The 55,885-nt window shown below is 64.1% G+C and carries 51 protein-coding genes, 2 tRNA genes and 1 pseudogene (2 of these 54 only partly in view); 29 read left to right on the top strand and 25 right to left on the bottom strand.

The features are described from left to right. A protein-coding gene (locus CHB97_RS10960; RefSeq protein ID WP_089288122.1) for a TlyA family RNA methyltransferase crosses the window boundary here: on the top strand, positions 1 to 251 show its 3' end. It extends 505 nt beyond the left edge of the window; the window shows 251 of its 756 coding nt (coding positions 506-756); the start codon falls outside the window, past its left edge; its stop codon occupies positions 249 to 251. A 290-nt stretch (positions 252 to 541) separates the two neighbouring features. Here the strand turns inward: CHB97_RS10960 and gmk are convergent, their stop codons facing one another. Together gmk and CHB97_RS10950 are read right to left on the bottom strand one after the other, a co-directional pair. Then, the gene (gene gmk / locus CHB97_RS10955) at positions 542 to 1,210 is read right to left on the bottom strand and encodes a guanylate kinase (RefSeq protein ID WP_089287996.1); all 669 of its coding nucleotides are present in this window, start codon (positions 1,208 to 1,210) and stop codon (positions 542 to 544) included. A 223-nt stretch (positions 1,211 to 1,433) separates the two neighbouring features. Then, positions 1,434 to 2,351, bottom strand: a complete 918-nt coding sequence (locus CHB97_RS10950; RefSeq protein WP_244559497.1) for a YicC/YloC family endoribonuclease — start codon at positions 2,349 to 2,351, stop codon at positions 1,434 to 1,436. 156 nt (positions 2,352 to 2,507) lie between these two features. Here CHB97_RS10950 and CHB97_RS10945 point away from each other — a divergent pair, with 156 nt between their 5' ends. Both CHB97_RS10945 and CHB97_RS10940 read left to right on the top strand, forming a co-directional pair. Beyond that, positions 2,508 to 3,269 carry an SDR family NAD(P)-dependent oxidoreductase gene (locus tag CHB97_RS10945; protein ID WP_089287995.1) on the top strand — a complete coding sequence of 254 codons (762 nt, stop codon included), beginning with the start codon at positions 2,508 to 2,510 and terminating at the stop codon, positions 3,267 to 3,269. Positions 3,270 to 3,472: 203 nt separating this feature from the next. After that, complete coding sequence (locus CHB97_RS10940; protein WP_089287994.1) at positions 3,473 to 4,699, top strand: NAD(P)/FAD-dependent oxidoreductase; 1,227 nt, start codon at positions 3,473 to 3,475, stop codon at positions 4,697 to 4,699. A gap of 33 nt (positions 4,700 to 4,732) precedes the next feature. Here the strand turns inward: CHB97_RS10940 and CHB97_RS10935 are convergent, their stop codons facing one another. The 3 genes from CHB97_RS10935 to CHB97_RS10925 all read right to left on the bottom strand — a co-directional run bounded on the left by CHB97_RS10935 (position 4,733) and on the right by CHB97_RS10925 (position 8,767). Further along, positions 4,733 to 7,096: a TonB-dependent receptor gene (locus tag CHB97_RS10935; protein WP_089287993.1), complete on the bottom strand. Its 2,364-nt coding sequence runs from the start codon at positions 7,094 to 7,096 to the stop codon at positions 4,733 to 4,735. 11 nt (positions 7,097 to 7,107) lie between these two features. Next, the gene (locus CHB97_RS10930; protein ID WP_089287992.1) at positions 7,108 to 8,094 is read right to left on the bottom strand and encodes a FecR domain-containing protein; all 987 of its coding nucleotides are present in this window, start codon (positions 8,092 to 8,094) and stop codon (positions 7,108 to 7,110) included. A 79-nt stretch (positions 8,095 to 8,173) separates the two neighbouring features. Beyond that, positions 8,174 to 8,767 (bottom strand): RNA polymerase sigma factor, encoded by a 594-nt coding sequence (locus CHB97_RS10925; RefSeq protein WP_200819891.1) that lies wholly within the window; start codon positions 8,765 to 8,767, stop codon positions 8,174 to 8,176. Between the two features lie 136 nt (positions 8,768 to 8,903). On the opposite strand from CHB97_RS10925, the gene CHB97_RS10920 reads away from it, so the two are divergent. From CHB97_RS10920 to CHB97_RS10900, 5 genes are all read left to right on the top strand, one after another. Beyond that, positions 8,904 to 9,620: a thermostable hemolysin gene (locus tag CHB97_RS10920; RefSeq protein WP_089367430.1), complete on the top strand. Its 717-nt coding sequence runs from the start codon at positions 8,904 to 8,906 to the stop codon at positions 9,618 to 9,620. Then, positions 9,617 to 11,746, top strand: coding sequence for an AMP-binding protein (locus tag CHB97_RS10915; protein WP_089287990.1), 2,130 nt, complete (start codon positions 9,617 to 9,619; stop codon positions 11,744 to 11,746). The genes CHB97_RS10920 and CHB97_RS10915 overlap by 4 nt, the downstream gene beginning before the upstream one ends. Beyond that, positions 11,736 to 12,551, top strand: a complete 816-nt coding sequence (locus tag CHB97_RS10910) for an SDR family NAD(P)-dependent oxidoreductase (RefSeq protein ID WP_089287989.1) — start codon at positions 11,736 to 11,738, stop codon at positions 12,549 to 12,551. Before CHB97_RS10915 ends, CHB97_RS10910 begins: the two co-directional genes overlap by 11 nt. Beyond that, positions 12,541 to 13,206, top strand: coding sequence for a c-type cytochrome biogenesis protein (locus tag CHB97_RS10905; RefSeq protein WP_089287988.1), 666 nt, complete (start codon positions 12,541 to 12,543; stop codon positions 13,204 to 13,206). Before CHB97_RS10910 ends, CHB97_RS10905 begins: the two co-directional genes overlap by 11 nt. Positions 13,207 to 13,306: 100 nt before the next feature. After that, a complete protein-coding gene (locus tag CHB97_RS10900) occupies positions 13,307 to 13,726 on the top strand; it encodes an SDR family NAD(P)-dependent oxidoreductase (protein ID WP_244559496.1) in 420 nt (139 codons plus the stop codon). 4 nt (positions 13,727 to 13,730) lie between these two features. Here the strand turns inward: CHB97_RS10900 and CHB97_RS25905 are convergent, their stop codons facing one another. Beyond that, entirely contained in the window at positions 13,731 to 14,198 is a 468-nt protein-coding gene (locus tag CHB97_RS25905; RefSeq protein ID WP_143270839.1) for a hypothetical protein, read from the bottom strand. Between the two features lie 63 nt (positions 14,199 to 14,261). Between CHB97_RS25905 and CHB97_RS25900 the strand changes: the two genes are divergently transcribed. Continuing rightward, a complete protein-coding gene (locus CHB97_RS25900; RefSeq protein WP_143270837.1) occupies positions 14,262 to 14,834 on the top strand; it encodes a hypothetical protein in 573 nt (190 codons plus the stop codon). 10 nt (positions 14,835 to 14,844) lie between these two features. Here CHB97_RS25900 and CHB97_RS10895 read toward each other — a convergent pair whose 3' ends face one another. The 6 genes from CHB97_RS10895 to CHB97_RS10870 all read right to left on the bottom strand — a co-directional run bounded on the left by CHB97_RS10895 (position 14,845) and on the right by CHB97_RS10870 (position 20,747). Further along, positions 14,845 to 16,137 carry a divergent polysaccharide deacetylase family protein gene (locus CHB97_RS10895; protein WP_089287987.1) on the bottom strand — a complete coding sequence of 431 codons (1,293 nt, stop codon included), beginning with the start codon at positions 16,135 to 16,137 and terminating at the stop codon, positions 14,845 to 14,847. A gap of 58 nt (positions 16,138 to 16,195) precedes the next feature. After that, entirely contained in the window at positions 16,196 to 17,659 is a 1,464-nt protein-coding gene (locus CHB97_RS10890; protein ID WP_089288119.1) for a S41 family peptidase, read from the bottom strand. Positions 17,660 to 17,661: 2 nt separating this feature from the next. Beyond that, entirely contained in the window at positions 17,662 to 18,891 is a 1,230-nt protein-coding gene (locus tag CHB97_RS10885) for a murein hydrolase activator EnvC (RefSeq protein ID WP_089287986.1), read from the bottom strand. A gap of 150 nt (positions 18,892 to 19,041) precedes the next feature. Beyond that, the gene (locus tag CHB97_RS10880; protein ID WP_089287985.1) at positions 19,042 to 19,491 is read right to left on the bottom strand and encodes a hypothetical protein; all 450 of its coding nucleotides are present in this window, start codon (positions 19,489 to 19,491) and stop codon (positions 19,042 to 19,044) included. A 228-nt stretch (positions 19,492 to 19,719) separates the two neighbouring features. Beyond that, a complete protein-coding gene (locus CHB97_RS10875; protein ID WP_089287984.1) occupies positions 19,720 to 20,256 on the bottom strand; it encodes a hypothetical protein in 537 nt (178 codons plus the stop codon). A 161-nt stretch (positions 20,257 to 20,417) separates the two neighbouring features. Next, positions 20,418 to 20,747: a hypothetical protein gene (locus CHB97_RS10870; RefSeq protein ID WP_143270834.1), complete on the bottom strand. Its 330-nt coding sequence runs from the start codon at positions 20,745 to 20,747 to the stop codon at positions 20,418 to 20,420. Between the two features lie 202 nt (positions 20,748 to 20,949). Between CHB97_RS10870 and CHB97_RS10865 the strand changes: the two genes are divergently transcribed. The 3 genes from CHB97_RS10865 to CHB97_RS10855 are packed head-to-tail and all read left to right on the top strand — an operon-like array spanning position 20,950 to position 24,120. Continuing rightward, positions 20,950 to 22,230 carry a 3-deoxy-D-manno-octulosonic acid transferase gene (locus CHB97_RS10865; RefSeq protein ID WP_089287982.1) on the top strand — a complete coding sequence of 427 codons (1,281 nt, stop codon included), beginning with the start codon at positions 20,950 to 20,952 and terminating at the stop codon, positions 22,228 to 22,230. Then, on the top strand, positions 22,227 to 23,231 hold the full coding sequence (gene lpxK / locus CHB97_RS10860) for a tetraacyldisaccharide 4'-kinase (protein ID WP_089287981.1): 1,005 nt from the start codon (positions 22,227 to 22,229) through the stop codon (positions 23,229 to 23,231). The genes CHB97_RS10865 and lpxK overlap by 4 nt, the downstream gene beginning before the upstream one ends. After that, a complete protein-coding gene (locus CHB97_RS10855; protein ID WP_089287980.1) occupies positions 23,218 to 24,120 on the top strand; it encodes a lipid A biosynthesis lauroyl acyltransferase in 903 nt (300 codons plus the stop codon). The genes lpxK and CHB97_RS10855 overlap by 14 nt, the downstream gene beginning before the upstream one ends. A 34-nt stretch (positions 24,121 to 24,154) precedes the next feature. Here CHB97_RS10855 and CHB97_RS10850 read toward each other — a convergent pair whose 3' ends face one another. Further along, positions 24,155 to 24,517 (bottom strand): cupin domain-containing protein, encoded by a 363-nt coding sequence (locus tag CHB97_RS10850; protein ID WP_089287979.1) that lies wholly within the window; start codon positions 24,515 to 24,517, stop codon positions 24,155 to 24,157. A gap of 109 nt (positions 24,518 to 24,626) precedes the next feature. Between CHB97_RS10850 and CHB97_RS10845 the strand changes: the two genes are divergently transcribed. Further along, positions 24,627 to 25,910, top strand: coding sequence for a GAF domain-containing sensor histidine kinase (locus CHB97_RS10845; RefSeq protein WP_089287978.1), 1,284 nt, complete (start codon positions 24,627 to 24,629; stop codon positions 25,908 to 25,910). Positions 25,911 to 26,026: 116 nt separating this feature from the next. Then, complete coding sequence (gene fliG, locus CHB97_RS10840) at positions 26,027 to 27,049, top strand: flagellar motor switch protein FliG (RefSeq protein ID WP_089287977.1); 1,023 nt, start codon at positions 26,027 to 26,029, stop codon at positions 27,047 to 27,049. A gap of 42 nt (positions 27,050 to 27,091) precedes the next feature. Here fliG and CHB97_RS10835 read toward each other — a convergent pair whose 3' ends face one another. Together CHB97_RS10835 and CHB97_RS10830 are read right to left on the bottom strand one after the other, a co-directional pair. Continuing rightward, a complete protein-coding gene (locus CHB97_RS10835) occupies positions 27,092 to 27,877 on the bottom strand; it encodes a response regulator (RefSeq protein WP_089287976.1) in 786 nt (261 codons plus the stop codon). A 138-nt stretch (positions 27,878 to 28,015) separates the two neighbouring features. Next, a tRNA-Glu gene (locus CHB97_RS10830) sits at positions 28,016 to 28,091 on the bottom strand. A gap of 148 nt (positions 28,092 to 28,239) precedes the next feature. Between CHB97_RS10830 and CHB97_RS10825 the strand changes: the two genes are divergently transcribed. Further along, on the top strand, positions 28,240 to 29,367 hold the full coding sequence (locus tag CHB97_RS10825; RefSeq protein WP_089287975.1) for a class I SAM-dependent RNA methyltransferase: 1,128 nt from the start codon (positions 28,240 to 28,242) through the stop codon (positions 29,365 to 29,367). Between the two features lie 26 nt (positions 29,368 to 29,393). Here the strand turns inward: CHB97_RS10825 and CHB97_RS27040 are convergent, their stop codons facing one another. From CHB97_RS27040 to CHB97_RS10805, 4 genes are all read right to left on the bottom strand, one after another. Further along, positions 29,394 to 31,193, bottom strand: a complete 1,800-nt coding sequence (locus CHB97_RS27040) for a calcium-binding protein (protein WP_089287974.1) — start codon at positions 31,191 to 31,193, stop codon at positions 29,394 to 29,396. Between the two features lie 177 nt (positions 31,194 to 31,370). Further along, a tRNA-Glu gene (locus tag CHB97_RS10815) sits at positions 31,371 to 31,446 on the bottom strand. 71 nt (positions 31,447 to 31,517) lie between these two features. Continuing rightward, positions 31,518 to 32,546, bottom strand: a complete 1,029-nt coding sequence (locus CHB97_RS10810) for a low specificity L-threonine aldolase (protein WP_089287973.1) — start codon at positions 32,544 to 32,546, stop codon at positions 31,518 to 31,520. 89 nt (positions 32,547 to 32,635) lie between these two features. Next, positions 32,636 to 33,037, bottom strand: a complete 402-nt coding sequence (locus tag CHB97_RS10805; RefSeq protein WP_089287972.1) for a hypothetical protein — start codon at positions 33,035 to 33,037, stop codon at positions 32,636 to 32,638. Here CHB97_RS10805 and CHB97_RS10800 point away from each other — a divergent pair. Further along, positions 33,028 to 34,119: an RluA family pseudouridine synthase gene (locus CHB97_RS10800; protein ID WP_244559495.1), complete on the top strand. Its 1,092-nt coding sequence runs from the start codon at positions 33,028 to 33,030 to the stop codon at positions 34,117 to 34,119. The genes CHB97_RS10805 and CHB97_RS10800 overlap by 10 nt on opposite strands. A 136-nt stretch (positions 34,120 to 34,255) precedes the next feature. Further along, positions 34,256 to 35,137 (top strand): RNA polymerase sigma factor RpoH, encoded by an 882-nt coding sequence (rpoH, locus tag CHB97_RS10795; RefSeq protein ID WP_089288117.1) that lies wholly within the window; start codon positions 34,256 to 34,258, stop codon positions 35,135 to 35,137. Here rpoH and CHB97_RS10790 read toward each other — a convergent pair whose 3' ends face one another. Beyond that, complete coding sequence (locus tag CHB97_RS10790; RefSeq protein WP_089287971.1) at positions 35,138 to 36,016, bottom strand: GyrI-like domain-containing protein; 879 nt, start codon at positions 36,014 to 36,016, stop codon at positions 35,138 to 35,140. A gap of 132 nt (positions 36,017 to 36,148) precedes the next feature. Between CHB97_RS10790 and CHB97_RS10785 the strand changes: the two genes are divergently transcribed. The 10 genes and pseudogenes from CHB97_RS10785 (at position 36,149) to CHB97_RS10735 (ending at position 45,898) form a co-directional block, all read left to right on the top strand. Continuing rightward, the gene (locus tag CHB97_RS10785) at positions 36,149 to 36,943 is read left to right on the top strand and encodes a 5'-methylthioadenosine/adenosylhomocysteine nucleosidase (protein ID WP_089287970.1); all 795 of its coding nucleotides are present in this window, start codon (positions 36,149 to 36,151) and stop codon (positions 36,941 to 36,943) included. A gap of 74 nt (positions 36,944 to 37,017) precedes the next feature. After that, positions 37,018 to 37,575, top strand: a complete 558-nt coding sequence (locus CHB97_RS10780; RefSeq protein WP_089287969.1) for a hypothetical protein — start codon at positions 37,018 to 37,020, stop codon at positions 37,573 to 37,575. A 330-nt stretch (positions 37,576 to 37,905) separates the two neighbouring features. After that, positions 37,906 to 38,388, top strand: a complete 483-nt coding sequence (locus tag CHB97_RS10775; RefSeq protein ID WP_089287968.1) for a Dps family protein — start codon at positions 37,906 to 37,908, stop codon at positions 38,386 to 38,388. Between the two features lie 23 nt (positions 38,389 to 38,411). Continuing rightward, positions 38,412 to 39,485: pseudogene (locus tag CHB97_RS10770) on the top strand (YdiY family protein). 55 nt (positions 39,486 to 39,540) lie between these two features. Continuing rightward, the gene (locus tag CHB97_RS10760) at positions 39,541 to 40,005 is read left to right on the top strand and encodes a hypothetical protein (protein ID WP_089287965.1); all 465 of its coding nucleotides are present in this window, start codon (positions 39,541 to 39,543) and stop codon (positions 40,003 to 40,005) included. 118 nt (positions 40,006 to 40,123) lie between these two features. Further along, positions 40,124 to 41,053 (top strand): class I fructose-bisphosphate aldolase, encoded by a 930-nt coding sequence (locus CHB97_RS10755; protein ID WP_089287964.1) that lies wholly within the window; start codon positions 40,124 to 40,126, stop codon positions 41,051 to 41,053. A 192-nt stretch (positions 41,054 to 41,245) separates the two neighbouring features. Next, positions 41,246 to 41,872: a thiamine phosphate synthase gene (gene thiE / locus CHB97_RS10750; RefSeq protein WP_089287963.1), complete on the top strand. Its 627-nt coding sequence runs from the start codon at positions 41,246 to 41,248 to the stop codon at positions 41,870 to 41,872. Positions 41,873 to 41,995: 123 nt separating this feature from the next. Beyond that, positions 41,996 to 44,659 (top strand): alanine--tRNA ligase, encoded by a 2,664-nt coding sequence (gene alaS, locus CHB97_RS10745; RefSeq protein ID WP_089287962.1) that lies wholly within the window; start codon positions 41,996 to 41,998, stop codon positions 44,657 to 44,659. 113 nt (positions 44,660 to 44,772) lie between these two features. After that, positions 44,773 to 44,973, top strand: coding sequence for a DUF5397 family protein (locus tag CHB97_RS10740; protein ID WP_089287961.1), 201 nt, complete (start codon positions 44,773 to 44,775; stop codon positions 44,971 to 44,973). A 79-nt stretch (positions 44,974 to 45,052) separates the two neighbouring features. Then, positions 45,053 to 45,898, top strand: coding sequence for a MoxR family ATPase (locus tag CHB97_RS10735; protein ID WP_089287960.1), 846 nt, complete (start codon positions 45,053 to 45,055; stop codon positions 45,896 to 45,898). 17 nt (positions 45,899 to 45,915) lie between these two features. On the opposite strand, the gene CHB97_RS10730 is transcribed toward CHB97_RS10735, so the two are convergent. From CHB97_RS10730 to CHB97_RS10710, 5 genes are all read right to left on the bottom strand, one after another. Beyond that, on the bottom strand, positions 45,916 to 46,779 hold the full coding sequence (locus CHB97_RS10730) for a transglutaminase family protein (protein ID WP_089287959.1): 864 nt from the start codon (positions 46,777 to 46,779) through the stop codon (positions 45,916 to 45,918). A 22-nt stretch (positions 46,780 to 46,801) separates the two neighbouring features. Further along, a complete protein-coding gene (locus tag CHB97_RS10725; protein ID WP_089287958.1) occupies positions 46,802 to 49,246 on the bottom strand; it encodes a circularly permuted type 2 ATP-grasp protein in 2,445 nt (814 codons plus the stop codon). A gap of 46 nt (positions 49,247 to 49,292) precedes the next feature. Next, complete coding sequence (locus CHB97_RS10720) at positions 49,293 to 52,613, bottom strand: DUF2126 domain-containing protein (protein WP_089287957.1); 3,321 nt, start codon at positions 52,611 to 52,613, stop codon at positions 49,293 to 49,295. A 109-nt stretch (positions 52,614 to 52,722) separates the two neighbouring features. Beyond that, positions 52,723 to 53,736 carry a GlxA family transcriptional regulator gene (locus CHB97_RS27035; RefSeq protein WP_200819890.1) on the bottom strand — a complete coding sequence of 338 codons (1,014 nt, stop codon included), beginning with the start codon at positions 53,734 to 53,736 and terminating at the stop codon, positions 52,723 to 52,725. A gap of 20 nt (positions 53,737 to 53,756) precedes the next feature. Continuing rightward, a complete protein-coding gene (locus tag CHB97_RS10710) occupies positions 53,757 to 54,335 on the bottom strand; it encodes an isochorismatase family protein (RefSeq protein WP_089287955.1) in 579 nt (192 codons plus the stop codon). A gap of 315 nt (positions 54,336 to 54,650) precedes the next feature. Here CHB97_RS10710 and CHB97_RS10705 point away from each other — a divergent pair, with 315 nt between their 5' ends. Both CHB97_RS10705 and fliM read left to right on the top strand, forming a co-directional pair. Next, positions 54,651 to 55,190, top strand: a complete 540-nt coding sequence (locus CHB97_RS10705) for a flagellar basal body-associated FliL family protein (RefSeq protein WP_089287954.1) — start codon at positions 54,651 to 54,653, stop codon at positions 55,188 to 55,190. An 18-nt stretch (positions 55,191 to 55,208) separates the two neighbouring features. Further along, positions 55,209 to 55,885: the 5' portion of a flagellar motor switch protein FliM gene (fliM, locus tag CHB97_RS10700; RefSeq protein WP_089287953.1), read on the top strand. The gene runs 409 nt beyond the window's last position; 677 of the gene's 1,086 nt are visible here — the first part of the coding sequence; it begins with the start codon at positions 55,209 to 55,211; the stop codon falls past the right edge of the window.

Raw genomic sequence — 55,885 nt, 5'->3', positions numbered from 1 at the left:
CGCGGCCGGGTGCCTTTCTGGTGGCTCTGATCAAACCGCAGTTTGAGGTGGGCAAGGGCCGCGTCGGCAAGGGCGGGGTGGTGCGCGAACCGGAACTGCACCAGGAAGTCTGCGACCGCATCAGCGCCTGGCTGGCCGCCCAGCCCGGCTGGACCGTGCTGGGCATCGCCGAAAGCCCCATCACCGGGCCGGAGGGGAACAAGGAATTCCTGATCGGCGGCCGGCGGGAGGGGCTCCCGGCGGTTCAGTGACCGGCTGAATCAGAGTTTTACTGCATCCTTACCGTCACCCATGCTGCGTCCCATAGGGGTTAGGTTAACCTCTTGCACCTTCGCTGCCTTCCCCGCGAAAGCGGGGACCCAGGGGCCACCAGACCAACGCTTTGGTTCCCTTGGCCCTGGACCCCCGCTTTCGCGGGGGAGGCAGCGAAGGTGCGAAACCCTAACCAGCACCCATGGACCGCACCATGGGGAAGGCAAAGGTCAGCCCGACAGTGAAGGGACACAGATTTTCAGGCGTGCCTAACGGGTCTCTGTAGCTTTCAGCCCTGGCCCACCTGAAGCGCCCGGACGAATTCCGTCAGGCCCACCTGACGGCGGCGCTTCAGTCGTTCGGCGGTCAGGATGGCCTGCACGGCGGCCACGCTGACCTCCACATCCTCATTCACGATCACATAATCATATTCGGACCAATGGCTCATCTCGTCATTGGCCTTGGCCATGCGGTGGGCGATCACCTCGGCCGTATCCTGGCCCCGGTTGGTCAGCCGACGCTCCAGTTCCGCCGCACTGGGCGGCAGGATGAAGATGCGCACCAGATCATCGCCGGCGGATTCGCTGAGCTGCTGGGTGCCCTGCCAGTCAATATCGAACAGCACGTCGCGCCCGGCGCGCAGCGCGTCTTCCACCGGGCCCTTGGGCGTGCCGTAATAGTTGGTGAAGACCTGGGCATGTTCCAGCAGCTCCCCACGCGCCACCCGCGCTTCGAACGCTGCCTTGTCGATGAAGTAATAATCCTTGCCGTCAACTTCCCCCGGCCGCATCGGGCGGGTGGTGACGGATACGGACATGGACAGGTTGGCATCCAGCGCCAGCATCCGCTTGGAAATGGTGGATTTGCCGGCACCAGAGGGGGAGGACAGCACCAGCATCAAACCCCGGCGGCGAACCTGGGAACGGGCAGTGACGGGGGCGGCGGACGGGGTGGACATGGGAGAAGGGGGCCTTTGGTTGGGGGGGAGCTACGTAACCCGACAGTAACCGCTGGGGTCACTGGGGTGACATTTGCATAAAGAGCTGCCTTCCCCGCGGAAGCGGGGAACCAGGGGGATTATCCCAACGCTGGGTGCCTGCCCCCCTGGACCCCCGCTTTCGCGGGGGAGGCAGTTAAATTCTTGGTGCGGTGTGGTTGCTCATTATTATCCAACCACACCCTCACTCAATATTCTGCACCTGTTCACGGAACTGTTCGATCACGGCTTTCAGGTCCATGCCGATGCGGGTCAGATCCACGTCGGCGGATTTGGAACAGAGCGTGTTGGCCTCCCGGTTGAATTCCTGGCAGAGGAAATCCAGCCGGCGGCCGATGGCACCGCCATCGGCCAGCATGGCGCGGGCCTGGGCGATATGGGCGCGCAGCCGGTCCAGCTCCTCCCGCACATCGGCTTTGCTGATCAGCAAGGCGGCCTCCTGCGCCAGCCGTTCTTCCGCCAGGGCCGGCACGGCATCCAGCAGGGCGGCGATCTGCTGGCGCAGACGACCGCGCAGGGCTTCCGGTTGCAAACAGGCGGTGGCGGCGGCGGCATCGGTCAGCCGTTCGATCTCCGCCAGATGGTTCGTCAGTACGGTCGCCAGATGCGCGCCCTCTGCCGTGCGGGCGGTGACCAGCCGGTCGATGGCGACCGTCACCGTGGCGGCGATGGCTTTTTCCAGGGCGGCGCGCTCCTCCTCCGTCTCCTGCGTCTCCCCGCTGTCGATCACGCCGCGCACCGACAACAGCGTGTCGATGGAGGGCGGCGGGGCGTCGGGGCCGGCAATGTCGCGGGCCAGTTCCAGCACCTGGGCCAGCAGGTCGCGGTTGATACGCAAGGCGCCGGTGGTTTCCGTGCGGGTCAGGTTCAGCGCGACATTGACATTGCCACGGGTGATGCGGGCCTCTACCGCCGCGCGGATGGCGGGTTCCAGCCCATCCAGCCCCTGGGGCAGGCGGCAACGCAGGTCGCGGCCCTTGCCATTGACGCTGCGCGCCTCCACCACCCATTGCACACGGGGGGCCGCGCCATCGGCGCGGGCGAATCCGGTCATGCTGGTGACAGCACCCTTGGCGCTGTGACGGGGGGCTTGGGCGTTCATGCGGAACCCTTGGGCGCGGGGGACAGGAAAAACAAAAGGATTGCGGCGGTTTATATCGCCCTTGGCCGCCATCAACAAGGGATGGCGGCAGGGAAAGGGTGACGTTGGCGGTGTGATTTGCTCCTATGCAGCTTCCGTTTTGCAGGAAGGCACCCCATGCGCAACCCCGCCCATATCATGATCACCGGCGCTTCCAGCGGTATTGGGGAGGCTTTGGCGCTGGATTATGCTGGCCCCGGCATCCGGTTATCGCTGACCGGGCGGGATGCAGGGCGGCTGGCCTCGGTGGCGGATGCCTGCCGGGCCAAGGGGGCGCTGGTGACGGCGGATGTGCTGAATGTGGCCGACCGCACCGCCATGGCGGATTGGCTGGCCGCCCGCGATGGCGAAGCGCCCATCGATCTGGCCATCGCCAATGCCGGCATTTCGGCGGGCAGCGGCGGGGCGGTGGAAAGTGCTGAACAATCGCGGGAGATTTTTGCCGTCAATCTGGATGGGGTGCTGAACAGCATCCATCCGCTGATCCCCGCCATGACGGCGCGGGGAAGGGGGCAGATTGCCCTGATGGCCTCGCTGGCCAGTTTCCGGGGCCTGCCGGGGGCGGCATCCTATTGCGGGTCAAAGGCGGCGGTGCGGGTTTATGGAGAGGCGCTGCGGCTGGACCTGGCCCCGCAAGGCGTGGGCGTGACGGTGATCTGCCCCGGCTTCGTGGTCAGCCGCATCACGGCGAAGAACCGTTTCCCCATGCCCTTCCTGATGCAGGCCGCACCGGCGGCCCGACTGATCCGCCAGCGCCTGACCCGCAATCCCGCCCGCATCGCCTTCCCTTTGCCCACCTATGGCGTCTCCTGGCTGCTGGGCGTGCTACCGCCGGGGCTTGTGGATCGTGCGCTGATGCGGGCACCGCGCAAGGGGTGATCGCCAATGTGCGATGAGTAGAAACCGGGTGCGATGGTGAGCGGGAGAATGATCTTCTTGACAGTGTCGGTTATCGAACCGCTATGTCCCCTCCATCCTGCCAGTTGATGGTCAATGCCCGGCTGGAAGGCGTGTGCAGAAACATCGCACCGGATGATCGAACCTGGAACAATACCGGGCGATAGGGAGGAGGACCAAGGGTGATGCAGTCAAGGGATGTGGTGATTGTCGGGGCCGGCCATGCGGGCGCCCAATTGGCCCTGGCGCTGCGCCAGCAGCAATTCGCCGGCACCATCACACTGATCGGTGAAGAAGCCGATCTTCCCTATGAACGGCCGCCCTTGTCCAAGGATTATCTGGCCGGCGACAAGGCTTTTGACCGTCTTCTGCTGCGCCCAGCCGGCTTGTGGGCGGAACGCGGGGTGGCGTTCCAACTGGGCCGCCGGGTCGTCTCCATCGATCCGGCCCGCCACCTTGTCACCACCGATGACGGGGCGGAGCAGCTTTATGGCACGTTGGTCTGGGCTGCCGGCGGGCCGGCGCGGCGCCTGACCTGCCCGGGTGGCGATCTGGCCGGCATTCATACCATCCGCACCCGATCCGATGTCGACCGGCTGCGGGCGGAACTGCCCGATGTGCAGCGGGTGGTGGTGATCGGCGGCGGCTATATCGGGCTGGAGGCCGCCGCCGTGCTGCGCAAGGCCGGTAAGCCGGTCACCCTGCTGGAGGCACAGGACAGGGTGCTGGCCCGTGTGGCGGGGGAACCGCTCTCCCACTTCTATGCCCAGGAACACAGGGCACAGGGTGTCGATCTCCGTTTGGGCGTCAGCGTGTCCGGCCTGTCTGGACAGGGGGGACGGGTGGCGGCGGTGACGCTGGCCGATGGCACCCTGGTGCCGGCCGATCTGGTGATTGCCGGGATCGGCATCGTGCCCGCCGTTGCCCCCCTGCTGGCGGCCGGGGCGGCGGGGGGCAATGGTGTGGATGTTGATGCACAATGCAGGACCAGCCTGCCGGATATCTATGCCATCGGCGATTGTGCGGCGCAGGTCAGTGCCTATGCCGCCGGTGCGCGGGTGCGCATTGAATCTGTGCAGAATGCCATGGACCAGGCCGCCATCGTCGCCCGGCACCTGACCGGCGGCGAGGCCGGGGTGCCGGGCGTGCCGACTTTCTGGTCGAACCAGTATGATCTGCGCCTGCAGACCGTGGGTCTGTCCATCGGCCATGATCAGACGGTGTTGCGCGGCGATCCGGCGTCGCGCAGTTTCGCGGTGGTCTATCTGCGCGACGGCCGGGTGATTGCGCTGGATTGCGTCAATGCCGCACGGGATTTCATGCAGGGCAAGGCGCTGGTGGCCGCCGGGGCCAGGGTCCCGGCGGAGCAATTGGCGGATGTGACGATAGCGTTGAAGGATGTGCTTGTGTGAGCGCTGGCAAGGCGGGCCGCATGGGCACCCCGCCTATTGCTCCCAGCCGATGCTGAGCCTGAAAGTGCGCGGGCGCAGCGGGGTGGTCTGGGGGCCGGCGGGCAGGGTGAAGGGATTGCCATAGGCGAACTGGTTGGCGTCGCTGTCCAGGATATTATCCACCGCCAGACCCAGCGACCAGCCGCCGTTCCCCGCCAGTTTCAGCCGTCCGTTCAGCTGATTGACCGGGCCCTGGCGGATGGTGTTGCTGAAGGTCAGGTGGGTGCGGCCGGTATGGGTGTAATCGAGCGCTGCCAGCAGATGCGCCTGATCGCTGATGGCCCCCTGCCAGGAAAGGCTGGCACTGCCGCTGAGATGGGCGGCACCGGGAAGGCCCCCTTCCGTCCGGCCGGCAAAGGCGGGGGCAACGCGGGTCAGTTCCGGGTCGTTCAGGATCACGGTCGCATCCAGCCGCCAGGGGCCCAGATGCAGGCGGGGGGCGATCTCAATCCCGGTATTGCTGCCATCCCCGGCATTGGTGGTGACGGTCAGCCCATCGGCGCGCAACTGATCGGTCTGGATATTGCGCCAGCGCGCATGGAAAATGGCGGCATCCAGGGCCAGCCGCCCCTGCCAGAGCGATAGTTTGGTGCCCAGTTCATAATTCCACAGCTCATCGGTGCCGAAGCGTGCGGCCCGGTAATCGTCAGCCGGGCCTTGCCCGGCCTCTTCAATATTGATGCCGCCGGGCCGGTACCCCTCCGTCATCTGGGCATAGAAGCTGGCACCCTCCCAAGGGTGCCAGGTCACGGCCAGTTTGGGGGTGTAATCCGTTTCCTTGGCGTATCCTTCCGTCTCGGCCACCGATGCGGCGGGGGCCAGGGCCTTGGCCTCCACCTCCTGCGCCACATGGAACAGGCGGCCGCCGGTCGTCAGGGTCCAGTGGGGGAGAAAGCGCCAGGATAATTCCCCGAACAAGGCCGCTTCCTTCACCGTATCATCACGGTCGCGCCGCCACAGGTCGCTGCCAAGGGTGGCCGCCTTGGTCAGGCGGCGGCTGGATTGCGCCGTCTGCTGCGACAGGTGCAGCCCGCCCAGCCAGCGGATGGCAGCATCCTCATCATTATCACTGGTCAGCCGGGTTTCATGGGTCCAGAGCCGGGATAATTGCGCCTCATGAAACAGGGCGGGCTGGGCGGGCAGCCCGGCCAGGGCTGGCACCGCCGTGCTGGCATCATAAAAACTGTCAATCTCGTGCCGCACAAAGGCGGTGGTGCTGTGCAGCTGGGCAAAGGGCAGGCTGCCGGTCAGGGTGACATGCGCCTCGTCGAAATCATTGTCATGCGGTTCGGCCAGTTGCGCGGCGCGGGTGCAGCAGCCGCGCCGCCCCTGGATATAATGGCTGTCATCGGTGTCGATCAGTTGATAGGTGCCGCCCAGTTCCAGCCGCCAATCCTCCGCCGGGATCAGGGTGAACAGGGCGCGGCCGCCCTGCATGTCGGTGCGGTCGATATTATGCCGGCCCGCCGTATCGATCACCCCGCCTTCCCGTTCCGCATAAAGCGCCAGCCGCATTCCCAGCCGGTCGGTCAGCAGCGGCTGGTTTAACACCGCCTCCACCCCGCCGCCGGGGGCGCCGCTGCGGGTCAGGCTGCCATAAAGCCGGGCTTGTGCAGACCGCTCCGACAGGTCGGGGGCCGCCGGCACGATGCGCAGGATGCCGCCGATGGAGCCACCGCCATACAGCGTGCCCTGGGGCCCGCGCAGCACCTCCACCCGGTCCACATCGATCAGGTGCAGATGCGGGTCGGGCGCATTGTAATTGACCTTGGCATTATCCAGATACAGGCCCACCGTCGCTTGGGTCTGGCCGGTGAAGGCGCTGTCGGACAGGCCACGGATCGCCAGCTTGTTTCGCCCCGGCCCCAGATGCGTGCTGCCCACCCCGCCCAGCAGGGGCAGGGCGGCATCCGGGTCAGACGTGCCAAGCCGGGCCAGATCGGCCGCTGTCAGCCAGCCCACAGAAACGGGCAGGCTGGCCGGATCGGCCCCACGCTTGGTCGCGGTGACGATGATGGATTCCATTGGCACCACCGCCGGGCGTGCGGCGGCGGGCCGCACGTGCGGGGGGGCCAAGACTTCCAGGCGAAAGGCACCGGGGCCGACCTTGCGGAAGCCCAGCCCGGTCCCGGCCAGCAGCTGGGTCAGCGCTTGTTCGGGGCTCAAGGCGCCGCTGGCACCGGGGCTGTGCCGCCCCGCCAGCGGCTGATCCCCGCCGATGGAAATGCCCGTCTGCTGTGACAGGGCGGCCAGCGCGCCGCCCAGGGGACCGGCCGGAACGGCAATTCCCCCCTCGGCCGCCAGGGCTGGCGGCACGGTCAGCAGCAGGGCAAGGGCGGAAACCGGCAGAAGACGCAAGGCGGGGACCGTCAGGGACGTTTTGAGAGCACGAACCTATCACCCTGGCGCACCACCGCAATGGGCAGCAGCCCCTGCAAGGTTTCCAGCAGCACCGCCTGATCCGCATCCAGCCGCAGCACACCGGAAAAATGCAGGGCCGCCGCCGCCCCTTCCGCCCGCATGGGCAGCGGATAATGGCGGGACAGTTCGGCCAGCACCTGCGGCAGCGGCGCATTGTCAAAGGACAGGCGGCCTTGCGTCCAGGCGGTGGCGGCCTGTGCATCCACCGTGGTGACGGGGCCGGGCGGCTGGCCTTGCGCCGCGCTGATCTGCTGCCCCGGCGTCAGGCGGACCTTGGCCCCGCCTGTCTGGTCACCGACATCCACCAGCCCGCGTGTGACGGTGACCGTCACCGACCGGTCCAGGTGGCGGACATTGAAGGCCGTACCGACCACAGTGACCAGCCGTTCACCGGCCGCCACGGTAAAGGGGCGGGCAGCATCCTTGGCCACATCAAACAGCGCCTCCCCCTGTTCCAGCACCACGGCGCGGCGGTCGGCGGACAGGGCGACGCTTAAGCGGGTGCCGCTGTTCAGAATGATGCTGGATCCGTCGGCCAGTGTCACCGTGCGGCGCTGGCCTTGTCCGGTTTCAAACAGTTCCGGCAGCGGGGTTGGCGTGTGGCGACCGGTCAGCGTCAGGGCCAAAGCGGCAGCGGCGGCCGCCGCCCCGCCCAGGAACCAGCGGCGCGACCGGTTGGCCGGGGCGGCGGGCTCAGCTTTTCGCCGGCTGGCCAGATCAATGATGGCGGCCTGCGGCTCCGCCGGCAGTGCCTCCACCTGCCGCCACAGGCTTTCCACCTGATCATAGGCGCGGCGGTGGCTGGGATCAGCCTCCAGCCATTCGGTGAAGGCCAGCCAGACCGCCTGATCGGCATCGCCCTGCAGGCGGGCGTGCCAATCCGCCGCCTGTTCCAGGCGGGGATCAAGGGGCGTATCGGTTGGGCGGTTCACCATGGGGCGGCTTCTGGTTCGGGCTTTGTCCTGTTGACGTCACGGAAGGGGCGGTACCCCACCCGTCTGGATGAAATATTTTTCATTCAAGGCGACGGCCCAGCCGTTTCAACAGGTTCTTCATCGCCGCCGCCATGTGTTTTTCCACCGCACTGCGCGAAATGCCCAGGCTGGCGGCGACCTCTGCATGGGGGCGGCCCTGCAGCTTGTGCATTTCAAACACGCGCTTGCCCTGCGGCGGCAGCGCGTCGATGGCATCGCGCAGCAGGCGCAGTTCCTGGCGACCGGATGCCACCTGCTCTGCCGTCGGTGCCTCGGCAATCGGTTCGGGGCCGTCGACCAGGGCATTGGCGGACAGCCATTCCCCATCGCGGGCCGCCGCGCGCGATCCGCTGCGCTGCCGGTCAAAGGCCAGATTAAGCGCCATGCGGTTCAGGAAGGCCGGCACATTCGCCACCGCCTCCCCCCCATCAGGCAGGGCGGCCAGCCTTTCATACATTTCCTGCACGATGTCTTCCGCCTCCGCCGCACTGCCCGTGCGCGCTGTCAGCAGCCGCAGCAGAAAGGCGCGGTGTTCCAGATAGGCGGCGATCAGGGGCGGGGGCGGGGAAATGGCGTCAACCTGAACTGGGCGAAGACTGCCTTCCGATATAGCCCCCGGACCCTGCCCGATCAATGCGGCAGGTCATATCCGACACAGTGCAGAAAATTTTTCTGTTCGCACCTGCGGTCCGCTGCGGGCGGCGCCGTCATCCCCATGAAGGCCGGTTGATCCGGCCAACCCAACCGGCGGAGCGACGCCTGTGATTGAGATGTTGATGCGCGATGAGGATGGGGTGCGCGGCCACCTGCGGTTCGATGCCGAACGGCTGGGCAGCCTGACCCGCTGCCGCCCGGCGGTGGTGGCCATCACCCACCATTTCGCCCCCGAACGGCGGCGGGTGGAGGCGATGATCCGCCACACCTATGCGCAGACCTATGGCGGCGATATCGCCGTGACCCACCCGATGTTGATGAGCCTGCGGGACGCTGACGACCGTATCCTGGCCGGTGTCGGCTTCCGCCCGGCCGGCAGCGGCCCGCTGTTCCTGGAAACCTATCTTGACCGCCCGGTGGAAGCCCTGATCCCCGGTGGGCCGCAACGGCCCGCCATTGTGGAGATCGGCAATCTGGCGGCGGCGGAGCCCGGTGCCTCCTATCTGCTGTTCATGGCGCTGGCTGCTTATCTGCATGGGCAGGGCTTTGAAAAGGCGGTGGTCACCGCCACCCGCCCCCTGCGCCGGCTGTTCCGCCATATCGGCTTTGATGCGCTGGAACTGGGCCGGGCCCGGCCGGAGCGGATCGGCCCGGCCGCCGCTGCCTGGGGCAGCTATTACGCCAATGACCCGCGCGTCGTCTGCGGCAATGTCGCCTTTGGTGCCGACTGCCTGGACCGCTTCCTGGCCGGCGATGCGCGCGAGGTGCTGCCGACCCATCCCACCTTTCCCCGTCTGCATCCCGCCGTCCCGGCGACCGAGGTGACTGCATGAGCCGCGTTCTTTCCGCCCTGCGGACCTATGCCCCGGATCAGCCCGCCATCAATGACTGGACCTATGGGGCACTGGCCGGGGCCGTGGATCAGCTGGCTGCCGATCTCAGCGGCATCATCGGTGATGGGCGCCAGCCCGTTGCCGTGGAGGCCGGCAACGCCGCCGCCTGGGCGCTGCTGGATCTGGCCTTGCTGGATTTGGGCGTGCCATCTCTGCCGCTGCCGGGCTTTTTCACCGCCGACCAGCGCCGCCACGCCCTGGGCGATGCCGGGGCCGGCTGGCTGGTGACGGACAAGGCGGTGCCGGGTGCGGTGGCCCTGCCGGTGGGTGAAGAGACGCTCTATCTCCAGCGCCTGGATCATGCGCCGGTTGCCCTGCCGGCGGGCACGGCCAAGATCACTTATACTTCGGGCACGACGGGGGCACCCAAGGGCGTGTGCCTGTCGGCCGCCGGGCTGGAGCAGGTGGCCGCCTCCCTGGTGCAGGTGATCGGGGCCGATTATGCCGGCCGGCATGTCGCCATCCTGCCTTTGCCGGTGCTGCTGGAAAATGTGGCGGGGCTTTACTGCACGCTGCTGGCCGGTGGCCATTATCTGGCCGTGTCCCCCGCCACCCTGGGGCTGGAACAGCCGTTCCAGCCGGATTTCGCCCGGCTTCTCGCTGCCCTGTCCATCCTGCGGGCCAACAGTATCATCCTGGTGCCGGAACTGCTGCGCGGCCTGATGGCGGCCATGGCGCAGGGCGGGCGCTTCCTGCCCGATCTGCGGCTGGTGGCCGTGGGTGGGGCGCGGGTGGCACCGTCCCTGCTGGCCCAGGCCGGCATGTTGGGCCTGCCCGTCTATCAAGGCTATGGCCTGTCGGAATGCGGGTCGGTGGTGGCGCTGAACACGCCCGCCGCCAACCGGGTCGGCAGTGTTGGCCGCGTGCTGCCGCATCTGCACCTGGAGATTGACCCGGCCACGGGGGAGGTCAGCCTCAATAACCATGCCTTTCTGGGCTATGTCGGCGGTGAAGCGGCGCCGGTCCGCATCGCCACCGCCGATCTGGGCAGCCTGGATGGCGAGGGTTTCCTGTCCATCCAGGGCCGGTCGCGCAATGTCATCATCAATAGTTTCGGCCGCAATATCGCCCCGGAATGGGTGGAATCCGAACTGACCGCCCAGCCGGAAATCCTGCAGGCCGTGCTGTTCGGCGATGGGCGGGCGGATCTGACGGCCCTGATCGTGCCCAGCCGGTTCGGCCAGGATGCGGCAGCCCTGTCCCTGGCCGTGGCGCGGGCCAATGGGGCCTTACCGCCCTATGCCAGGGTCGCCCGCTGGCACGCGGTGCCCGCCTTCACCCCCCTGAACGGCCAACTGACCCCCAATGGCCGGCCGCGCCGCGATGCCATCGCCGCCGCCCATGCCGCCCTGTTTTCCCCGGATGAGGATGAAGCCCCCATGCCCCAACCCTTCTTCGACCGTCTGGTGACGGAGACGGAGCCGGCGCGCCTTGCCCTGCTGTCCGTGCCGCAGATACAAGATGGCCTGACCGGGCGGATCAGCCTGGACACCTATATCGCCTATCTGACAGAGGCCTATCACCATGTGAAGCACACCGTGCCGCTGATGCGCGCCGCCCGCGTCGCCCTGCGTCCTGACCAGACATGGCTGATCCCCGCGCTTGACGAATATATCGAGGAGGAAGAGGGGCACGAGGAATGGATTCTCAACGATATCCGCCATGCCGGCGGTGACGCAGAAGCGGTGCGCCATGGCACGCCGCGCGCGGCCACCCAGGCCATGGTGGACACAGCCTATCGCTTCATCCGGGAAGAGAATGCCGCCGGCTTCTTCGGCATGGTCTATGTGCTGGAAGGCACCAGCACCGCCATCGCCACCCATGGGGCGGAAGCGGTGCGCACATCCCTGAACCTGCCGAAAACCTGCTTCACCTATCTGACCAGCCATGGGGCGCTGGATATCCAGCATATGGAATTCTTCCGCACGCTGATGAATCAGGTGATCGATCGGCGCGACCAGCAGGCGATCATCACCATGGCGAACCGGATTTTCGGCCTGTTTGCCGACCTGTTCCGCGCCATCCCCCACAGCCGTCCTTCGCAAGAGGTGCGCCATGTCGCATGATGACAGCCTGGAAGGGCGTACCGTTCTGGTCACCGGCGGGGCCGGCGGCATCGGGTCGCCCCTGGTCAGCCTGCTGCGCAATCGCGGGGCCCAGGTCACCACGCTGGGCCGGGGGGAAATGCCGGGCCGGCATATCTGCGCCGACCTGTCGACCCCGGCCGGCATCGCGCTGGCCGCCGAACAGGCCCGGCTGCTGGCCCCGCAGATGCTGTTCAACATCGCCGGCCGGCAATATTTCGGCCCGCTGGAAGGCCAGCCCCCCGCCGATCTGGCGGCCGATTATCTGGTCAATCTGGTGGCGCCGGTGACCCTGGCCCAGGCCGTGCTGCCAATGATGAAGCAGCGGGGCCGGGGCCATATTGTCAATGTCGGCTCCGTCTTCGGTTCGATCAATTTCGCGCATTTCGCCGGCTATTCCAGCGCCAAGGCCGGGCTGAAAGGGTTCAGCCAGGCCCTGCGGCGGGAGGTGCGGGGAACCGGCATCATCGTGTGCCATGTGGCCCCCCGCGCCGTGCGCACCGGCTTTAACGGGCCGCTGGTGCAGCGCTTTGCTGAATTGACCGGCATGACGTTGGATGACCCGATCCATGTCGCCCGCCGCATCCTATCGGCCGCCCAGACGGGCAAGGCCGAAACAATCATCGGCTGGCCGGAAGCCTTTTTCACCCGCCTGAACGCCCTGTTCCCCGGTCTGGTCGACCGGGCGCTGGCCGGCAATGACGCCAAGGCCGCCAGCCTGTTCACCCATCCGACACCCAGTGTCGCCAAAGCTGCCCCGATCCGGGAGGAAAACCATGCGCGTTGACAAGAAACTGATCCTGGCCGCCCTGTCCCTGTTGCTGGCCGGTTCCGCCGCCGCCTCGGCCGATCCGGCCTTGGATGCCCGGATCGCCGAGCTACAAAGCGGCTGGGCCCATGTGAAATATGAGGTGAAGGGCGAGGAGGCGCAGCTTTCCGGCATGGAGGCGCTGGCCGCACAGGCCAAAACGCTGACCGCCGCCTATCCCGGCAAGGCCGAACCGCTGGTCTGGGAGGCCATCATCCTGTCATCGGAGGCCGGCATCAAGGGCGGCATGGGCGCGCTCTCGCTGGTGAAGGATGCCAGAGCCAAACTGGAAACAGCCGAGAAGATCGACGCGACCGTGCTGGACGGGTCCGTCAACACCTCGCTGGGCAGTCTCTATTATCAAGTGCCGGGTTTCCCCATCGGCTTTGGCAGCGACAAGAAGGCCAAGGCCTATCTGGAAAAGGCGCTGGCGCAGAATCCCGACGGGATTGATCCCAATTACTTCTATGGCGATTTCCTGTTCCGCCAGGGGGATTATGCCAAGGCCCGCGACGTGCTGAACCATGCGCTGGCGGCGCCCCCCCGTCCAGGCCGGGAAGTGGCCGATGCCGGGCGGCGCGAGGAAATCAAGACTGTGCTGGCGCAGGTGGAAACCAAGCTGGCGAAACGCTAGGAATGCCCGCTTCGCGGTGAATGATGCCCCCCTGATCGGGCCCGATCAGGGGGGAAAGTGCTGAACCATCGCGGGAGATTTTTGCCGTCAATCTGGATGGGTGCTGAACAGTATCCATCCGTTGATCCCGGCCATGACGGCGCGGGGCAGGGGGCAGATCGCCCTGACGGCCTCACTGGCCAGTTTCCGGGGCCTGCCGGGGGCCGCATCTTATTGCGGGTCAAAGGCGGCGCTGCGGGTGTATGGGGAGGCGCTGCGGCTGGACCTGGCCCCGCAAGGCGTGGGCGTGACGGTGATCTGCCCCGGCTTCGTGGTCAGCCGCATCACGGCGAAGAACCGTTTCCCCATGCCCTTCCTGATGCAGGCAGCACCGGCGGCCCGGCTGATCCGCCAGCGCCTGACCCGCAATCCCGCCCGCATCGCCTTCCCTTTGCCCACCTATGGCGTCTCCTGGCTGCTGGGCGTGTTGCCACCGGGGCTGCTGGACCGTGTGCTGATGCGGGCACCGCGCAAGGGGTGAGATGTTAATTTATGGTATAGTCAATTATTTTCCATGTTCCGTTTTGATCTCTTGTCATTTTTACCTCTTCTGTCGCCAAGTAATCGCTTGTGTATAAGGAGTATCTTACGGTTTTAAGTATATTTTTTTTTGGAACAATAGTTCCAGTATAATAAAAATTTTCATCTTTATTATAGATCAAAATTCTAAAATTTTCCCTAGATGAGTCTTCTTTTTTTAAGAATTCAATTTCTTTTGGCCAAGGTTGAAAATTAGATTTCATTTTCTTCATTAACTTCCACCATATGTTTTTCGATATTCTTGTTTTGGTGGAATCGTCAAGCATTTCATAGGAGTATTCATAATTTTCTCTGTCGTTATTTTTGAGAAAATCTTCAGATACCGTTAGGTGATTGTTGATGTTTTCTTGAGATGGCGCTTCTTTGGTGAAAAAGAAGAACGCTAACATAAAATAAATACACTTTTTCATCATTGACTCCTTTTGTGTTCTGGGTGATGATTTTAAAAATTTTTGCCATAGCGAGGAAAAAAATCAATGAATTTAAGTCAGGCAGACGCCATTATTTTTGGAACCGTGGTTTTAGTGTGTGCTTTGGCTTTTGTGCCAATTATTCCTGCAATTCTAATATTTATATTATTTCCATCTGGAAGAGTTGCGGTTACTGGTAAATTTTCTGGATTTAATGTTAAAACAACGGGCGCATTTGCAGGGTATTTTCTTATTTTTACTTGTATTTCTATTATCATTAAGCCAATAATTAAAGAAATGCCTTCTATTGTGGGTGGGTCATGGAAAATTGAGTCTGATGTTATTTTCTATGACAATGGAAAGAAGCTAGATTTAACTACGGATAGATTAATGATAATTGAAACTATACCAAAAACAATTGATTCGAAAAACGGGGTGGTAGAAATCAGGGTTCCGGAAATTGAAGGTAAAATACCGCAATTTTTCTTAACTTCTGGAGAAATGAAATCAAAGAAAGTAAAAATAGATATTAATAATCCGGATGCGGGAATAGTTGTAGATAAAAAAAATAGAATAGTAAAAATTGAAAAAATAGAACTATTTAGGAGGGCGGGTGGAGGGATAAATATGGATCAGTGAAAAGTATTTATCACCGATCCGCCTGCCGGTTCACCACCGCCGTCACCGGGGCCAGCACGATGCCCCGGTCGCGCAAGGTGCCGGCCCAGAGCGACAGCCGTTCGATCACCACCGGGTTCTGCGCCTCCGCGAACCCCACGGCCACGCCATTGGCCTGGGCCAGCCGTTCCAGCTGGGCCAGCTGTTCATCAATGCCGATGGCGGACGGCATCCGGTCGATCTGCAGATCGCTGAAGGCGCGGGGCAGGGAGAGTTCCTTGGCCAGCGGGGCCACCTTGCTGCCCTGTACCTGCCAGAGGTCCAGATAGATCAGCCCGCGCCGCTGCACCTGTTGCAGCACGGCGCGCAGATTATCATGCTGAGTCAGGAAGGCGGTGCCGCTGTCGGTGCGGCTGGTCAGGCCGACATAGCCGGTGAAGGCGGCCAGCGTCGCCTCCAGCCGCTTCACATTTTCCTCATCCGACAGGGTCGTCAGCAGGGTGTTGGCGCCGGGGTCGCTGGCGGGATAGCCCTGGGGCTGCATCGGCACGGCCAGCAGCACCTCATGCCCCTTGTCCCGCGCCTCATCCACCAGGGGTTGGGGCTGTGGGGTGGTGGGGGCGAAGGCGAAGCTGACGGCGCCGGGCAGGCGGGCGATGGCCGTCTGGGTGGCGGCGGCGGACTGGCCCATCCCCGTCACCACAATGGCGATGCGCGGGCGCTTGTCATCCTGGGGGAAGGGGCGGGCATAATGCTGCCAGGGGGCGGTGCCGTCCGCCGCCACCTTGGGCACCAGCCCCACGCGCAGCCGTTCCAGCAACAGGTCGTTGCGGGATGGCTGTAACGTCACCGGCATATCCACCGGGTCCAGCGGGGCTTCCTCTGCCTTGGGTGCCGCCTCCGCCGCTGGGGCATCGGGGAAGCGGGGCGTGCCGTCAGGCAGCAGCACGGCCAGTTTCGGCCCCACCTGGCGCGACGCGGTCAGCCGGTCGGCCGTGTCATGGGCCGTCAGCGCCAGCCAGACGGCGGTGCCGGCCAGCACCAGCAGAAATACCCCCGCCACTGCCCCGGCCGCGACCAGCGGTTTAGAGAGCGGCGGCCGATCCCCCTTGGCCGCCGCCGCGGTCTTGCCCCGCCTTTTCGGCGCGGGCAGGTCATCGCCATCGGCGGCTGCATCCAGGTTGAGGAAGGGGTCCGCCTTGGCCTTGTCGGCCTTCCCGCCCTTCTTGCCGACGCCGAAACGGGCCGCCAGCACGGCCGCGCTGTCGTCCTTCGCCTTTTCGGCGCCCGTTTTGGGCTTCTTGCTGAGCAGGGAGAGGGCCACGGGTCAGCGTTTTCGTTTCAGCGGGACGGGAAAGGGCAAGAAGGGATCAATCAGTCAATCAGTTGGCGTTGGTGGCGGCGGGGGTGACCGCCGCCTGCTTGGCATGGTTGAACATGGAAACACCGCGCAGCAGATCGATGGCGCGCAGCAGCTGGTAATCGACCGGTGCCGGTTCCGGCTGGCCATTGGCGTTGGCGGCCGCTGGAGCGGGCGACGGTGCGCCATTGGCTGCTGGCGGCGGGACCGGGGCCTGTACCTGCGGCGCGCTGTCATTATTGCCGGGGGCGGGGGCCGCCGGCGGCGTGGTCGGCGTACCCTGCGGATTGGCCTGGCGCTGCTGGGCGGCCGGGTCGGTGTTGCGCAGGGCCTTGGGCAGGTCCGCTTCACGACGACGCCCGGCCTGGGCCAGCTCTTCCACCTTGGCGGGCTGCACCTCAATATCCGGGGTGATGCCCAATTGCTGGATGGAGCGGCCGGACGGCGTGTAGTAACGCGCCGTGGTCAGGCGCATGGCGCTCTGGTTGCCCTGCAACGGGATGATGGTCTGCACCGAGCCCTTACCAAAGCTCTGCGTGCCCAGGATGATGGCGCGCTTATGATCCTGCAGGGCACCGGCAACGATTTCCGAGGCTGAGGCCGAACCGCCATTGATCAGCACCACCAGGGGCAGGCCGTTGGCGGCATCGCCCGGCTTGGCGACATAACGGTCGCCTTCCTTGCCACCCCGGCCCCGGGTGGAGACGATTTCCCGTCCCTTTTCCAGGAACGTGTCGGAGACGGAAACCGCCTGATCCAGCAGGCCGCCGGGATTGTTGCGCAGGTCCAGCACGTAACCGATCAGCTTGTCGCCCAGCTGGGTCTTGATGCTGGCGATGGCCTTGTCCAGCCCCGGCTGGGTCTGTTCATTGAAGCTGGAGATACGGACATAGCCGACATTATCTTCCACCCGGAAGCGGACCGACTGCACCTTGATGCTGGCCCGGGTCATGGTGAGATTGATCGGCTGCGACAGGTCACCGCGGCGGATGGTCACCTTCAATGTGCTGCCCACGGGGCCGCGCATCTTCTCCACCGCCTCGTTCAGGCCCATACCCATGATGGATTCATCATTCAGATGGGTGATGTAATCGCCTGCCTGCACGCCGGCCTTGGCGGCGGGCGTGTCATCCATGGGGGAGATGACCTTGACGACGCCGTTTTCCTGCGTCACCTCAATCCCAAGGCCGCCAAACTCGCCCTTGGTCTGCACCCGCATGTCGGCAAAGCTTTTCTTGTCCAGATAGCTGGAATGCGGATCAAGCGAGGTGAGCATCCCGTTGATGGCGGCGGAGATCAGATCCTCGTCGGAAACCTCCTCCACATATTCGGAGCGCACCCGTTCGAACACATCGGCGAACAGGTCCAGCTGCTTGTAAGTCTCCGACTTCAGCGGCTCCCGCGCGGTGGCGGCGTGGGGCGCCAGTGCCACCGGAGAGAAGGCCAGAAGGGCCGCCAGCGCGGCCGAGGAGAGAAGCTTCTTCATCATCAACCATGCCCTTTGCCGTCGGAGCCTGAAAGGCCGCGTGTGGGGTTGACTGGCTGACCACCACGCCGCAGTTCGAAATAAAGCGTCGGGGCCCCATCCCCCGACAAAAGACCCACCGGTTCCCCGCCCAGCACACGCTGGCCGAGCTTGGCGTCAATCCGCCCCATCCCGGCCAACAGCGAATGATATCCGTTGGGATGTTCCAGGATCAAGAGCAGGCCATAGCCCTTGAAGTGACCCGCGAACATCACCGAGCCATCGGCCGGGGCCACCACCGGGCCGCTGGCGCGGCCGCGATAGGTCAGGCCACGGCTGACCGCCCCCACCTCGTCCGCCTCCCCATAGCGGACAACAACCGTTCCACCGACCGGTGCCACCATACCCCCTAATTGCGGCGGGGTGGGGGCGCGTTTCAGGGTGGCCACCTTCTCCTTGGTGCGGCGTTCGCGCTCGGCCTCCGCTGCCTGACGGCGGGCAGCTTCTTCGGCGCGCTGGCGGGCCAGTGCGGCCTTGCGCTCCGCCTCCAGCTTCTCGATCAGGTCTTTCAGGTCGCTGGCGCGGCCGGCCAGCGCGGTGACCGTGCCGGTCAATTGTTCGCGCTCGGCATCGGTGGCGCGTGAAATCTCTTCCCGCCGCGCCACCAGATTGGCCAGATCCTTCTGGCGCACGGCCAGGCTGGCGGTTGCCTTTTCCGTCTTGGCCCGTTGGGCGGCCAGCTTGGCGCGCAAGCTGGACAGGTCGGTCAACTGGTTGGCCAGCGCATCGGCGCGCGCCTTCAGTTCCGGCACGGCGCTGCGCAACAGCAGGGCCGTCTTCACCGTGTCGCCGGGCGGTTGCGGCCGGGCGATCAGCGCTTCCGGTGGCAGGCGGGACAGGCGTTGCAAGGCGCCCAGCAGATCGGCCAGGGCGGCCCTGTCCGCTTCGATCTTGGCCAGCCGTTCCTGTTCCTGCTGGCCCAGATCGGCCAGGGCTGCTTCCAGCCGCGCCAGCTCATCGGACTGAGCGCGCTGCTGTTCGGCGGCCTCAATCGACCGGGCACGCAGGTCGGCCAGCTCCTTCTCCAGCGCTTCCGCCTTGGCATCCAGGGCGCTTTTGCGGCTGTCGGCCTGCTTCAGGTCGCGCTGCACCTCCTGCAGCTGCTTCTGCGCCTCGTCCGGTTTGTTCTGCGCGGGGGCGGCACTGGCCACGGCCAGTGACAGCAGACAGAAAGCGAACGGCGCGATCCTCAAATCTTCCTCTGGCGGCGGCGGACCCGAATCACCCGCCGGCCAAACCGGTCACGGCGGGTGGATAAACTGCTTGAATCCTGCCGGATTATACCCGGCCAGGGATTTCGGCACCCATAGTAGGCGCAACCGCCCGCCCGGTCGATACCACTTTCACTGCCAGGTGAGGAACAGGCCGGCATCGCCAGGGATGCCGTCAGGAAAATCCAGGATGCGGGCAGTGATGCCATAGCCGAGATCGCGCAGTTCGGTCTGCCAGAACAGGTAAAGCTGCAGGGCGACACCGGCCAGCGTTGCCGGCCAGCTTTCCTCATTATTGTTGATGGCGCGGCCGCGATCGACGCAGATATCGCTGGGGAAGCGCTCAAGCAGCAGCTGATATTCGCCGCGCTCCACCACCTCTTCCAGCGCGGTCAGGCGCTGGCGGATTTCAGTCGGGGCCAGCCGGCGCTTACGTTCCGCGTCCAGGGCAATGCGGCGGGTTTCCGCATTTTCCACTTGGTGACGTGCCTGCCGGGCGCGGGCCCGTGCCTCCTGCGTGCGCTGGCGCAACTGGTCGGAGGGGGGAAGGTGAATATGGAAATGGTCGGCCGTTTCCGACATCTCTGCTGCTCCTGCGAAATGGATTGGCACCACTTCATCCCGGCAGCGTCCGGATGTCCTTGATCCATATCACAGCAGATGGTCACCAGCCGAATGGTTGCTGTGCAGTATAGGCGGGACTGACGCAATATTCCCGTTATGTACTGCGGTTGTGTACAAAAAAGCCCGCCGCTGTTTTCTGAACAGGGCGGGCCTTAGCATTAGGCGGGGAGACGTAAGGCAGCCGTCTTAACGGCGGCCGTCCCAGAATTCCATCGGCGCGGAAACCGACGGCACACCGGCTATATTGCCGCCATACATGTGCCGCAGGAAGGACTGGTTATATTGAATGGTCGGCGGCGGCGGGCGGTAACCACTATAGGGGCTATAATAGCCGCGATTGTTGGAATAAAACGGCTCCGCATTATAGACGGCAACACCGTCACCCAACAGTTCATTGGAGCGGCGGGAGCCCATGGAATTGACATTGCCCCAGCCAGCCCGGCTGCCACCACTCATATAAAACTGGACGCCGTTGCGCTCCTGGCTGTCGCTGTCGCCGGTAATGCCCAGGGTGGAACCGCCAGGATTGCTGCCCGGACGGGCATAGGATTGGGCGGCGGCGCGCTCACCCGGCGTCATCGACCGTTCAATGGGTTTGAAGCCATTCACCTTCGGTGCCGCTTCCTCCGCCAGAACGGGGGTGGAAACCAGAACCAGCAGCGTGGCAATTCCGGCGGCACGGCGCGCGGTGGCGCGCAGCCCATGGGCTGGAACGACGTTCATGGCAAACTCCATAGCCTGTCGAGACGGGGAACAGGCCCCGCCAGCAAGACCTATAAGGTCGTGCTGACGGGCCCCCGCGTCAAGTCTTTCTGGTGGCTCTAATTCCTTATTCAGCGAGCGGATTCACGCTCCAAAGCGATTCCGCTTTTCCGCGATCCGCTCTAGCGACGTCCGTCGATATGGACTTTCAGGTTGAAGGAATTGCCGGTCGGGTAATCCCGATAAATGTCCCGATAGATCACCGTGGCGGGCGGGCGCGGCGGCGGTGCGTAATAGTGATAGACCACGGGCGGCGGGGGCGGCCGATCGTAATGGTGGTGATGGTGATGCTGCGGCCGGCCGCGATACCCGTCGCGGTCATAATAATGATGATGGTGATGGTCATGGTGGCGGCCGCCGCGACGGTGATCATCACCGGCAAAGGCTTCGCCCATCGGGGCCAGGGCCATCATTGTGGCCGCCACTGCGGCGAGGGAAAGCGTGTTTTTCATTGTCGTTCCTATCCGATCCACTGCCTGGGGATAGGTACAGGCTGACCCGGCATCTGGGCGGGATTGCGGCGGCCGGGCGGCGGAAAGCGCCAGAGCTCGTGACAAGTTTGGGTCGCACCCTCCCCGGATGGCCGGCATGGCGGCGGCGGCATCGCCCATGCTACACAGGCAGGCCCCTGGCCCCGGAGAAGTTCCCTGTTCCATGCTTGAGCTGATTTATCGCGCCCTGACCCATCTGGCCGGCCCGGCCGTGCGGCGGCTGCTGGACCGGCGGGCGCTGCGCGGCAAGGAAGATGTGGCCCGCCGGGGCGAAAGGCTGGGCCGGCCGGGAAGGGCACGGCCAATGGGGCCGCTGGTCTGGGTTCATGCCGCCAGCGTGGGGGAATCGCTGGCGGTGCTGCCGCTGGTGGAACGGCTGCTGGCGGTTGATCCGGCCTGCCATGTGCTGGTGACGACGGGTACAGTCACCTCGGCCGAACTGATGGCCAAGCGGCTGCCAGGGCCGCGCGCCTTCCACCAATATGTGCCGGTCGATCTGCCGGTGGCGGTGAATGGGTTTCTGGACCATTGGCACCCCGATCTGGTGCTGTGGATCGAGTCTGAATTCTGGCCCAACCTGCTGGCCGGCATCCGCCGCCGCGCGATTCCCTGCGCCCTGGTCAATGCGCGGCTGAGTGCGCGCAGCTTTCGCAACTGGCGCCGCGCGCCGGCAGCGGCGCGGCGCCTGCTGTCGGTATTTCAGCTGGCCCTGGCGCAGACGCAGGTGGAGGCGGATTATCTCAGCACCCTGGGCATTGGCGATGTGCGCGCACTGGGCAATCTGAAATATTCCGCCGCCCCGCTGCCGGCCGATGCGGGGGAACAGGCCCTGCTGGCCGAACGGCTGGCGGGGCGGCACCCCTGGTGCTTTGCCTCCAGCCATGCCGGGGAGGAGGAGGCGGCCATTGCCGCCCAGCTGCGCTTACGCGCCAGCCATCCCAAGGCCCTGCTGGTGCTGGTGCCGCGCCATCCGCCGCGCGGCGATGCGGTGGCCGATCTGCTGGCGGCGGCCAACCTGCGCGTGGCGCGACGGTCGCGGGGGGAGCGGCCGGGGCCGGACACGGATGTGTTTCTGATCGATACGCTGGGGGAATTGGGGCTGGTGTTCCGGCTCTGTCCGGTCAGTGTGGTCGGCGGCTCCTTCGTGCCGGTGGGCGGCCATAACCCGATTGAACCGGCGCTGCTGGGCAGTGCCGTGCTCTATGGCCCGCATATGCATAATTTCGCGGAAATCGCGGCGACGCTGGAACAGGCCGGCGGGGCGCGCCGGCTGGCGGGACCGGACGAGCTGGCGCCGGCTGTGGCAGCCTTGCTTGAGGATGGGTCCGCGCGCCAGACCCAGGCCGATGCCGCCCGCGCCGTGGCAGAGGCCAATGCCCAGGCCATTGACCGGGTGATGGAAGCCCTGGCCCCGCTGCTGCGGCAAGCCGGGATGGGCCGATGAAGGCGCCGGGATTCTGGTATCGCCCACCAGGGCTGGCGGCTGCCGCCCTGGCGCCGCTGGCCTGCCTGTGGGCGGGCGTGACGGCCCGGCGGCTGCGACAGGGTGTGCCGGTCAAGGCGGGGGTGCCGGTGATCTGCGTCGGCAATCTGGTGGCCGGCGGGGCCGGCAAGACCCCGCTGGTACGCTATCTGGTGGAACGGCTGCGGGCGCGCGGCTTGGATGCCGCTGCCCTGTCACGCGGGCATGGCGGGCGGCTGACGGGGCCGCTGCGCGTTGACCCGGATCGCCACACGGCCGCCGATGTGGGGGATGAGCCGCTCTTGCTGTCGCGGCATATCCCGGCCTGGATTGGCCGGGACCGGGTGGCGGCGGCAAGGGCGATGCGCGATGCCGGGGTGCAGGCCATCATCATGGATGATGGTTTCCAGAATCCAGCCCTGGCGAAGGATTTTTCCCTGATCGTTGCCGATGCCGGGGCCGGATTCGGCAATGGAAGGGTGATCCCCGCCGGCCCCCTACGGGAGCCGGTGACGGCTGGGCTGGCCCGCGCCCAGGCCGTGCTGCTGATGGGCCAGGAAGGGCCGGCGGCGGGGGGCGTGCGCGATGCGGCGGCGGCGGCTGGGCTGCCCTTATTGACCGCCGCGCTGGTGCCCGATGCGGTGGCGGCCAGCCGACTGGCCGGGCGGCGGGTGCTGGGTTTTGCCGGGATCGGCCGGCCGGAAAAATTCTTCGACACGCTGCGCCGCATCGGCGCCATGCCGGTGGCCACCCTTCCTTTTCCCGACCATCACCCTTACATGGCGGATGAGCTGGCGGCCTTGCTGCGCCGGGCGGCAGCACTGGACGCGCTGCCGGTGACGACGGAAAAGGATGCCATGCGGCTGCCGCCAGCGCTGCGGGCGCAGGTGGAAATCCTGCCGGTGCAGGTGGCGCTGGGCGATGCGGCGGCGCTGGATCGTCTGTTGGATGGTGTGATCGGGGTAGGCAATGGCGACGCATAGCCAATTGCGGCGGAAGCTCAACCGCCTGGTGCTTTATCGGCTGGAAGCGGCGCTGGCCTGGATCTTCATCACATCCATGCGGCTGCTGGGGCCGGTGGCGGCGTCGAATGTCGGTGGCTTTATCATGCGCACGCTGGGCCCGCTGCTGCCCTCCTCAGCGCGGATGCGGCGCGCCGTCGCCCGTGCCCTGCCGGCACTGGACGGGCCGGCGGTGGAGAGGGTGGTGCGGCAGGCCTGGGACAATCTGGGCCGCACCTTCGGCGAATATGTGCATCTGGACCGGATCGCCGCCCATTATCCCCAGCATGTCGAACTGGTGGGGGCGGAACATCTGCAGGCCTTGGCCGATGACGGGCGGGCCGGCATCGTCTTCACCGGTCATTTCGCCAATTGGGAATTATGCGGCATCACCGCATCCCGCTTCGGGCTGGACCTGACCTATGTGTTCCGCCGGCCCAATAACCCCTATGTCGCCAAAATGCTGGCCCGCGCCCGCGCCGCGTTGGGCGGGCATATGGTGCCCAAGGGGAAGGAGGCGGCGCGCGGTCTGGTGGATGCTGTGCGCGCCGGCAACCATGTTGGTCTGCTGATCGACCAGAAACTGAACGAGGGCATTCCAGTGCCCTTCCTGGGCCGCGATGCCATGACGGGCACGCTGCTGGCCGATCTGGCCCTGCGCTATGACCTTCCGGCGGTGCCGCTGCGGGTGATCCGGCTGGGGCCGGCGCGCTTCCGGGTGGAAGCCTTGCCGCCGCTGCGCTTTACCCGCAGTGGCGACATGCGGGCAGACGCGGCGGTGGTGATGCACCAGCTTAACGATCTGCTGGGCGACTGGGTGCGCGACGATCCCGGCCAGTGGATGTGGCAACATCGCCGCTGGCCGGACTGACGGCGGGGGCATCCGCGCCCGCGGCAGATTGGCATCACTCATAGACCGCATAATATTTGCGCGCCGGCTCCAGCACCTCCCAGGTGCCGGTGAAGCCGGCGGGCATGACGAAGGCATCGCCGGCCTGAAAGCGCCGCTGCTGCCCGTCATCGCCGGTCACCAGCACCACCCCTTCCAGCCACTGGCAGAACTCATTCTCGCTGAAAATCACCCGCCATTTGCCGGGCTGGCAGGTCCAGACCCCGCAATTGAAGCGCCCGTCGGCGCTGGCAAAGCGGTTGGAGACGGTCTGCACCGGATCGCCCGCCAGGATGCGATCCGCCGGCGGGCGATAGCTTTCCGGTGCCGGCCCGTCATCGCCCAGAGCCACGATGGGGGGAAGGGCAGGGGGCTGCATGATCGTCTCCATTCCGTTGATGCAGATGTCCGCATGGCGCCTATCGTCAAGCGCGCCAAAGCCGTTTATACTCGCGTGAATATTTTTACAGAACAAGCGGCCCACCCGCATGATGAAATTGCCGCCAATACCAGAGGATGAAGGGGAACGCGTCGCCAGTCTGCATGGCTATGCTATTCTGGATACCGATCCGGAGGATTCCTTTGACCGGCTGGCCCGAATGGCGGCCACCTTGATCGGCACCCCCATCGCCCTGGTTTCCCTGGTGGATGAGACGCGGCAATGGTTCAAGGCCCGCTACGGGCTGGAGGCCCCGCAGACACCGCGCGAAATGGCCTTTTGCGCCCATACGATCCTGGGCACTGACATTATGGAGGTGGAGGACGCGCTGTTGGATGCGCGCTTCGCCGACAACCCGCTGGTGACGGGCGCGCCGGACATTCGTTTTTATGCTGGCGCCCCGCTGCTGACCCCCAGCGGCCACCGGCTGGGCACGCTCTGCGTCATCGACCGGCAGCCCCGCCACTTGTGCGACCGTGACCGGCAGGTGCTGCGCGATCTGGCCCAGACGGCCATGCAGCTGATCGAGCTGCGCCATGCCGGGATGCAGGCCGTGGCCGAACTGGCTGCGCGCCGGAAGGCGGAGGCGGAAAGCCGTCAGGCCCGCGAACAGGCGGAGGCAGCACTGGCCGCCCGCTCCCTGTTCCTGGCCACCATGACCCATGAATTGCGCACCCCGCTGACGGCGGTGATCGGCTTTTCCGGCCTGATGGCGGGGGAGGTGATGGGGCCGCTGGGCGACCCGGCCTATAAGGAATTTGTCGAGAATATCCGCACCAGCGGCCAGCATCTGCTGGATCTGGTCAATGACATGCTGGATATCGCCCGGGTAGAGGCTGGCAAGCTGGAACTCTGCGCCGCCCCGTTTGACAGCCAGGCCCTGGTCAATCAGGTGGTGCGGCTGGTGCGCGGGCTGGCCTTTGAACGCAAGGTGACGATTGAGCTGCTGTCGGAGGGCGATTGGCATCTGGTGCAGGTGGATGCAAGGGCCATCAAGCAGGTGCTGCTGAACCTGCTTTCCAACGCGGTGAAATTTACGGCGGCGGGCGGGGTGGTGCAGATATCGGCCCATCGCCGGGGACGACGGCTGGTTCTGACGGTGCGGGATAATGGCGATGGCATCGCGCCGGCCGATCTGGCCCGGCTGGGCCGACCCTATGAGCAGGCTGGCGATGCAAGCAGCCGGTCCAAGGGCACCGGCCTGGGGCTGGCGCTGTCGCACGAGCTGGTACGCTGCCATGGCGGGCAATTGCGCCTGGAAAGTGAGCTGGGGCGGGGGACAATCGCCAGCTTTGACCTGCCACTGGCCCCCTATGGCAGCCGCCCGGCCTGAACAGGCGCGTGCACAAGGCAGATTAACCTGTCAATCGGCCTATGCTAGAGTTCGAGGCCAATCGCTATTTTGATACCTGATCCGACAGGTTTTGCGTTTCCGGGGAGTTTGCCGTCATGGCCATGCGCGTCCGTGAAGATTACCGCGGTCTGACCGGTCCCGAAAAAGCCGCCATCCTGATGCTGGCGCTGGGGGAAGAAATCGCCTCCAAGCTGTTCGCGCTGATGGGCGATGACGAGATCAAGGAACTGTCGCAGACCATGGCCAATCTGGGCTCGGTCAGTTCCAATCTGGTGGAACGCCTGTTCGTGGAATTTGCCGAACAGATCAGTTCCACCGGCTCCCTGGTCGGTACGTTCGACAGTACCGAACGCCTGCTGACCAAGGTGCTGCCCAAGGACAAGGTCGACCAGATCATGGAGGAAATCCGTGGTCCCGCCGGCCGTACCATGTGGGACAAGCTGACCAATGTGAATGAGCAGGTGCTGGCCAACTATCTGAAGAATGAATATCCGCAGACGGTGGCCGTGATCATGTCCAAGATCAAGGGCGACCATGCCGGCCGCGTGCTGCAGCTTCTGCCTGAAAGCTTCGCCATGGAAGTGATCATGCGCATGTTGCGCATGGAGGCGGTGCAGAAGGAAGTGATCGACGATATCGAGCGCACGCTGCGCACCGAATTCATGTCGAACCTGGCCCGCACCAACCGCCGCGATGCGCACGAAATGATGGCGGAAATCTTCAACAGCTTTGACCGCAATACGGAAAGCCGCTTCCTGGCCGCCTTGGAAGAGCGTAACCGCGACAGCGCCGAACGTATCCGTGCCTTGATGTTCACGTTCGAGGATCTGTCCAAGCTGGACCCCAGCGGCATCCAGACTCTGCTGCGCAATGTCGACAAGCAGAAGCTGGCCACGGCGCTGAAGGGCGCGTCAGACACGCTGAAGGACATGTTCTTCACCAACATGTCCGAACGCGCCGCCAAGATCATGCGCGAGGATATGGGCGCCATGGGGCCGGTGCGCCTGCGCGATGTCGACGAGGCACAGATGTATATGGTGCAGCTGACCAAGGACATGGCCGCGCGCGGCGAAATCGTCATTGCCAGCGGCAAGGGCGAGGACGAGCTGGTTTATTGATCTGGTGTATCATTTTCCTCGGAAAGTCGTAATATGTTGGATTTAAGATCCCAATATAATGGACTTTGTTACCATCTGAAATAATTCCTGTGCATTGTTCGTGCAACCTTGACCGCCATGCTTTTCAGTTTCTTTTTTATGTTCTGGGGCGTTCGAACCGGCATAGAAAAATAACGGTGTTTGATTGCCTCTTTGTCTTAATGTGTCTAGAAGCTTATATCCCTCGCGCGGACCTTCTTGACGCCCCATATCAGAAATGATTGCTGCAAATCGGTGATTTTCAATTTCTGTTAATGCCTCATCGGTCGATAATGCTAATGTAAATCTAATCCCTAATTCTGAAAAAGCTTTCCTTTCATATATATTATTTTGTGGCCTATCATCTACCCACAGAATGTGATTTCTCCACGTCTTGTTATCTTCCCATCTTCCTGACAGTGCTTTGTTTACTGTTTTTACTATTTCTTCTACATTTATTTCGGTATAGGGCTCGCTGTCCTTTTTTACAGCGAGAGCAAGAGATGTCGCTGTTGAAACTTCTTTTTGAATTGTTTCTATGTAATTTCTTTCATTTTTAAAATCCGTGGGTGCAAATAGTTTTACAGGGTGTTTTATAACGAGCCATGTAAAAATGGTGAGAACCAGGACTGGATAAATTATGATAAAATATATCAAAGGAACTTTCTCGCTTGTGGTTAATCCACTTGATGTGGCGGCAAATAATGTTGCAATACTATAAACTAAAACTATGAAAAGAGCTATTATGCCTAGCGGGTTGCGCGAAAGGGTGGTGGCTGCATTCAAAACGTCGTTTTTTTCGTTCGGCATGGTGCCTGCCCAAAATCTTAGCGGATAATTCAATAGTACAAATTCTCTGTTTATATGCAAGATTTTCCGGAAAAGCGAAAGGCCCGACGTTGCCGTCGGGCCTTTTCGTTTTACTCACAAGCACTTAAGTGCGGACGGTGGCGTCCCCAACGGGATTCGAACCCGTGTTACCAACGTGAAAGGCTGGTGTCCTAGGCCTCTAGACGATGGGGACGTGTCCGTGAGGTGGCGCGGTGTATAATGGGCTCCTGATCGGGACGCAAGCACTTTTTTCATGTCCGTGAAAATCACCTGCCCGACGGCACGGGTGCCATGGTGAGAAAGCCCTCGCCCACCCGCAGGCGGCACGATATCAAGGCGCTATGAGCGACCAGACCCCATTCGAAATCTATGTGGTGACCACCCCCGGCCTGGAATCCGCGCTGTGCGCGGAGATGAAGGCTGCCGGTTTCACCCGTCCGCAGCCCGGCAAGGGCGGTGTTGTCACCCATGGCGGTTGGCGGGAGGTCTGGCGCGCCAATCTGGAACTGCGCGGTGCCACGCGGGTGCTGGCCCGCATTGGCGGGTTCCGGGTGCTGCATCTGGCGCAGCTGGACAAGCGGGCCCGTAAATTCTCCTGGGCGGATTTTCTGCACGCCGATGTGCCGGTGCGGGTGGATGCCAGTTGCACCCAATCCCGCATCTATCATGCCGGTGCGGCCGCCCAGCGCATCGCCCGCGCCATCACCGAAGAATTGGGCGCCCCCATTGCTGAGGATGCGGAGATCACCATCAAGGCCCGCATTGATGATGATCTCTGTACCTTCAGCATCGACACCTCGGGCGAGCCACTGCATAAGCGCGGCTATAAGGAGGCGGTGAACAAGGCACCGATGCGGGAGACGATGGCGTCGCTGTTCCTGCGCCAATGCGGCTATGACGGTAAGGAACCGGTGGTGGACCCGATGTGCGGTTCCGGTACCTTCGTCATTGAGGCGGCGGAAATCGCCGCCGGCCTCAAGCCGGGCCGCGCCCGTTCCTTTGCCTTTGAAAAGCTTGCCGGGTTTGATGCGGCCGCCTGGGAAGCCTTGAAGGCAACGGCACCGGCCGCGCCGCCGACCATGCGTTTTTACGGCAGTGACCGTGATGCCGGCGCCATCAAGATGAGCCAGGAAAACGCCACCCGCGCCGGCGTGTCCGCCTGGACGGATTTCCAGCATCATGCCATCAGCGACCTGAACCCGCCGGAAGGTCGGCCGGGTCTGGTGATCCTGAACCCGCCCTATGGCGGCCGTATCGGCGATACGCGCCAGCTCTATGCGCTGTACGGCACGCTGGGCAAGGTGTTGATGAACCGTTTCCGGGGCTGGCGGGTGGGTATCATCACCAATGAACCGGCCTTGGCGAAGGTGACGGAACTGCCCTTCCTGCCCAATGCCGACCCGGTGCTGCATGGGGGCATCAAGGTGACGCTCTATCGGACCGGGCCCTTGGGCGGTACGGCGGCCTGAGGGCCCCATACCGCCCGGCGTTGCCTTTAATATAACCCGTAATAATCCACGTCGGCGACGCTGGTGGCGCGGCCTTCCGCCATGCCATTGGCCAGATAATGGAAGAGCGGGTTCATGCCGGCCGCCTGCACGTCCGGGTTTGCCTGCAAATAAGCGGAAACATCGAACAGGGCGGAGGGGTCACGTCCCTCCCGCCAGCCATATTGCTGGAAATGCTGCCAGGCGCCGATGATGCCGGCCTTTACTGCCGCCGCCACGTCCGGATTCTTTTCCAGATAATAGTTGGCGTTGAATAGCCCGAAGGGGCTGCGCCCTTCATACTGGCCATAGCGTAGATAATGTTCAGCACCGGAGCCCAGGGCGCCAGAGGCGACGACAGCGGCCACATCGGCATATTGGCCGAGATAGCCCGCTTCATCGAACAGGGTGCCATTTTCCAGCATCTTCAGGGGGGTGACGGGCGTCACCTGATGATCAAATTGCAGCAGCTCCACCCCGGTCAGCGTGTCGGTGCCTGTGCCGGCCGGGCCGGTGACGATGACCTGGTTGCCATCCACCTTGATCTGATAGTTGCTGCGCGGGCCATCATAGCGGACGACATCAATACCGGCCCCGCCATTCAGCACGTTATCGCCGGCGCCGCCGATCAGAATATCGTCGCTATTGCCGCCATTCAGCGTATCGTTCCCGGCGCCGCCATTGAGAACATCGCGCCCATCATCGCCAAACAGCTGGTCATCGCCGCCAAAGCCGCTGATCGTGTCGGCCCCGGCGCCGCCGCGCAAGGTGTCGGCGGCCAGTTCGCCACTGATGAAATTGGCGCGGTCATCGCCGGTCAGATCCAGCTTCAGCTTTTCTGCCAGATCCAGCACGGCAAAGCCGGTGGCCGTTTGCCCGACCAGATAGCGCCCATCCTTGCCCATCAGTTCCAGGCTGCCGGTCTTGATCTCCGCCGTATCATCTACGGCGAATATGCCTACCGGCGTCCAGCTATGGGTGTCCATGATAACCACTTCGCCGGAAGTGCGTTGAGCAAAGAGGTAATTGCCGGTGCCAGAGAATTCCCCGGAATAATAGCCCTGGGCACCCAGGTTTTTTGCCAGAGAAAATTTGAAATCGAAGGCATATCCTAAGTTAAAGGCGAGGCCACGTGCTTCGGAAATGTCACCGGATCCGTTGTTGAAGCCACTGCTATTGAAAGCATACAAGTCACCGCTTGAAACAATATTGCCGGCCTGGACATCATAGAGCTGCATCTGCGCGTTGGAGATGTTGCTCTCCAGGATCAGGATATAGCGGTTATTTTCTGACGGGATCAGATAAGAAGATTGCCTGACAGTGACAGTGCCGCCTTGTGAATTGATGAGGGGCTGGGTGATGAAGGCGTTGGCATCGGCATCGAACCAACGCAGCGGGTTCCAGCCGGAACCGGAAAAATCAGTGGTGACCAGGGCCGTATCATTGCCGGCGATGGCAATATCATAGGTGCCGCGTTCCTGTCCCTCGGCGAGGAAGTTCAAATCCTGGACCTTCAGCGTATCCAGATTGATGCGATGAATTGTGTCCTTGTATCGGTCGTTCCACCAGAAATCACTGACGGTGACCGCCGTCGTATTGGATTGCGCCACCAGCAGATAGCTGCCATCGGCGGTAATATCCAGGTCAGCCAGCGTCCCACCCAGCTTAATGGGGGACAGGAATTTCTGCTCGGTGGGTGACCAGCGCTCTACGGTGCCGGTGCGGGTGGTGAAATAGATCAAATCGCGTTTTTCATCGTAAACCATGCCGGCGATGCCGGGCAAATCCACTTTGGAACTGAGATCCATTGCATCACCTTTTAGAGGAATTTTAGAATACCTATCCTTTCAGATATATTAGGGTGAAATATACACGTCGATCAATAGGGGTCTGTTGATATACCACTTCTCGGTAGATTTTTTTGCCAAAGCAGAAACGACAAAAGCCCGGCTGAGAGCCGGGCTTTTGTAGGTACACACGAGCGATGGCGTCCCCAAGGGGATTCGAACCCCTGTTACCGCCGTGAGAGGGCGGTGTCCTAGGCCTCTAGACGATGGGGACTAGAGCCTCGCGGTGGAGGGGGTGTGTATAGGCTTGATCGGGTTCGGGCAAGCCCTTTTTTCACCTTCCCGTCATTTTTCTGCTGCCGCCGCCGCCAGCGCCAGGAAATGTTCCACATCGGCGGCCGGCGTGTTCCAGGCCGTCACCAGCCGTACCACCTGCCCATCCCAGCGATAGAAGCCGGCGCCATGGGTCTGCAGATGCGTGATCATCGCTTCCGGCAGGGCGGCGAAAATCTCGTTAGCCTCTACCGGGTGGGCCAGGGTGACGCCGGGCAGGGCGGCCAGCCCCTGGGCCAGCCGGGCGGCCATGGCATTGGCATGGGCGGCCAGCCGCAGCCATAGCCCGTCCGCCAGATAGGCATCCAACTGCGCGGACAGGAACCGCATCTTGGAGAACAGGTGGGCCGAACGCTTGCGGCGATAGGCGAAATCCGCCGCCTTGGCGGGATCGAAGAAGATCACCGCCTCTGCGCCCAAGGCCCCGTTCTTGGTGGCACCGAAGGAGAGCGCATCCACGCCCGCCCGCCACGTCACCTCCGCCGGATCGCAGCCCAGATGGGCGACGGCATTGGCAAAGCGGGCGCCATCCATATGAACCGATAATCCATGGCGGTGGGCAATCTCGGCCAATGCTGCCACCTCGTCAGGGCAATAGACGGTGCCGGCCTCCGTCGCCTGAGTCAGCGACAGGGCGGCCGGCTGCACGGCATGGACAAAGCCCTTCGGTGCCCGGTCCAGGGCGGCGGCCAGGGTGTCGGGTGACAGTTTGCCATGCGGGCCGGGCAGGGGCACCAGCTTGGCCCCGCCGCTGAACATTTCCGGCGCGCCGCATTCATCGGCCTGGATATGTGCTTCGGCATGGCAATAGATGGCACCCCAGGCCGGGGTGAACTGGGCCAGGGCCAGGGCATTGGCGGCCGTGCCAGTCGCCACCGGAAATACCGCCACCGCCCGCCCGAACAGATCGGCAAAGCGCTGTTCCAGCCGCTTGGTAATCGCATCGGCACCATAGGAAGGGGCGGTGCCACCATTGGCTTGCAGCAGGGCGGCCATGATTTCCGGCGCGGCACCCGCCACATTATCCGACATGAAATTCATTTAACGTTTGATCCAGCGGAAAGTGGGGTTGCCTGTGACATGAATCACGGCAACAGGCGTCGGTCGGCCCGCATTTTGTCACAAGAGGATCAAGGGCCGGCCGGCGTGGTGGTGACCAGCAGATGGGATGTCCCATCGCGCGGATCAACCAGCAGAACCTGCACCCGCCCATCGGGCTGGCGCACCTGCAGGGCGATCCGCCCGCCGACACTGGCCAGACCCGGCAACAGCTCTGCCCCGGCGGGCAGGGCCAGCGGGGTGGCGGTCAGCGGCCCAATGGCCACCGGTTCGCCGGCGTTGGTCGGCGGGGCGGCGGGGTTGGGGTTCGGGCTGGTGGCGTCCGGCGCTGTCTGTTTGGTGCCGAACCGTTCGCTGAATTTACGCGGATGGTCGGGGTCGGTCGAACGCTTGTAGACTTCGTAGCCAAGGAATGCGAAGCCCGCAGCAATGATCAGGGCCCCGAGGATGAGGAGAAGTTTCAGTGTCCGCACGTACCGCACTTCCTGCGTTGGAGACAGCCGGCCTTGGGGCCGGGCTGGACTTTGACGATCTGGATGACGACCTGGTCGATGGTGGCGCCGATGACGCCGCCGAAGCGGGCAATGCTGGCTTCCATCAGGTGCTGATCGACCCGTCGCGTGAGGGCGACCGGTTGGATCGGGCATTGGCAGAGGCATTGGCCGGGGCCGGCCTGTCGCGGTCACGGCTGGCCGCGCTGATCGCGCAGGGCCATGTCGCCACGGGCGGCGAAACCATACTGGACGCGTCCCGCAGGGTCAAACAGGGCCAGCACTATGATGTCACCGTGCCGGCCTCCGCCCCGGCACTGCCGCAGCCGCAGGATATCCCGCTGTCGGTCATCTATGAGGATGCGCATCTGCTGGTGATCGACAAGCCGGCCGGCATGGTGGTGCATCCCGCCGCTGGCAACCATGATGGCACGCTGGTCAATGCCCTGCTGCACCATTGCGGGGCCGACCTGTCGGGCATTGGCGGGGTGCGCCGGCCCGGCATCGTCCACCGGCTGGACAAGGATACCAGCGGCCTGATCGTGGTGGCCAAGAATGACAAGGCGCATCAGGGCCTGTCGGCCCAGTTCGCCGACCGGTCGCTGTCGCGCACCTATCAGGCGGTCGTCTGGGCTGTGCCCAATCCGCGCGCAGGCGAGATCAGTGGCAATATCGGCCGCCACCCCAGCGACCGTAAACGCATGGCGGTGCTGGAACGCGGCGGCAAGCCGGCCGTTACCCGTTATAGTGTTTTGCGCCCGCTGGGTCTGGCCGCTTCCCTGGTGGAATGCAAGCTGCTGACCGGGCGTACCCACCAGATTCGCGTTCACATGACCCATATCGGCCATCCGCTGGTGGGCGATCAGGTCTATGGCCGCATCCGCCCCGGCCGCACGCGCGGCGTGTCGGACGGGCAGAAACAGGCGCTGAATGGTTTTCCGCGTCAGGCCCTGCACGCAGCGGCCATTGAGTTCATCCATCCGGCCACGGGGGAGAAGCGGCGCTTCGAAACTGTGTTACCGGATGATTTCAGGGGCTTAATCCAGTCGCTGGAGACGCTATAATGGCGGCGTTGCGCAACAGAGGCCGGGCCACCATGGCCGGTATCCGTTGCGTATCGCCGCATTCTGCAATGCTGGCCGCCGCCGGTGCCTTGTCAGGGCCGGACGGGGGCAACAAGCCCATGAAGGGGGAATGACCATGCCGAGCGTACCTGCCATCCCGGTTGTCAGCTCTGAAAGCAACCTGTCCCGCTATTTGACCGAAATCCGGCAGTTTCCGATGCTGCAGCCGGAAGAGGAATATATGCTGGCCAAGAGCTGGCGGGAGCATGAGGACACCAAGGCCGCCCACCGGCTGGTCACCAGCCATCTGCGCCTGGTTGCCAAGATCGCCATGGGCTATCGCGGGTACGGGCTGCCGGTGTCGGAACTGATTTCCGAGGGCAATGTCGGCATGATGCAGGCGGTCAAGCGGTTCGATCCCGAACGGGGCTTCCGGCTGGCCACCTATGCCATGTGGTGGATCAGGGCCGCCATTCAGGAATATATTCTGCATAGCTGGTCGCTGGTGAAAATGGGCACCACGGCGGCGCAGAAGAAGCTGTTCTTCAACCTGCGCAAGCTGAAGGGGCAGATGCAGGCCATCGACGAGGGCGATCTGGCCCCCGAAACGGTGACCAAGATCGCCCAGACGCTGGATGTGCCGGAAGAAGATGTGGTGTCGATGAACCGCCGGCTGGCCGCCGCCGACCATTCGCTGAACGCGCCGCTGCGCGTGGATGGCGAGGGGGAATGGCAGGATTGGCTGGTGGATGAAACGGACAGCCAGGAAATCCGCCTGGGTGAACAGCAGGAACTGGGCAAGCGTCAGGCGCTGCTGGCCAATGCCATGAAATCGCTGAACGAACGCGAACGGCATATCCTGGCTGAACGCCGCCTGCGGGATGAGCCGACGACCCTTGAAGACCTGTCCGCCCAATATGGCATCAGCCGCGAACGCGTGCGCCAGATTGAGGTGCGGGCGTTCGAAAAGCTGCAAAAGGCCATCAAGTCGGCGGCGGTGGAACAGCGGCTGGCGTGATCAGGCCGCCGCCGTCAGCGGTAGGAACAGGTCGGTGACGGCCTGATCCTCCGCCACATCGGGAAAGAAACGAAGCCGCTGGGCAAAGAGCGGGAAGCCGCGCGCCTCCCGCCCGCTGGCGGGTAGCCATTGCCTGTAAAGGAAGCGCGCCGCGGCGCGCAGATCATCACCCGCCCCCACCTGCCGCAGCACGGCGCAGGGACCGCCCTGGATGATGCCCTCCGCCACGCCCCCCGCATTGGGGGCCAGCGGGCCGGTGATGGCGGCGCAGATATCCAGCCGATAAGCGTCTGGGGCCACGCTGTCGGGATCATCGTGGAAGATATTGAAGGTGGCGCTGATGGCGGGCGGCAGCCGGTTCGCCTGCCGCCAGGCAATGAAGCGGCGGATGCTGTCGCCGATCAGCGCCGGATCACCTTGATGGCGCAGGAACGCCACCCGTGTTGCCGGAAAATCGACCAGACGGACCTGATAGGCTGTGAAGGGTTGCGTCATGGGGGCACTCTCCTCTTTCATCATGGCCAGCGCGCGGCGCCAGCCGGCCCAATCTGGCGCGGTGCGGAAGGCGCTGGGCGACTGACCCAGGGTCTGGCGGAACAGGCGGCTGAAGGATTCCGGGCTGGCATAGCCGCACTCCAGCGCCACCTGGGTGATGGAAAGACCAGGACGGAAGGCCAGCCAGTGCGCTGCCCGTTTCAACCGCACGCGCTGCACATAGCGGTTCAGCGTCATGCCAGCATGGGCGGCGAACTGGCGGTGAAAATGGAAGGGTGAGAAGGCGGCAATGCCGGCCAGGGTGGTGAGGCTGAGATCGCCATCCAGATGCTGATGAATATGGCGGATCACCCGCGCCATCCGTCTGCTGTAACCTGCCGCCATCCCGACATCCCCGCCCTTCCTTGATGGGGGGATCATAGGGCAGGGCAGGGGCCGGTGCCTGACCGATCTTGCCTTTCTTCTCCCCACCACCGCATTCTGCCGACACCTTCCCCCCATCGGAGCGCCTGAACCATGACCACCCACGCCCGCCCCATCGGCCTGATCTGCGCCGTGCCGGAGGAGATCAGCCATTTCGGGGCGCATCTGCAGGTGACGGCGGTAACGGAACTGGCGGGGTTCCGGTTTCTGGCCGGTGACATGGATGGCGTGCCGGTGGTGCTGGTGGAGGCTGGCATCGGCAAGGTGAATGCCGCCATTGTCGGCACCCTGCTGGCGCAGCATTTTGCCGTGCGGGCGCTGGTTTTCTCCGGCGTGGCCGGCGGGCTGGACCCGGATCTGGGCATTGGCGATGTGGTGATCGCCCGCACTTTGATCCAGCATGATTATGGCGCCTTTTGCGACGGACGGCTGACACCCTATCAACCGGGCGTGCCGCCGCTGCCGGGTCTGGAAGGGCCGGTTGGGTATCACCTGCCGGCCGGGCTGGAAGGGCGCATCGCGGCGGTCCTGGCCGGGCTGGAACTGCCCGCCATGCCGGCGACGGCCACCGGCGGGCAGGCACGGCAGCCGGCGACCCGGTTCGGCACCGTGCTGACCGGCGATTATTTCCTGAATTGTGCCGCCACCCGCGCCGACCTGCATGACCGTTTTCAGGCCCAGGCGGTGGAGATGGAAGGGGCAGCCCTGGCCCAACTGGCGGAGCGGTTTGGCCTGCCGCTGGTGGTGGTGCGGGCCCTGTCCGATCTGGCTGGTGGCGACAGCCATGTGGATTTCCCCAGCTTCGCCCGCGCGGCGGCAGGCGGGGCTGCCCTGATCGTCCGGCGGCTGATCGCGCTGTTTGCAGAAAAATCGGCGACGCGCGATTAAGCAGCGACAGGTTGTTTTGCATGGCTTCGTAAAAGGGGTGGCTCTGTTCCAAACCCTGTTCCGAAGGAACGATCATGAGCATCTCCAGCCTGTCCAGCGGTAGCACCTCTGCGCTGTCCCATTCCTCGCGTCCGCCCGCGCCCCCTAAATTCAAAGACGTGGATACCGACCAGTCAGGTGCCCTCTCGCTGGAGGAGTTTTCCGCCAGTGCGCCCAAGGGGGCCAACAATGTTGAAAATATCTTCAACGGTATGGACAGCGACAGCGATGGCTCGCTCACCCAGGCCGAGATGGAAACAGCCTTTCAGGGCATGGCCTCTTCAACACGGGGTGCCCTGTTGGGCGCGCAAGAATCGGGCGGGGGCGATGGCGCCCAGGCGATGATGGGTCCACCCCCGCCGGGTGGCCCCCCGCCGGGTGGCCCACCCCCCGCCGCCAGCGGTGACAGCAATGAGAAAGATGCATCATCCAGCGATAATCTGGCCAGCATACTGAACAGCAGTACCAGCCAGGATGATGAGGATTCCGGCATTTCCGCGTTGATTGCCAAATTGCAAGAGGCTGTATCGTCCTACACAAACAACAACAGCGGCAAGAATGGTTCATCCAGTGCCGCGAGCACGCTGGCCTGATCTGGATGGGTCCATCTGAGAAGTCAGCCCCGCGATTCCGCCATCTGCCCTTGATTTTGCTTTTGGGACCCTGACAGGTTCCGATGAGGCACCGGCGCCGGTTCCGCATGCCTTATCCGGCGTCGTTGCGCGGGTTTGCCCATAACCCGCTGCACCTTGAGGGGGTGGCCGCTTAACGCCCCTGCGATCAACGCGGCCACCCCTGCCTTTTGTACATTCATGCCCTTGCGGCAATTTCCCGCCCCTGGCATCCGCTTTTGTCGTTCTGCTTGTGCGCTTTACACCCTATCTTAAGGGGTGTGTCTCCCAACCCTTTGAGGATGAAGCGCCATGGCCAAGAAGGCCCCCAGCATCAATATCGGTATTTCCGACAAGAACCGGGAAAAGATCGCCGAAGGCCTGTCCGCCCTGCTGGCCGACAGCTACACGCTGTATCTGAAGACGCATAATTTCCATTGGAACGTCACCGGCCCGATGTTCAATACGCTGCACACCATGTTCATGGCGCAGTATACGGAACTGCACACGGCGGTGGACGAGATTGCGGAACGAATCCGCGCCCTGGGCTTCCCGGCCCCCGGCAGCTACACCCAATATGCCAAGCTGACCAGCATTGCGGAGGAAACCGGCGTGCCCAAGGCGGAAGAAATGATCCGCCAATTGGTCGATGGGCATGAGACGGTGGCCCGCACCGGCCGCGCCCTGTTCCCCACCGTGGAGGAAGCCGGCGATGAGCCGACGGCCGACCTGTTGACCCAGCGCCTGCAGATCCATGAAAAGACCGCCTGGATGCTGCGCTCCTTGCTGGAATAGGATGATCTGGGAAAGCGGCCGCAATGCCGGCCGCTTCCCGCCTATTGCCTTATGCAGGGTTGATTCGGTCGATCCCTGCCGTCAGTTTCCGATGCTCCCCGCCCTTGCCGGGCCCGCAAACCGGAGCATCGACCCTTCCTATGCTGATTTCTGCGCCGTCGACCCGCACGCCGCGTGCCGCCGCCGTGCTGGCATTTTGCCTGCTGCTTTCCCCCGTGGCCGCTGCCGCTGAACCCGCCCCCGCCTTGCCGGCCGGGGTGGAGGCGATGATCCGCCAGGCCGCCGCCGATGGCGATGCCGCCACCCTGGACAAGACCATCAGCCTGGCGTTGGCCGCCTTCCCGGATCAGGCGGAGCCGATCACCGCGCTGGGCGACAGCCTGCGCCAGCAGCGCCAAACCCAGGCGCTGGCGGCGAAGAAAGCCAATGGTCGCCATATCCTGTCCGGTTGGACCGGTACGGGGGAACTGGGTGCCTCGCTTTCCACCGGCAACAGCGATGACAAGGCCCTGGCCGTCGGTCTGGCCCTGACCAAGGAAACCATGGATTGGCGTCACCGGCTGATTGCCGCCGCCGATTATCAGCGCAGCGAGGGGCGCACCAACAAGCAGCGCTACAGCGCTGGTTACGAGCCGAATTATTTCATCAATGAAGCCCTTTATGCCGCCGGCCAATTCGGCTGGGAACGCGACATGTTTGCCGGCTACCGCCACCGTTTCACCGAAACCGTCGGTTTGGGTTATGTGCTGATCGACAATGGCACCACCAAGCTGGAGGTGGAAGGCGGCCCCGGTGCGCGCCACACGCTCTATGCCGCCAGCGACACCGATCCGGCCTTCACCGAACATGAATTCGTTTTCCGCGCCGCCAGCGCCTTCAGCTAACGGTTCAGCGATGATGCCAGTTTCAGCCAGACGGCCAAGACGCTGATCGGGGCGGAAAACCGCACGCTGGAGGCGACCAGCGCCCTGACCACCCGGATCAATGCGTTGTTCTCCGCCAAGATCAGCTTCACGGTCAGGAATGAGAGCGATCCGCCCGATGACCGCAAGGCCACCGATACGGTCAGCCGCGCCACGCTGGTTTATTCCTTCTGACGGGGCAGGGGGGTATGATCCCGCACCTGTCATCACCCTGTCTCTGAAAGCGCCCATGTCTGCCACGCCCTCCGGCTTCGCCGCCCTTCCCCCCTGGCCCTGTGTACGGATTGATGGGGCGGCGGCGGGACAATTGGTGTTGGAGCTGGCGGCCGGCCGGCCGGTGATTCTCACCTCTTCCCCCGGTATTGCCGGGCTGGCGGGGGCCGGCTGGTGGGCCGCCCTGGGGGAGGGGTTGCAACAGGCGGCCCGTGGCGCCCCGTTCCTGCTGTTGCTGGATGCGGCGGACCAGACGGGGCAGGTGTTGGCCGCCCTGCGGGCCGGGGTGCCGGCCATCGCCTTTGCGCCGCCGCCCAGCTTGCCCGATGATGGAATCGGCCGGCTGCTGGGGCTGGCGGCGGCACATGGGGCCACGCTGTACCAGCGCCCGGCCTGTACCATTGAGCCGTGTTGGATACGCAACCGTGATGCATCGCTTCGGCAATGGCTGAGCCAACAGCTTGATATAAAAGGGATGTAGTGCTTTTGCCTTCACTACCTGACGGCCCTGCCGCGTTGCAATGCGGGGTCGGTTGGGCTATCAAACCGGCACTCTTTTTGGTCGTTCCGACCCACGAACCACGGCAGGAAACCCAACAATGAAGCTCACGCGCCGCGTCAAAGAAATCCTTTCCTGGTATGAGAGCGATAATCCCGGCACCAAGGCCAATCTCGCCCGCATCCTGATGGAAGGCCGGCTGGGCGGTACTGGCAAACTGGTGATCCTGCCGGTGGATCAGGGCTTTGAACATGGCCCGGCCCGCAGCTTCGCCATGAACCCGGCAGCTTACGACCCGCACTATCACTACCAGCTGGCCATTGATGCCGGGCTGTCGGCCTATGCCGCCCCGCTGGGCCCGCTGGAAGCCGGTGCCGCGACCTTCGCCGGCTCCATCCCGCTGATCTTGAAGATGAACAGCGCCAACAGCCTGTCTACCTTCAAGGAAAATGCCGATCAGGCCGTGACCGCCAGCGTGGATGATGCCCTGCGCATCGGTGCGTCGGCCATCGGCTTCACCATCTATCCGGGCTCCGATTCCCAGTTTAACCAGTTCGAGGAAATCCGCGAACTGTCGCGCGAAGCCAAGTCCAAGGGTATCGCCACGGTGATCTGGTCCTATCCGCGCGGTGGTGCCATCTCCAAGAAGGGCGAACTGGCCCTGGATGTGGACGCCTACGCGGCCCATATGGCCGCCCTGCTCGGCGCCCATATCATCAAGGTCAAGCTGCCGACGGCGGACCTGGAGCAGGAAGAAGCCCGCAAGATCTATGAAAAGCACAATGTGCCGCGCGAAACCCTGGCGGAACGCGTGAAGCACATCATGCAGGCCAGCTTCAATGGTCGCCGCATCGTTGTCTTCTCCGGCGGTGCCGCCAAGGGTGAGGATGCGGTGTATGAAGATGCCCGCGCCATCCGTGATGGTGGCGGCAACGGCTCCATCATCGGCCGCAACGCCTTCCAGCGTAGCCGTGAAGATGCGTTGGCCCTGCTGGACAAGCTGGTGAAAATCTACCAGGGCAAGGAATAAAAGTTACGCTTGTTCCCTCAGGCGCCGGGCGCCGCCATCCGGCGGCTTGGCTCACGCCCGCACGTGCGGGCGCCGCGCCGGTCGGCGCGGATAGCAAGGGTCAACAGGTTTGACCCTTGCTATAGAGTACCAGCTTCGGGCCCGGTGCGGCGAACCGCACCGGGCCTTTGCTTTTATCGTCCAGAGAAGACCATGACCGACTGCCGCCTCTACCTGATCACCCCGCCGACGCTGGACCTGAATAGTTTCAAGCCCTTGCTGGCCGCCACGCTGGATGCCGGCGATGTGGCCTGTGTGCAGTTGCGGCTGAAGGATGTGGCGGATGATGTGGTGAAGCGCGCCATCGACGCGCTGCGCCCCATCGTGCAGGAACGCGAGGTCGCCTTCATCCTGAACGACCGGCCCGATCTGGCGGCGGCGGGTGGCTGCGACGGGGTGCATGTGGGGCAGGAAGATACGCCCTATGCCCAGGCCCGCAAGATCATGGGCCGCGACGCCATTGTCGGCGTCACCTGCCATGACAGCCGGCATCTGGCGATGGTGGCCGGTGAAGATGGGGCCGATTATGTCGCCTTCGGCGCCTTTTTCGAGACGTCCACCAAGGAGCCCAAGGCGCGGGCCGAACCGGAAATCCTCTCCTGGTGGCAGGAGATGATGGAAATCCCCTGTGTCGCCATTGGCGGCATCAATGTGGAGAATTGCCGCGTGCTGGTGGAAGCCGGGGCCGATTTCCTGGCCGTCAGTGGTGGGGTGTGGAACCACCCCAATGGTCCTGCGGCCGCCGTGCAGGCGTTCAATCAGGTGATTGCCGGCGTATGAAGGGGCCACGGGGGCGCGCGCTGCAAGCCGCCCCCGACCGATCCGGGCATGGACAGGCCCGGCATGGCGCGGTAAAACCCAAGCCCCGCATTGTCGCGACCATGCTTGAGCCAGGCCGTTTCCATGTCCAAGAAGACCGTCAACGAAATCCGCTCCACCTTCCTTGATTATTTCGGGAAGAATGGCCATGCCGTGGTCGACAGCTCCCCGCTTGTACCGCGCAACGACCCGACATTGATGTTTACCAATGCCGGCATGGTGCAGTTCAAGAACGTCTTCACCGGGCAGGAAGCGCGCCCCTATAGCCGCGCCACCACCTCGCAGAAATGCGTGCGCGCCGGCGGCAAGCATAATGACCTGGAAAATGTGGGCTATACCGCCCGCCATCACACCTTCTTTGAAATGCTGGGGAATTTCTCCTTCGGCGATTATTTCAAGGCCGATGCCATTGAGCTGGCCTGGAACCTGATCACCAAGGAATTCGGCATTTCGAAGGAGAAGCTGACCGTCACCGTCTATCACACCGATGATGAGGCGTTCGGCCTGTGGAAGAAGATCGCCGGCTTCTCGGACGACAAGATCATCCGCATCCCCACGTCCGATAATTTCTGGATGATGGGCGATACCGGCCCCTGCGGCCCGTGCTCGGAAATCTTCTATGATCACGGTGCCCATATTCCCGGCGGCCCGCCGGGTTCCCCGGATGAAGATGGCGACCGGTTCATCGAAATCTGGAACCTCGTCTTCATGCAGTATGAGCAGCTGCCCGGCGGCGAGCGTGTCGCCCTGCCGAAGCCCAGCATCGATACCGGCATGGGCATGGAACGCCTGTCCGCCGTGTTGCAGGGCGTGCATGATAATTACGATATCGACCTGTTCAAGGGCCTGCTGGAAGCCTCTGCCGAGGCGACGGGTGCCAGCCTGAAGGGGCCGCAGGCCACCTCGCACCGGGTGATCGCCGATCACCTGCGCTCCTGCTCCTTCCTGATTGCTGATGGCGTGATGCCGTCCAATGAAGGGCGCGGCTATGTGCTGCGCCGCATCATGCGCCGCGCCATGCGCCATGCCCATATGCTGGGGGCCAAGGAACCGGTGATGCACCGTCTGGTGCCGGCCCTGGTGCGCGAAATGGGCGGCCATTATGCCGAACTGGTGCGCGCCCAGGCGCTGATCACCGAAACGCTGCGGCTGGAAGAAACCCGCTTCAAGCAGACGCTGGAACGCGGCTTGAAGCTGCTGGACGAGGCAGAGGGCAATCTGGCCGACGGCCAGGCCCTGCCGGGCAATGTCGCCTTCACGCTGTACGATACCTATGGCTTCCCGCTGGACCTGACGCAGGATGTGCTGCGCGGGCGCAAGCGCGGCGTGGATGTGGATGGCTTCAACGCCGCCATGGATGAACAGCGCAAGAAGGCCCGCGCCTCTTGGGCTGGTTCCGGTGAGGCTGCGACCGACCGCGTCTGGTTTGAGGTGAAGGACGAGCTGGGGGCGACCGAGTTCCTGGGCTATGACACCGAAACGGCTGAGGGCACCGTCACTGCCATCCTGGACAAGGAAGGCAAGCGGCTGGACAAGGCCGAGGCGGGCCAAGAAGTGCTGGTTGTCACCAACCAGACCCCGTTCTATGGCGAATCCGGCGGTCAGGTCGGTGATGCCGGGTTGATGATCTCCGCCAAAGGCGCGGAAGTCACTGTCCGGGATGTGCAGAAGAAGCTGGGTGCCGTGTTCGCCCATGTCGCCAGCGTGACCAAGGGTACGCTGGCGGTCGGCGATGCGGTGGAACTGAAGGTGGATGGTGCCCGCCGTGGGGCGATCCGCGCCAACCATTCCGCCACCCACCTGCTGCATGAGGCGCTGCGCCGCCGCATGGGTGAGCATGTGACCCAGAAGGGTTCGCTGGTTTCTGCCGACCGCCTGCGCTTCGACATTTCCCAGCCGACGCCGCTGTCGGCTGCCGACATTGCCGAAGTGGAAGCCCAGGTGAATGAGCGTATCCGGGGCAATAGCGAGGTGACGACCCGCCTGATGACCCCGGATGCCGCCATTGAGATCGGCGCCATGGCCCTGTTCGGGGAAAAATATGGCGAAGAGGTCCGCGTTGTCTCCATGGGTGGCGTGGATGCCCATGGCAACAAGGAATTCTCCGTGGAACTGTGCGGCGGCACCCATGTCCGCCGCACGGGCGATATCGGCCTGTTCAAGGTTGTGTCGGAAGGTGCCGTGGCCGCTGGCATCCGCCGGGTGGAAGCACTGACCGGTGCCGGCGCGCTGGCCTATCTGGAACAGCAGGAGGGCCGCCTGCTGGAAGCAGCCCAGGCGCTGAAGGTGCCGGCGGGCGAAGTGGTGGCCAAGGTCACGGCCCTGGTGGATGAACGCCGCAAGCTGGAAAAGGAACTGGCCGAGCTGCGCCGCCAGGTCGCGCTGGGCGGTGGTGGTGGCGGTGCCGCATCGGAAGTGAAACAGATCAACGGTCTGGGCTTCATTGGCCGCGTGGTTGCCGACCTGCCGGCCAAGGATTTGAAGCCGTTCGCCGATGAGCTGAAGAAGCAGGTCGGCACCGGCGTTGTCGTCGCCATCGCCGTGGCCGATGGCAAGGCATCGGTGGTGGTTGGCGTGACTGAGGATGCGGTTGCCAAGGTCAGTGCGGTTGATCTGGTCCGCGTCGCCGCAGGGGCGATGGGCGGCAAGGGCGGCGGCGGCCGCCCCGACATGGCCCAGGCCGGCGGCCCCGATGGGGACAAGGCGGCGGATGCGATCGCGGCAGTGGAAGCGGCCCTAGCGGGTTGAGGTTTAAAGGCTGTGGCCGTGATGCGGTCACAGCCTTTTTTACAGCCGTTTTCTCGCCAGACCGGTTTATGCGATACTCACTACCTTGGCCTTTGATCCTGGGAGTGGCGGATATGGAGGGGCATCTTCCTATTGCCGCGAGTTTGGTGGGCACATGGCGGCGCTTCGGCCCGGTCGGTCCTGTTTATGAAATCCTGGACGCCGGCCAGGATTTGCCTGATGGCGACCGGATGATGCGGATCCGCGTGATTGAAAGCGGGGAGGAGGTGGATTACCGCCTTTCCGCTATTCTTGACGATCCACGGGACCGTTGATGTTCGCCATCCGGGCCTTCAAGGTCGAACATTGGTCCGATTTCACCCAGCTTGTAAAAACGCCATAGGGATTGGCTGCATGACCCGTTTCCAAGGCACCCAGGATTACGTCGCCACCGATGATCTGCGGGTGGCGGTCAATGCCGCCATCACCCTGCAACGGCCCCTGCTGGTGAAGGGCGAGCCGGGGACGGGCAAGACCGTGCTGGCGCAGGAGGTGGCCAAGGCCCTGGGGCGGCCGCTGCAATCCTGGCACGTCAAATCCACCACCAAGGCCCAGCAGGGGCTTTATGAATATGATGCCGTCAGCCGCCTGCGCGACAGCCAGTTGGGCGATGCGCGCGTGCATGACATTGCCAATTATATCCGCAAAGGCCCGCTCTGGACCGCGTTTGAGGCGGAAAATCCGCCGGTGCTGCTGATTGATGAGATCGACAAGGCGGATATCGAGTTCCCCAACGATCTGTTGCAGGAACTCGACCGGATGGAATTCTTCGTTTACGAGACGGGGCAGACCATCAAGGCCATCCAGCGCCCCGTCGTCATCATCACCTCGAACAATGAAAAGGAACTGCCGGACGCCTTCCTGCGCCGCTGTTTCTTCCATTACATCCGCTTCCCCGATGCCGAGACCATGGCCCGCATCGTGGAGGTGCATTATCCGGGCTTGAAGGCCGATCTGCTGCGCGACGCGCTGACCCTGTTCTATGAGGTGCGCGAGGTGCCGGGCCTGAAAAAGAAGCCCAGCACGTCGGAACTGCTGGACTGGATCCGGCTGCTGCTGGTGGAGGATGTGTCGCCCGAGGTGCTGCGCCAGCGCGACCCGAAAAAGCTGATCCCGCCGCTGCACGGGGCGCTGCTGAAGAACGAACAGGATGTCCACCTGTTCGAACGGCTGGCCTTCATGGCGCGACGGGGGCAGTAAGGGACAGGGGGGCCGCGTTACAGCGGCTCCACATCCACCGCCACCAGCACCCCATGGCTGCCGCCGCCCAGGATGACACCGCGGAGCGGGCTGACATCATCATAATCCCGGCCCCAGGCCAGAGTGACATGATCGGTATCGGCCTGCCGGCCATTGGTCGGGTCCAGGTCGATCCAGCCGGTGCCTTCGCCGCACCAGACCTGGACCCAGGCGTGACTTGCATCGGCCCCGCGCAACCGTTCCTGGCCCGGCGGGGGCAGGGTGCGCAGATAGCCGGAGACATAGCGCGCCGGCAGCCCCAGGGCGCGCAGGGCAGCGATCATCAGATGGGCGAAATCCTGGCAGACGCCGCGCTGCTTGGTCAGCACCTCGGCAATCGGGGTGCTGACGGTGGTGGCGGTGGGATCGAAGCTGAACTCGCTGAAAATATGCCGCATCAGCGCCATCGCCCCTGCTGCCGCCGGCTGGCCGGGGGGGAAGAAGGGGGTGACGAAGGCGGTGATGGCGGCATCGGGCGGGGGGACGCGCGGACTGGCCTGCACAAACTCCACCGTTTCCGCCCGCTCCAGCGCCTGTAAGGCCACCTGTTCCCAACAGGCACTCTGCGCCGGGTTCAGCGGCGGCGGGGGCAGCACCTGCATTTCCATTTCCACCGTTACCGTCAATTCCCGGTGCGGGGTCTGGATGCTGGCATAGGTCGTCGGATTGCCGAACCAATCCAGCCGGTCCACCAGGGAGGCGGGCCAGGGCAGGATGGTCATGTCCGTCACCCGCCCGGTCTGGCGCGGATGGGGACGCGGGGCCAGATGCGCCAGCAAATGCGAGCTGGTCACCATCTCCCCATAGGAATAGCGGGTGACATGGCGGCAGCGGTAGCGCATGGCGCCCGCCGGCCGCTCCCCCTCAAGTGGTGCGGGCGAAAACATGGCTGAAATAGGCCTGGCTGAGCAGGTTGGAGATTTCCGGCAGAATGCGGCCCAGCCGCTCCGTCAGATCGAAAAGCGCCCCGGCATCGCGGGCCGGCTGCGGGTCGCGCACCAGTTGCGTGGCGGTGGAAAGCAGAGAGAGCGCCAGGTGGGTGGGGCTCACATTGCTGCCATCGCCCTCCACCCCGGGCAGCTTGGCCAATTGCCGCTCCACCGTCTGGATCTGGAAGGCCAGCGAACGCGGATGTTCCAGATCGGCCAGCAGCAGCGACAGCACCGCTTCCCGCCGGATGCCGATTGGGTGGCGTTCCCGATAGGCGGCATGGGCGGCCCCCAGTTCCAGCAGAACCGACAGGGCGGCCCCGATATCCACCGTGCCGGCGGCCACCCCGCTGCCCTGCAGGGCGCCGACAATTCCGATGGCGCGTTCCAGCCGCCGCCCCAGCACCAGGAAGCGCCAGGCCGGGCCGCGCGACATGCCATCCAGTTCCAGCCCCACCAGGGCGGCCAGCAGGGGCGCGATTTCGTCCAGCCGCAGCTGCACTGCTGCCGGGTCGCTGCGCAGGGGCGCGCTGGCCCGCTGGTCCAGCACCACCAGCAGCCGGCTGACATCGGCCGGCAACCGGTCACGTACGCACAGGACGGAGCGACGCAACCGGTCCATATGCGCCCGTAAGCCCCCCGGATTGGCAGGATCGGCAATGATTTCCAGCGATTGCCGCATGGCCCGCACCGCATCGGCGGCCGGTGAGGCGGCGATGACCGGCGGGATCATGCCGACCCAGCCCATCAGCCGCAGCAGCGGCACCAGTTCTTCATCCGCGCCCGGATGGGCATCGTCGGACAGGCGGCGGGCGGCGGCGCGCAGGATGCGCACGGCGCTGTCGGCCCGCTCCGCATAACGTCCGACCCAGAACAGATGGTCGGCGGCGCGGCTGGGCAGATCGCCGCCATGCGGGCCGGTATCGCCGGCACCATCCGGGGCGGCAGCGCGGCTGCGGCGCGGCTGTGTCGCCAGCCCGCTGCCCACCACCCAGACATCCTTGGCCCCGGCGCCCTGCTGCAGCGACACGGTCGGGTACCGATCATCGGCGCTGATCCGGGCCAGCCCGCCCGGCATCACCATCCAGTCACCATCCGGCGTGGCGCAGGCAAAGGCGCGCAGCACCAGCGGCCGCGCCTCCATCCGGCCATCACGCCAGACGGGGGCAGTGCTGGGGGCCACCGCCTCCTGCGCCACCCAATCCTGCGGTCGGCGGCGGAGGCGGTTGATCAGATCGGCGCGGGCCGCCGTATCCAGGCTGGCCGGATGAATGGGCGTGTGGCCCAGATTGGAAAAGGCCGGGCGGAAGACCAGCTGATCCAGCCGGCTGAACATGCTCGCCCGCTGTTGCAGATCACCCCCCCACAGGGTGGGCACATCGGCCAGCAAGGGCGCTTCCCCCAGCAGATAGTCGCTGAGCCGGCCCATCCAGGGCAGCAGGGCCACACTGTCCGTCACCCCGGCACCGACGGCATTGCAGACCGTCACGTTACCGGAACGAACCGCCTGCAGCAGCCCGGGCACGCCCAGCGCACTGTCGGGCCGCAATTCCAGCGGGTCGCAGAAATCATCATCCACCCGGCGCAGGATGACGTCGATCCGTTCCAGCCCGCCGAGGGTTTTCAGATAAACGCACTGGTCGCGGACCATGAGGTCCGCGCCTTCCACCAGTAGCAGGCCCAGATGGCGGGCCAGATAGGCATGTTCGAAATAGGCCTCGTTGAAGGGGCCAGGGGTCAGCAGCACCATGCGCGGGCTGCCATCCGGCCCCGAGGGGCGCGGGGCCAGACTGGCCAGGGTCTGGCGCAGCTGTTCGAAGAAGGGCGACAGGCGCTCAACATTGCAGTTGCGGAACGACTCCGCCAGCGTCTGGCTCAACACCACGCGGTTTTCCAGCGCATAGCCGGTGCCGGTGGGGTTTTGCGTGCGGCTGGCCAGCACCCGCCAGATGCCGCCGCTGTCGCGCACCAGATCGGCGGCAAACAGAGTCAGCCGGGCGGCAGGTTGAACCTGCAACCCATGGCAGGGCCGCAGGAAGCCCGGATCGCCCATCACCAGCCCCGGCGGCAGCACGCCATCCCGGATCAGGTTCTGGCTGCCATACAGGTCACAGAAAACCCGGTCCAACAGCCGGGCGCGCTGGCGCAGCCCGCTGGCGATCGCCTGCCATTCCGTGGCGGGCAGCAGCAGGGGGACGGGGTCCAGCGGCCAGGGCCGTTCCACCCCCTGCGGGTCGGCATACGCATGGTATGTCACACCGTTCTGGAACAGCAGCCGGCGGGCGGCGTCCCAGCTTTCTTCCATCGCGCCGGCTTCCGCCTCCCCGCTGGAAAAGAAGCCCTGCCAGTGCGGGCGCACGCGGCCTTTGCCTGTGACCATTTCGTCCCAGGCATCGGCAGGGCAGGGGGGGAGGGAAAGAGCGGGTTCAGCCAAGGCGCAGGTCGAGGGTCAAAGGGAATTCCAGATTCTTGATCTCCGCCGGGGGCGGCATCGGCCCAGGTGTATGCCCGAACGGGAAGAAACGCGCCAGCCTCCGCCCTTCCGCCTCGTTGGCGTTGACGGGGAAGGTGGTGAAGTTCCGCCCGCCCGGATGGGCGACGTGATAAGTACAGCCACCGATGGAACGTCCCGTCCAGCTATCCAGAATGTCAAACACCAGCGGTGTATGCACGGGAATGGTGGGATGCAGGCAGTTTGGCGGCTGCCAGGCCCGGTACCGCACGCCGGCCACATATTCCCCTTCCACCCCCGTGGCGGCCAGCGGCACCTTGCGACCGTTGCAGGCAATGATGAAACGGTCGTCGGTGGCGCCGGTCAGGCGCACCTGCACCCGTTCCAGCGAACTGTCGACAAAGCGCACCGTGCCGCCGCCGCCCGGTTCCTCCCCCAGCACATGCCAGGGCTCCAGCGCGCTGCGCAGCTCCAGCGTCACATCGCGCTGGGTTATCGTGCCCAGGGTGGGGAAGCGGAAATTCAGGTGCGGCTTGAACCAATCTTCCTGGAAGCCATAGCCGGCATGGCGCAGATCGGCCACCACATCGGCGATGTCCTGCGCCACGAAATGCGGCAACATGAAGCGTTCATGCAGCTTGGTGCCCCAGCGCACCAGCCGGGCGCGATAAGGCTGACGCCAGAACCAGGCGATCAGGCTGCGCAGCAGCAATTGCTGCAACAGGCTCATCTGCGCATGGGGCGGCATCTCAAAGCTGCGCAGTTCCAGCAGGCCCAGCCGGCCGCTGGAACTGTCGGGGCTGTAGAGCTTGTCGATGCAGAATTCACTGCGATGGGTATTGCCCTGCACATCCACCAGCAGGTGACGCAGCGCCCGGTCCACCAGCCAGGGCGGCGCACCCGGCCCCGCCTCGTCCAGGATTTTGAAGGCGATTTCCAGCTCATACAGGCTGTCATGCCGCGCCTCATCCACGCGCGGATGCTGGCTGGTCGGCCCGATGAACATGCCGGAGAACAGGAAGGACAAGGCCGGATGGTTCTGCCAATAGGTCAGCAGCGAGCGCAGCACATCCGGCCGCCGCAGGAACGGGCTGTCCGCCGGAGTGGCCCCGCCGACCACGATATGGTTGCCGCCCCCGGTGCCGACATGCCGGCCATCCAGTGCGAATTTCTCCGTCGCCAGCCGGCTCTGCCGTGCATCCTCGTACAGGTCCGTGGTGTTGCGGACCAGTTCTTCCCAGGTGGAAGCGGGATGGATATTCACCTCGATCACGCCGGGATCGGGGGTGACGGCGATGGAATTCAGGCGCGGGTCGCGCGGCGGGGAATAACCCTCCAGCACCACCGGCATATCCACTTCCACGCAGGTCGCCTCAATCGCGGCGATCAGTTCCAGCCAATCCTCCAGATGCGAGGTGGGGGGCAGGAAGATATAGAGCCTGCCATCGCGCGGCTCCACACACAGGGCGGTGCGCACGATCCACCAGGCGGATTGGCCACGATCCGGCACCTCCTCGCGCACATCGGCCATCCGGCGGCGGCGTTCCACCGGTTCCGTCTGGCCCTTCAGTTCGGCGGCCTGCTGCGCCAGTTCCTGATAGGCGGGCAAGGGCTGGCGCGTATCGAACGGGTCTTGCTCGTAAGACCAGGGATAGTCCTTCTCGTCCACCCAAGGCAGGCTGCCCAGCGGCAGGCGATAGCCCACGGGGCTGTCACCCGGCGCCAGCAGCAGCCGGTCGCTGCGCAGCGGCCAGCCGCTGGACAGCCAGACCGGCCCCGTCGCCTCATGCCGCCGGTTCAGCGGCAGGGCAAAGCCGATGGGCTTATCCAGCCCGCGTTCGAAGACGCGGGCCAGCCTTGCCCGCTCCTCCTCATCTTCCAGCTTGGCGTCGAACGGGTCGACATTGAGGGGGAGCTTGCGTTCCTTCTGGATATAGTACCAGGGGTCTTCAAAGGCGGCGCGGGCATATTCCGGCGGGATGCCCAGGCGGGTTGCCAGGGCGCGGATGTAGCGCTCAGCATCTTCCTGGACGAAACCATAATCCTTGCGCTCATCGGCCTGATATTCATCATGCGCCCACAGCGCATCCCCGTCGCGGCGCCAATAAAGCTGAAGCGCCCAGCGCGGCAGGCTTTCGCCAGGATACCATTTGCCCTGGCCGAAATGCAGCAGACCGCCGGGGGCGAAACGGTTTTTCAGCCGGCGGATCAGGTCGCCGGACAAAAGCCGCTTGGTCGGCCCCATGGCGGCGGTGTTCCATTCCGCCCCGTCCATATCGTCGATGGAAATGAAGGTCGGCTCACCGCCCATGGTCAGGCGGATATCGCCTTCCTGGATTTCCCGGTCGACCTGATGGCCCAATGCCTCAATCGCTGCCCATTGTTCGGGCCAATAGGGTTTGGTGGTGCGCGGCTGTTCGGCGATGCGTGTTACCGACATCTGGTGGTCAAATTCCACCTCGCACATTTCCAGCGCCCCCGTGATCGGCGCAGCGCTGAACGGGTCGGGCGTGCAGGCGACAGGGATATGGCCTTCACCGGCGAACAGGCCCGAGGTCGGGTCCAGCCCGATCCAGCCGGCACCGGGCAGGTACACTTCGCACCAGGCGTGCAGGTCGGTGAAATCGGCGATCGGTCCTTCCGGCCCTTCCAGCGGCTTCTGATCGGCCACCAGCTGGATCAGGTAGCCGGAGACAAAACGTGCGGCCAGCCCCAGATTGCGCAGCAGCTGCACCAGCAGCCAGGCGCTGTCGCGGCAGGAACCGGTGCGCTTTTCCAGCGTCTCCTCACAGCCCTGCACCCCCGGCTCCAGCCGGATGACATAACCGATGGCCTGTTGCAGCCGAATATTCACATCGGCCAGGAAACCGACCGTGCCCTTTTCCGTCCGATCGATGCTGGCCAGCAGTTCGGTCAGCAGGGGGCCGGGCGTTTCAGCCTCCAGAAACGGTTTCAGGTCTTTGGCGAGTGCGGCTTCATAGGTGAAGGGGAATTTTTCCGCCGCCGGTTCCAGGAAGAAATCCAGCGGATTGATGGAGGCCATGTCGGCCACCAGATCCACTTCCAGCGTGAATTCGGTGGTCTTTTCGGGGAAGACGAAGCGGGCCAGCCAGTTGCTCTGCGGGTCCTGCTGCCAGTTGAGGAAATGCTGCTTTGGCGTAACCTTCAACGAGTAGGAGAGAATCGGCGTCCGGCAATGGGGTGCCGGCCGCAGCCGCACCACCTGCGGCCCCAGCGTGATGGGGCGGTCATAGCGATAGACGGTTTTATGATTTAACGCGACATGGATACCCATACGGCCCTGTCTCCCAGCCCATTATAGCGGCGGCCCGTTGGTGGCCCCCCGCAACCCCGGATAGGCAGGTTAACATCAAAAGGAAGTCCGGTTAAGCTGCGTCGCAGCATTATTGTCCGACAGACGGAATCACGACATTTTCTTTCCCGGCAGGAAGGCCGCGGGCCGCGCTGGGCGGGGTGGGGTGCAGCCGCCCCCAGGCCCGGCGCAACTGCCGGGCTGAGGTGAATCCGGCCCTTTCTGCCACGGTTTCCATATCCAGGCGGGAATTTTCCAGCAACTGGCGGGCCAGGGCGACGCGCAGCCGGTTGATGTAATCCGGCACGCTCATGCCCGCCTGTTCATTGAACAGGCGCGACAGGTGGCGCGGGCTGGCATAGGCGATGCGGGCGAGATCGCCCAGGGTCCAGTCCCGCGCCGGGTCGGCGGCAATGGCATCCTGCACCCGGTGAATGGCCGGGTGCAGGTGGTTGCGCCCTTCCATCCAGGGCGAAAGCTGTGGGTCCGCCCCGGCCCGGCGCATATAGACCACCAGATAACGGGCGACGGCGGCAGCCACACCGGGCCCGCAGCGCCGCGCCACGAAATGCAGGGCCAGGTCAATGCCGGCGGTAATGCCGGCACTGCTCCAGCAATTGCCATCCTCAACGAACAGGCGATTTTCCTGCACACGGGCGGCGGTGCTGGCCTGACGCAATTCCTCATAGGCGCTGTGGTGGGTGGTGCAGGCCCGGCCATCCATCAAGCCGGCCCGGGCGGCGATGACCGATCCCGCGCAGATGCACAGCAGCAGATGGTCGGGCCTGACCGTCCGGCGCAGCCAGTCCACGATCACCTGTTCGTGCATGTTGTCGGCCTGCACATCCTGACCGGGCAACGGGTCGATATTGCCTGACAGCATGATGATGGCATCGGCCGGCAAACTGTCGGGCAGGGGGGCGATGTGTGACAGGATCAGTCCGACGGAACTGGCCAGCTCTGGCATCGGCCCGATGAAATGCAGGGCGAAACCCAGCCTGTCCTGTTCCATGCCGGCCCGACGCAGCACCTCCGCCGGGCCGGCGACATCCAGCAACAGGGCGCGCGGGGGCAGCACCACATAAACCGGGACGATGGTCCGCATCTGTGCTGCCCCCGCACCCATCAGGCAGCCGCCCGCGCGGTGTTATCCGCCTGGGCCCGATCCAGGGCCTGCTCCACGCTGGTGATGGTGGCAAAGCGACCGGCCAGCACCAGCGCCGTCCGCGCCTTAATCTCATCTGCTGACCAGGTGCGGCCTGCTGCGTCGGTCATGGCGAAGGTCAGCGTGGCTTCCGCCACATAATCGACCTCATAACCCAGGTCGCTGGCGTGGCGGGTCGTCGTCTCACAGCATTGTTCCGTCCGGATGCCGCTGACGATGACGCGGCGGATGCCGTTGGCCACCAGCCAGACATCCAGGCCACTGCCCACCAGGGCGCTGTGGCGTGTCTTTTCAAACACCGCGTCAGGGGTGATCTGGACCGGCGACAGCGGCTTCACATAGCCGGACGCCTTGGAAAACACGCCGTCCGGATCAACATGGAAAATCTGTACGATGGGGATGCCGGCGGCCTTGGCCCCATCGATCAGGGATTGGATGCGGGGAAAAAAGGCTTCCGCTTCTGCCTCTTGCCAGTAGGCGCGCTGACGAAAACTTTCCTGTACGTCGATGACTAGCAGGGCGGTTTCAGGGGCGGACATTTTCGGCACTCCATCTTGGTTGATGGCGGGCAGGTTATCGGGGCTGTTAAGGCCGCGAAAGGCATGGGCCGGACGGGATGCGGACATAAAACGCCAAATGGATGCCGGTTAATGATCCTCGGTGCCGGAAAGACTGTATCCGTGCGGCCCCATTCTCACAGGCTTTTTTAGCAAAACCGTGGAAACGGTTGAAAGCGCTTGTTAACCACCGCATGATTAGGATCAGGTGGAAGCAGCGCTTTCATCGGAGAACCGGTGGGGGCTGGTTTGCTGGAACCAGGTGGGCGGAACATGGCATTGAAGGCGCGTTCATAAATGACGGCCATGGAAACCGATGGCGGTTCGACCGAACATGAACAGCAACGCAAGAAGCTGAGCGGCAAGAAGATCGTTCTGTTCATTGTGCTGCCGCTGCTGCTGATCGTCGGCGGCGGTGCCGCCGCCTTTTTCACCGGGATGCTGGACGGGCTTCTGGGCAAGAAGCACGAGGGTGAGGGCGAGCACGCGGAGGAGAAGCACGAGCCGGAGCTGCCGCCCTATCACGGCCCGCCGATCTATGTACCGGTGCCCGACATGCTGGTGAACCTCAATACGGGGGAGCGCCGGGCCACCTTGCTGAAGCTTGGCATTTCGGTGGAGGTGGGGCGGCCGGAGGATCAGGCAGCCGTGACCACGGCCTTGCCCCGCATCACCGATGGGTTCCAGGTCTATCTGCGGGAATTGCGGATGGACGATCTGCGCGGTTCGGCCGGCATGTACCGGCTGCGGGAAGAATTGCTGCTGCGGGTCAATATGGCGGTGGCCCCGGTGAAGGTGAAGGACGTGTTGATCAGTGAATTCCTGGTTCAGCAATGATGGAAGGGATGGGAAACCATGGCCGGTCCTGAAGAGCTGAGCGAAGAAGAACGGATGGCCGCCGAATGGGCGGCCATGGCCGATGAAGGGGCCGGCGACGCCTTTGGTGAAATGGGTGGCGGCGGGGGCGGTGGCGCCACCCGCGTTCTGAACCAGGACGAAATCGACAGCCTGCTGGGCTTTGACAAGGACGGTTCCGGCGACGGCGACAATACCGGCGTCATGGCGCTGGTGAATTCGGCGCTGGTCAATTACGAACGCCTGCCCATGCTGGAGGTGGTCTTTGACCGCCTTGTCCGCATGATGTCCACATCCTTGCGTAACTTCACGTCCGATAACGTGGAAGTGTCGCTGGACCAGATCAGTTCCGTACGTTTCGGTGATTATCTCAACTCCATCCCGCTGCCGGCCATGCTGGCCGTGTTCAAGGCGGAGGAATGGGACAATTACGGCCTGATGGTGATCGACTCGGCCCTGATCTATTCCATCGTGGACGTGCTGCTGGGGGGGCGCCGGGGTACGGCGGCCATGCGTATCGAGGGCCGCCCCTACACCACCATCGAACGCAATCTGGTGGAGCGGATGGTGCATGTGGTGCTGTCCGACCTGTCGGCCGCCTTCGATCCGCTGTCGCCCGTCACCTTCCGGTTCGACCGGCTGGAAACCAACCCGCGTTTTGCCACCATCGCCCGCCA

Source organism: Azospirillum sp. RU38E (assembly GCF_900188385.1).
GTDB lineage: Bacteria > Pseudomonadota > Alphaproteobacteria > Azospirillales > Azospirillaceae > Niveispirillum.
The sequence above is the reverse complement of the archived record's forward strand: the minus strand, read 5'-3'. Positions and strand labels throughout refer to the sequence as shown.

What these genes read in the sequence shown, in the direction of transcription:
- rpoH (WP_089288117.1), top strand. Translation starts at nt 34,256, where the DNA reads ATGCCGAGCGTACCTGCCATCCCGGTTGTCAGCTCTGAAAGCAACCTG.
- CHB97_RS25905 (WP_143270839.1), bottom strand. Translation starts at nt 14,198, where the DNA reads ATGATGAAAAAGTGTATTTATTTTATGTTAGCGTTCTTCTTTTTCACC.
- CHB97_RS10945 (WP_089287995.1), top strand. Translation starts at nt 2,508, where the DNA reads ATGCGCAACCCCGCCCATATCATGATCACCGGCGCTTCCAGCGGTATT.
- thiE (WP_089287963.1), top strand. Translation starts at nt 41,246, where the DNA reads ATGACCGACTGCCGCCTCTACCTGATCACCCCGCCGACGCTGGACCTG.
- CHB97_RS10790 (WP_089287971.1), bottom strand. Translation starts at nt 36,016, where the DNA reads ATGGCGGCAGGTTACAGCAGACGGATGGCGCGGGTGATCCGCCATATT.
- CHB97_RS10755 (WP_089287964.1), top strand. Translation starts at nt 40,124, where the DNA reads ATGAAGCTCACGCGCCGCGTCAAAGAAATCCTTTCCTGGTATGAGAGC.
- CHB97_RS25900 (WP_143270837.1), top strand. Translation starts at nt 14,262, where the DNA reads ATGAATTTAAGTCAGGCAGACGCCATTATTTTTGGAACCGTGGTTTTA.
- CHB97_RS10865 (WP_089287982.1), top strand. Translation starts at nt 20,950, where the DNA reads ATGCTTGAGCTGATTTATCGCGCCCTGACCCATCTGGCCGGCCCGGCC.
- CHB97_RS10870 (WP_143270834.1), bottom strand. Translation starts at nt 20,747, where the DNA reads ATGAAAAACACGCTTTCCCTCGCCGCAGTGGCGGCCACAATGATGGCC.
- CHB97_RS10730 (WP_089287959.1), bottom strand. Translation starts at nt 46,779, where the DNA reads ATGCGCTACCGCTGCCGCCATGTCACCCGCTATTCCTATGGGGAGATG.
- lpxK (WP_089287981.1), top strand. Translation starts at nt 22,227, where the DNA reads ATGAAGGCGCCGGGATTCTGGTATCGCCCACCAGGGCTGGCGGCTGCC.
- CHB97_RS10940 (WP_089287994.1), top strand. Translation starts at nt 3,473, where the DNA reads ATGCAGTCAAGGGATGTGGTGATTGTCGGGGCCGGCCATGCGGGCGCC.
- CHB97_RS10920 (WP_089367430.1), top strand. Translation starts at nt 8,904, where the DNA reads ATGTTGATGCGCGATGAGGATGGGGTGCGCGGCCACCTGCGGTTCGAT.
- CHB97_RS10835 (WP_089287976.1), bottom strand. Translation starts at nt 27,877, where the DNA reads ATGCCGAACGAAAAAAACGACGTTTTGAATGCAGCCACCACCCTTTCG.
- CHB97_RS10725 (WP_089287958.1), bottom strand. Translation starts at nt 49,246, where the DNA reads ATGGTCACAGGCAAAGGCCGCGTGCGCCCGCACTGGCAGGGCTTCTTT.
- CHB97_RS10780 (WP_089287969.1), top strand. Translation starts at nt 37,018, where the DNA reads ATGAGCATCTCCAGCCTGTCCAGCGGTAGCACCTCTGCGCTGTCCCAT.
- CHB97_RS10720 (WP_089287957.1), bottom strand. Translation starts at nt 52,613, where the DNA reads ATGGGTATCCATGTCGCGTTAAATCATAAAACCGTCTATCGCTATGAC.
- CHB97_RS27035 (WP_200819890.1), bottom strand. Translation starts at nt 53,736, where the DNA reads ATGCGGACCATCGTCCCGGTTTATGTGGTGCTGCCCCCGCGCGCCCTG.
- gmk (WP_089287996.1), bottom strand. Translation starts at nt 1,210, where the DNA reads ATGTCCACCCCGTCCGCCGCCCCCGTCACTGCCCGTTCCCAGGTTCGC.
- CHB97_RS10915 (WP_089287990.1), top strand. Translation starts at nt 9,617, where the DNA reads ATGAGCCGCGTTCTTTCCGCCCTGCGGACCTATGCCCCGGATCAGCCC.
- CHB97_RS10930 (WP_089287992.1), bottom strand. Translation starts at nt 8,094, where the DNA reads ATGGTGAACCGCCCAACCGATACGCCCCTTGATCCCCGCCTGGAACAG.
- CHB97_RS10785 (WP_089287970.1), top strand. Translation starts at nt 36,149, where the DNA reads ATGACCACCCACGCCCGCCCCATCGGCCTGATCTGCGCCGTGCCGGAG.
- CHB97_RS10845 (WP_089287978.1), top strand. Translation starts at nt 24,627, where the DNA reads ATGATGAAATTGCCGCCAATACCAGAGGATGAAGGGGAACGCGTCGCC.
- CHB97_RS10855 (WP_089287980.1), top strand. Translation starts at nt 23,218, where the DNA reads ATGGCGACGCATAGCCAATTGCGGCGGAAGCTCAACCGCCTGGTGCTT.
- CHB97_RS10880 (WP_089287985.1), bottom strand. Translation starts at nt 19,491, where the DNA reads ATGTCGGAAACGGCCGACCATTTCCATATTCACCTTCCCCCCTCCGAC.
- CHB97_RS10905 (WP_089287988.1), top strand. Translation starts at nt 12,541, where the DNA reads ATGCGCGTTGACAAGAAACTGATCCTGGCCGCCCTGTCCCTGTTGCTG.
- CHB97_RS10850 (WP_089287979.1), bottom strand. Translation starts at nt 24,517, where the DNA reads ATGCAGCCCCCTGCCCTTCCCCCCATCGTGGCTCTGGGCGATGACGGG.
- CHB97_RS10910 (WP_089287989.1), top strand. Translation starts at nt 11,736, where the DNA reads ATGTCGCATGATGACAGCCTGGAAGGGCGTACCGTTCTGGTCACCGGC.
- CHB97_RS10775 (WP_089287968.1), top strand. Translation starts at nt 37,906, where the DNA reads ATGGCCAAGAAGGCCCCCAGCATCAATATCGGTATTTCCGACAAGAAC.
- fliG (WP_089287977.1), top strand. Translation starts at nt 26,027, where the DNA reads ATGGCCATGCGCGTCCGTGAAGATTACCGCGGTCTGACCGGTCCCGAA.
- CHB97_RS10890 (WP_089288119.1), bottom strand. Translation starts at nt 17,659, where the DNA reads ATGAAGAAGCTTCTCTCCTCGGCCGCGCTGGCGGCCCTTCTGGCCTTC.
- CHB97_RS10950 (WP_244559497.1), bottom strand. Translation starts at nt 2,351, where the DNA reads ATGAACGCCCAAGCCCCCCGTCACAGCGCCAAGGGTGCTGTCACCAGC.
- CHB97_RS10740 (WP_089287961.1), top strand. Translation starts at nt 44,773, where the DNA reads ATGGAGGGGCATCTTCCTATTGCCGCGAGTTTGGTGGGCACATGGCGG.
- CHB97_RS10705 (WP_089287954.1), top strand. Translation starts at nt 54,651, where the DNA reads ATGACGGCCATGGAAACCGATGGCGGTTCGACCGAACATGAACAGCAA.
- CHB97_RS27040 (WP_089287974.1), bottom strand. Translation starts at nt 31,193, where the DNA reads ATGGATCTCAGTTCCAAAGTGGATTTGCCCGGCATCGCCGGCATGGTT.
- CHB97_RS10875 (WP_089287984.1), bottom strand. Translation starts at nt 20,256, where the DNA reads ATGAACGTCGTTCCAGCCCATGGGCTGCGCGCCACCGCGCGCCGTGCC.
- alaS (WP_089287962.1), top strand. Translation starts at nt 41,996, where the DNA reads ATGTCCAAGAAGACCGTCAACGAAATCCGCTCCACCTTCCTTGATTAT.
- CHB97_RS10810 (WP_089287973.1), bottom strand. Translation starts at nt 32,546, where the DNA reads ATGAATTTCATGTCGGATAATGTGGCGGGTGCCGCGCCGGAAATCATG.
- CHB97_RS10825 (WP_089287975.1), top strand. Translation starts at nt 28,240, where the DNA reads ATGAGCGACCAGACCCCATTCGAAATCTATGTGGTGACCACCCCCGGC.
- CHB97_RS10710 (WP_089287955.1), bottom strand. Translation starts at nt 54,335, where the DNA reads ATGTCCGCCCCTGAAACCGCCCTGCTAGTCATCGACGTACAGGAAAGT.
- CHB97_RS10760 (WP_089287965.1), top strand. Translation starts at nt 39,541, where the DNA reads ATGTCTGCCACGCCCTCCGGCTTCGCCGCCCTTCCCCCCTGGCCCTGT.
- CHB97_RS10735 (WP_089287960.1), top strand. Translation starts at nt 45,053, where the DNA reads ATGACCCGTTTCCAAGGCACCCAGGATTACGTCGCCACCGATGATCTG.